We start from the raw sequence: 57,671 nt of genomic DNA on the forward strand, positions 1-57,671 counted from the left end.
ATACCCGCAGCAAGGCTCTGGTCTGGCCGCCAGTTTTATTAATCGTGATCAGCGTGGGCTGAACCTGCGATTCGCGCGCTACCCCGTCGCTGGCAGCGGTAGTCATGGCACCGCCGGGTAAAGGATTGGTAGATGCAGTAGGCAGACCCGCATAGCCGGGTACGCCGATTGTATCGGGATAACCACGTCCGCTAAGCAGGAAGTATTTATCCTTCATATCAGCGAATGGCTCAGGATTAAACGTCATACCAATAAAGTGGAAGTTAGGATCGAATCCCATCATCTGGATCGGATATTCGACGTCATAGCGGGTGGAACCATCGCCGTCGTTATACGCATATTTGGCGCCCGCGATCTGTACTACACCGCTATCCTTACCAGGAAGCGGAGTGGAACATAGAATGTCTTTCTTACAGTCTTCGGGTGGAAAAGTCGCATTCGGATAGTGCGCTGCGACGCGCTTGGAAATAGGTACGGTGGGGTAAAGATAGTCATGCAAGGCGATGTAAAGATTTTCCCCTGGTGCTAGCCGATTCTGGCGTGGGCGGACAAACAGTTGACCCACCATCCCCATCTGTAAATGCTCCGGCGGCGTAATATGGCAATGCCAGAAATAGGTGCCGGCGTCGGGCGCCGTGTAATAGTAGGTAAAACTACCCGCGATATTAATGGCGACCGATGCATCCGGCACGCCATCAAAAAAAGACGACGCGTTGGGATAACCGTGGAAGTGAACCGTGTGCTGCTCGAAAAGATCCGGCCGCATGATCATCCCGACATTCGACAGCGTCAGAAAGAATTCATCATCTTCGTCAATCGCCATCATCGGTCCGGGCGCTTGCGCCGCTAGTACACCGTTATTCATCATGAGTGCCGGTTCCGTGATGGCGGCATTGTTCGGCGCGGTACCATCCCCCGGAAACACCGGGCCGGCAAATGCACCATTAAACACCTTAGCGACTTCGGTCCCGGGCAAACCGTTATTCAAATCGGCCAACCCAGACAATGCACCGAAGCCGAACAAATAGATCTGCTGTCCATCTGCCATCGTGGCAAATCCGTCTCCACCCGAAATATGCTGGCACTTGATCTGGGGGTTGGCATTGGCGGCTGAGGGCCGGGTGGGGTCGCCGACAATCATCGAGTCGACCTTTCCGTCGAGCGATTTATGCAGCGCCGTACCATTCGGACACTGCACACGAAAGTTCTGTGCGCCGACATGGGTGCTAGCTATAACGAGCAGTAAAGCGGTCAAGCCGCTGTAACTCAACTTCGTGATAAACATCACGACCTCCTTCACTTCGTCAATAGAATGTGAACTTCATCTATACCGTTTGCTGTGAAGCATGATGGCAGAGCGGTTTGCGCAATTTTTTGCATACATTGTTCGGGGGAGATGCGTCATCAGTGACTTCACTGCACGCAGCGCCGGTTCAGCTCGGTCTTCTGGCCAAGAAACCATTCGCTTTGGTGCAGCTAAATCGCTTCTTCCGAATCAGTGCAACCTATTTTTCTTTCCATTTCCCTTGTCATAAGAATACGTTTCTTAACAGAGAAAAAATAGGAGGGTTACCACCCAAACTGATGGTAGGGTATCCATTGTATGAACCAAAACGAGTGGTTTGACGGAAGCAATAGACCTAACGTCTGTGCACTAACGGCAGTGCCAGAACAAGGTAGGAGGAATTTAATTATTCGGCAGGGGCAGGTTGCGGCGGTCATTCCAGTGGAAGAATAGCCAAAATAAAATCTGCAGACGTCACGGCACAATCCAATCTCCATCGACAATCGGGTGCATGGACCCCTGCTGTGCGAAGCGCACAATATAGCCGCCCTTAGAAGCAAATCGCTGGCCGGGTGCCAGTCCTAGTCGAGGATAATAACCATTGACCAGGCGCCTGCTTAACATCGCCTCAACTTGCTCGACTAAATAGTCGCGCACAAAGCTATCCAGCATATCTCCGAGACTTTCTGACAAAATCTGGCATGCCAGATAAGTGTCGGCCTGCACCCGTTCGCTCACGATCGGAATATTACGTATTTTGAACCATCCTAACGGAAAGTTCATCCTGACTTTCCGCACCTCCGGTAAATCGAACGGATAGGTCATCCGTGCGTTTTCACGCCATGCAGGCGGCAGTGGCGCATTTTCCAGTAGCGCCATGACGCCGGACAAAAATAATAATTGCCCCGGTTCCGCGTTGGAGGGCAACAACGCGAGATCGGGTGGACGCAACCACAACACCAACACATCGCCAGCCGCCACGCTATTGACAGCTTTGGCTAGCTCCGCCACATTACCCGAGATATGTAGGATGCGAGAGGTCGACTGCCATCCTGCACCTTTCAAGTCGTCTGCAAGTGCAGCGGCCGCTTGCGGTCCGATGTCTCCCTTCCGAAAGACCTGAACCAAGCGCCGCCGCGCCGTTGTGCCGTAGTTATTACGCAGACGATATGCCAACAATTCGGCTTCCAGCAGCACCCCTTTGGAAAAATATATCGTATAAAAATCGTTCTCGGTATTAACCGGCATGTCGACATTGGGCATCAGACAGGGAATCGCCTCGCGCTCGCAAAATCGGTGAATCGGCGCCCAGGTTGTCCCGCCCAACCCTGAGACAATTGCAAAGACCGGCTCCGCAATCATGCGTGCATGCAATTGCTGTTCCCATGTCTCCGGCGCGCCGGTGAGTTCCCATACATGTAGTTGCCATTTGCGGGAGACTCGATACATAACACCCTTGTCGCTTTTCATGCGCTGAAAGCCACCGCGAATAAATTCATTTTTATCGCGGAAAAAGCGTTCTAGCACATCCAGCATACCCTGCCGCTTTACCGGATCGGCATCGGGTGTGATGATGGTTGCAAAGTGCAGCGTATCTTCGGTGACGCCCGGCACCGCTTCGCTTGAAAGGACTTTTAAATAGTCGATCAGGGCGGCCGTAGTTACCTCGTCGAATACGAAGCGCGGCATCAGCGCATTGAGCGGCTTCCCATCGCGGCCTATGCCATTCCGGATCGCATTGGCGAGCGTCGCATCGGTGTACGGTTCACGCTTTGGAATAAAACCTGCCCCATAGCGAAAGTCGATATCCTCCGGCCGGTTACCATGTGGCCTGAACAAATAACGGCCGGCAATAGGTGGAATGACGAACTTTCCTTCCGTGGTACCAAACCCGCTGCGGCGATGGCAATTGACGCAAGCGGCTTCGGCACCCTCTACCGATCCGTTAGCGCCCCACTCCGCGTGTACCATCTGGCCTGAAGGCAGAATACCCTCGCGGTATAGCCGCAGTGCTGCATCGGTACCGGTTAAGGGCTCTGCCAAAGTATTCGATACAGCCAGCACGAACAACATTACTATCATGAGCGGAATAAATCCCGCCAGTCTTCGTCCGACCCACAATCGCTGTGCAATCGCCAGGTTGCCTGCCACAATGCGCCCCTTTACTTGACAGCGACCAGATTGCGGTAGGCGTTGAGTAGATCGGCCGCAGAAGAAAAGCCATCGATACGCAGCCAAGGTTTTCCCGGAGCACTGCGCAATAAGGTCACTGGATTATGGTTCATTTTATCGCCCCGATAGACATCAAACGCACGTTGGGTGGCGATACTGGCTTCAACGCTGCCGGTGTAGTGATTCCATTCCGAATCAGCGCCGAATTTTTGTGCATACTTTTGCAATCGCGCTGGCGTATCCTCTTCAGGATCTATCGATATAGAGACAAGATGAACCTTGTACTTATCACTGCCCAAAGCCGTTTGCAATTGTGAAAACGTTTGGCTAGTCAGAGGACAAACCGTCGTACAAGTAGTGTAAATAAAGTTCAAAATAACCGGCCGCCCGTCATTTAACTCGTCAGCCAACGGGACCGTCTTACCATCCTGCCGTACCAAATTTACCTTCGGCAAACTATAGTCGACAACTGCCTGCGACGACTCGGTCGACATAGGATGATGATGATGTGCATGCGCGTCCATATTTACGGCGAACGCACTGGTCGACACCAGTACAGTCGAAAAAAATAACGGACCACAGATTATTTTGGTAAGGCGCATGTTGATTTCTCCGAATAGACGTACAAACATAGGGTTATGCGGTGGGCTGCTCTTTCCGTCAGCCGGCGCTTCCGGGTTGGATATCAAGACCGCCATCAGGATCGCTCTCCGCGATAATATTTCAGCACCTTTGGTACATAATTGCGCGTCTCGTTATAGGGAGGTACACGATAACCGGCGCGGATCACGGCATTCTCTCCTGCGTTGTATCCTGCCAGCGCCAGTTCGATATCACCGTCGAAGAGTGTTAATAACCAACGCAGGTACTGCGCGCCCGCTTTCAGGTTTTCGCGCGGATCAAGCAGATTTTTGACACCGAAGCGAAGACCGGTGTCCGGCATCAATTGCATCAACCCGCGTGCGCCTTTGCGCGATATGGCTTGCGCGTTATAGCCGGACTCGGCTCTGATCACTGCATGCAGTAGAAGGGGGTCCAGACCGTACTCCTTTGCCGAATCTTCTACTAGCGCTTTGAGGACCAATGGAATAGAAAAAATAATGTCCCGGCGTGGATGAGATTTCTGCGACTTGGCCTCAGCCAATATTGGGCCGGGAACGACGATCGTTGGTGTATCGCCAGAGCTAAAGTTAGACAGGACTAAGGTTCCCTCGGCATTTACACCCGAATAGACTTGCGCAATCGACGGACATGAAAAAAATAACGCACCTGCGCCAAACATAAAGAGTAAAACCCGTAGGATCAAGATTGTCATTTTTTTTAGCCTCACATGTATGTATAGGCTATTGCGCTGCCAATTGATCTACCCATCATCCCTTTTTATCCATGGGTATAACTCCCCAAAATTGCTCAGTAGGGGTTTCACCAGAGCCAAAAATATTTCCGGCAACCTTCCCCCCCGGGAGGGAGGGTAAGTACTACTTTTAGTGGGTATACCCGCACTTACTCGTTGACAAAAAGATATTATAAATTACAATAAAACTTGCAATAAACACAAAACAACTTAGACCCACTCTGCTTAAGCCTGCTGTCTGTTTCCGCCCAGAAAACTTTTATATATGGACGTGATGGCTGGTCTCAATAGCGCGGGATCTTCGGTTCAGGGAGAAGGATAATGACCCGTAACGTCACCTATGGCGCGAAGTCGCTCACGCCTATACCTATCAGCCGGTACGCCGCATTTACCCTGCTTGAACTGCTGGTGGTGATCCTTATCATCGGCTTGCTGGCGGCTATTGTTACCCCCCGCTATTTTGAGCAACTCGGCAAATCGAATACCAAAATCACCCGTGTTCAAATCCATTCTCTCGGTAAAGCACTAGATCAATATCGTCTGGATGTCGGGCATTTTCCCAGCACCGAACAGGGATTAAAGTCACTGTTCACCAAGCCTAACGATGAAGAAAAATGGCAAGGTCCGTATCTGGTCAGGGCCGTTCCGCCTGATCCGTGGGGCCGCGAATTTATCTATAAATCTCCGGGTGATCATGATGGCTACGACATCAGTTCGTTAGGCGCCGACGGACAGGTAGGGGGGACTGGTGAAAACACTGACGTGGGCTCCTGGATGGCTCAATAGAGGCCCAACTTCACCAGCAGCGCAATGAGTACAAGGAGGACCTGATGGACGATGCGCGTACCCTTGAATTTGAGGTTGTGGGAGTAGCGGAAGCCGGTGCCATCCGCATCTTGCGGATTCCTGCGGCTGATGCAGATCTCGCCACGCAACTCGCCCAACGCGAGGGCTTGCGCGTGCTCTCTTGCAAGCCGCGTTCCGCTGGTTTTTTTGGGGCCGGAAAAACATCCAAACCCAATACTGTGCGTTTGGACATAGCGCTATTCGCCCACGAGCTTGGCGCCCTCCTTGACGCCGGTTTGGGTATCATCGACGGCATCGAAACCCTGGCTGAGAAGGAACGATCCTCTGAAACCAGCCGCGTACTTGCGCGCCTGGTACGCGCATTGAAAGAAGGACGAAATTTTTCCGCTGCGATGCGCGACAGGCTGGACGTTTTCCCGCAACTACTGATTGCAAGCATCGCTGCCAGCGAGCAAACCGGCGATATGGCAGCCGCATTGCGCCGCTACTCAAGTAATTTCGAAACTTTGCGGGGAATTCGCTCAAAAGCGGTAGGCGCCGCAGTGTATCCGTTGATGCTGCTCGGAGTCGGTGGAGTGGTTGTGTTATTTTTATTGGGTTTCGTCGTCCCTAAATTCTCGACATTGATTGAGAGTTCGCGGGGAGAAATTCCGTTCGCTTCAATGATGCTGATTAACGTCGGAAAAACGATTAATTTACATCCCCAAATCATGGGCGGTACTTTTATCTGCATGTTGCTGTCGCTGATATGGGCGATCCGACGTGCAGCTCGCGCCCACTGGAATCTGCCGATTTTAGAAAAACTCCCATTCATCGGCATATTGATTCGGATGTTTCGACATGCGCAGTTTTACCGTACTAGTAGCATGTTAATCGAGGGCGGTATCTCCGCTGTCAGGGCATTTGAAATGTGCAGTTCACTGCTTAGTCCCGGCGATAACAAACAACTTTTGCTTGCCGTCGTTGCGATGCGCGAGGGCTGCGCAATCGGGCCGGCACTACAACGCGTAGGGCTGGCAGACCCGGTGGCGTTACGCATGCTAACGGTAGCGCAGCGTACCGGACAGTTGGCAGAAATTTTAGCGCGGATTGCGTCCTTCAAGGAAAACACCTTGGCACGTTCGATTGAGGTTTCTACGCGCTTGTTTGAACCAGTGTTGATGCTACTTATCGGTCTTATCATCGGTGCCATAGTCGTGCTGATGTATTTACCGATTTTCGACATCGCATCAAGTTTACAGTGAACCTTATAGGATCATTTATGCAAAACGAATCCCTCTCACTCACGCGTGTCCTGGATGCAGATTTCATCAGCGATATCCAGCAACAATCGAACGCTGCGTTAAATACTATTGAGCGCATCGAAGCTACTTTCGGCACCGATTCGGACGCTTATCTGCAAGCAGCTGCGACGTACTTCCGGATGCAACCGATCACGCTCGATACCATGCGTCTGATGAAGCCGGACTTCGCGCTGATTTCCTTTGTCGAGGCCAGCAAGCGGCTATGTCTGGCATTTTCCGACGTCAATGATGAATTGATTCTGGTGATGGCCGATCCACTAGATGTACGCACCCGTGCTTGGATCTATGCGAAGCTGCGCAACCGCAGCCAGCAATCTTTGCACTGGGGTATCGCCACCATTTTAGATGTACGTTCCTATCTTATTTCAATGGAAAAATCGGTACGTGCCATGGATTCGATCGGGATATCCGACGCTACGACCACCAATGACAGTAACGCCCTCACCATCTCGATTGAAGGTATCAGTAGCACCGAAAGTCGCATCGTCCGCTTAGTCAACTCAACGATTTACGATGCGTTGCGTGCAGGTGCAAGTGATATTCATCTAGAAACCCAAGCGCATGGCATGAACATCAAATACCGTCTCGATGGCGTGCTGACCATGATCAAGCAGGTAGATGGCAGCGACACTTCAGAGCAAGTACTGTCGCGCGTAAAAGTCATTTCCGAACTAGACATTGCAGAGCGGCGGATTCCGCAGGATGGTCGTTTCAAGGTGCTGGTAGAGGGTCGGGAAATCGATCTCAGGGTCTCGATTATGCCGAATTTGTTCGGCGAGGATGCGGTATTGCGCATACTGGATAGATACCATCTAGCAGGCGAACGCAAAGCATTGAGCCTGGAAACACTTGGGTTTTCTGAACCGGCTATGGCATTTGTCAGACGACTGTCGGCTTTGCCGTATGGCCTGCTGTTGGTCACCGGTCCTACCGGCAGCGGTAAGACCACAACCGTGTATGCCGCTATCTCTGAAATCAATACCGGCCTGGACAAGATCGTTACCATTGAAGACCCGGTCGAGTACCAGTTAGCCGGCGTATTGCAAATCCCCGTCAACGAGAAAAAAGGTCTTACCTTCGCCCGCGGACTGCGCTCGATTCTGCGCCACGATCCTGACAAGATTATGGTGGGTGAGATTCGTGATCCGGAAACAGCCCAGATTGCGGTGCAGGCCGCGCTGACCGGGCACCAAGTATTTACGACCGTCCATGCCAATAATGTATTTGATGTCATTGGACGATTTGCCAATATGGGGGTTGACTCATACAGCTTCGTGTCGGCACTGAACGGTATTCTGGCCCAGCGTCTGGTGCGTATTAACTGTCCGATGTGCTCAGTCCCGGACACTCCGTCTGCAGAACTAATTGCACGCTCCGGACTGACGGACATTGCGTTCGCATCCGTTGACTTCAAGCGCGGGCTGGGATGCGGACATTGCCGTGGAACAGGCTTCAAGGGACGACGTGCCATCGCCGAAACTTTGGCGCTGGACGATATCCTGCGCGACCTGATGGGTGAACGCGCAGCGTTATCCAGAATCAAGCACGCTGCCAGGCAAGCAGGACTCAGAACGCTGCGTGAAGCTGCGGTCGATTTAGCCACCCAAGGTTTGACTACTCTCGAGGAGATCAATCGTGTTACACCTGTGGAATAAAACGGCTACGCTGGTGATCGATACCGATCAAGTTAGGGCGAAAATTGGCCCTCTTGAAAACCTCATCGTGGAAGTCGCGGGAAGCGTAACCGATATGCCCTATGGCGTGGCCCGCTCCGAGCATCTCAGCGCGGCTATAAAAGAGGCACTGGCCGATCTGACGACCAAAGTTAAACGACCATTTCACGCGGTCAACGTCGTGATCGCCGACACTCTGGTGTTTTACGATGTACTGGAGATCGATGCCCGCATCATCTCATCAGTTGAATTACAGCGGCTAGCTGGATTGAGCTTGGCCGATACCCTTGGGCTGGATGCGGCTGATCTGATGCTGCGCTGCTCGATTCAAAAAGGTGGTCTGAGCGTAGTAATGTGCGGTATTCCTATCCCGATACTTGACGCTATCAAGCATGCGATACAACAGGCCGGATATACCTTAAATCGGGTAGAACCCGCATTCGCAGAATTTTTAAATTGCCGCGCCACGCTGCTGACCCAACCGAATGCGATGGTGGCTAAACTGCGCCATCATTCATTGACACTAGGATTAATACGAGAAGGGAAATGGCAGGCCTTCGCGAACGAACGTTTGTCGCGGCCGGTGTGGACAGAGTTGCGCGATAGCTGCGATGCTTTTTGCAGTCGGGTAGGAATCCCGGATCCGCATCTGTTACCGATATTATTCGACGCCGATATCGAACAAATTCCGACTGATGCAACCGGTCGCTGGCAACCGTTACTACTCACAACGACGCTGTCGTAGGAGTCATTATTGTGTCCTCATTTTATCGTCTTCATTTGAACTTCGGGGCGCCGCAGCGAGCTACGCAACCATTCGCAATAGCCTTGTTATCCGTCGGTTTTTTAGCCAGCGGATACGGGGTACTACAGTTAAGTTCGGCCTATACGAATCGCCAAAATCAAATGATGGAAAGCGATGCATTGACGCTTCGCAAGAGCGCTTTCCAACAAAGTGACGAGACCCCCACGAAGGTTTCAGCAGTCCAACTTCAGCGCTTTCGTAATGCTGCGCTAGTGGTGAATGAATTGCGGATGCCGTGGGATGATTTACTCCAGATACTAGAGTCAGCGCCGATGGAACAGATTGCGCTACTGTCGATTGAACCGATCGCCTCGCGCCACCAGCTGCGGCTTTCTGCGGAAGCGCGCAACGTGTCGACGATGCTGGATTATTTGGTCTATCTACAGCGCCAACCCTCATTGCATCAAGTGATTCTGAGTTCGCATCAGGTCCAGCGTCAGATACCGGGATCGCCAGTGCGCTTTCAGATACAAGCCCGTTGGAGCGAGAAATGAACATCTCATCCGCTTTGGTCACCGCCAATTATGCTTTAACCCGTCGATTGGGAATGAAGGGGCTGATCGGGCTTGTCCTGATCATTTTTACTTTACTGGCAGTGCTAGTGGTTACGCCACGTTTGCAACAAACTACACGCCGTCTGCAATTGCAAACCGCAGTGCAACAGAAGGCCTTGAATCGTGACCGTCGGATCAAGAAAGTGGCGCCAAAATCAATTGATCAGCTTGCACAATTCAATGACTGGTTTCCCACTATTAATCAGAATGCTGGCGATCTACGGCGCGTTTTGGACGAAGCAAGCAAAGCAAAACTTGACATTAACAAAGGAGATTATCAAATCTCGACTGAAGCAAGTACCGAATTTATCAAGTACGAGATCGTATTTCCGGTCAAAGCCAACTACAGCACGCTGCGCAGTTTTGTCGCAGGAGTACTCAATGCGGTACCGAATGCCTCACTTGCGGAACTCCACATGGAACGCCCTGCGGCAAGTAACGACATGCTTGATGCCCGCATTCACTTCACACTTTTTTATCGAGGAGCATGATATGCGAGTCGACATTCCCCGCCCCCGGATAGTGTTGCTGCTGATTGTCGGCATGCTGACGGCATATTTGGCAAACCATTTTCGCAGTGGCCCAGGTGAGGCCACGATAGTGGAACCACTCAGTCGCACGCATGCCAAGGTCGCATCTGATCCGCATACCGGATCATCATCTTCATCGACCTCATCGCTTGTGCTGCCTAAGCGTGCCGATCTGGATCAGGTCTCAAAAAATAATTTATTCGCAGCTACCGACTGGACCCCTCCACTGCCACCGCCACCGGCACCGCCAAAGGCTGCACCAGCGCCACCACCGCAAGCGCCGCCGATGCCTTACCGTTTTGTAGGGATGTTGGAGGATCGCACCAAACCGGCCGCCTTTCTCGCCAAGGGAGAAGCGCTTCTGATCGTCTCCGCTGGCGATACCATTGATGGCAACTACCACGTTGACACAGTCAGTTCCAAGGAAATCGCACTGACGTATCTGCCGTTAAATCAGAAACAAGTCATCCGAATCCAAGGAGAACTCTAGTGATCCACCTCAAAACCAACAACATCCGTCTGCACCGCGCACTATTACCGTTGCTGATCGCAGCTGCGCTCGCAGGATGCGCGGCGCAACGGCTTAACAAGGACGGACAAAGGCAGGTGCAAGAAGGCCGATATGAACAAGGACTGGTAAGCCTGCGACAAGCGAGTCTGTTAGAACCGGATAATTTGCGTTATCGCCGTGATTATCTGGATCGCCTGGATGATGAGACCAAAAATTTGAACCAGCGTGGGGAGGCTTTGCGTTTAGCCGGTGACTTCACCGGTGCGCATTATGCTTTTCTGACGGCGCTCAATCTCGATCAATCGAATGAGCGTTCACGTCGCGGCATAGTTGATGTGGCGCGGGATGTCCGCCATAGCGATATTCTTGCAGATGCCGATAAATTGACCGCTGCCGGGAAGCTCGATGCTGCTAAGGATCGCATCCGGGTCGTTTTGCTGAGCGACCCGGCGAATAAACGCGCCAATGAGGCAATGCGCAAGATAGATGACCAACTGGATGCCCAGCACCGTGCAAAAGAGGCGGTGATCGTGAGCCAGTCAATATTAAAAAAACCGGTCACACTACAATTTCGGGATGCCAATTTGCGTATGGTGTTTGAGGCACTCTCACGTACGACAGGTCTGAATGTCATCTTCGACCGCGATGTCAGAGCTGATTTAAAAACCACTATATTTGTCCGCGACGGCTCCATCGAAGATACCGTCGATTTAATTTTGCTGCAAAACCAGCTTGAAAAAAGAATTCTTAACGCCAACACGATGTTCATTTATCCGGCGATAGCGACAAAGCAAAAAGAGTATCAAGAACTCAAAGTCCGTACCTTCCAGATTTCCAACGGTGATGCAAAATATATTCAGGGGATGCTGAAGAGCGTGCTGAAGATCAAGGAAGTACAGGTCGACGAGCATACGAACACGCTGGTACTGCGCGACACGCCAGAAGCATTGTCGGTCGCGGCGCGGGTAATTGCAGCCCATGATCTTCCCGATGCAGAGGTAATGCTTGAAGTCGAAGTACTTGAAATTTCGCGTGATCGACTTTCCAACCTTGGCATCGTATGGCCTGACAACTTCAACGTGTCGACCCCAACCGATGTAAATGGTGGCGCGTTGACATTGGGTGCATTGAAACGTCTTTCTTCCAACAGCTTGCTCACAACGCCGCTCCAAGCCGGATTGAATCTCAAACTTCAGGACACCGACGCCAATCTTCTTGCGAGTCCGCGCATTCGTGTGCGCGAGCACGAAAAAGCGAAAATACTCATCGGCGATAAAGTCCCTATCATTACCAATACGGTAACGCCGGTGTCAACCGGTACGCCAGTGATCACCGGCTCCGTTCAATACATTGATGTCGGTATAAAGCTTGAGGCTGAACCGCATGTCTACGCTGAAGGGGACGTCGGGATCAAATTAAATCTTGAAGTCAGCAATATCGTCAAAGAAATTTCGGGTCCTGGTGGCTCGTTGGCATATCAAATTGGCACACGAATGGTTTCTACCAGTCTGCGACTGCATGATGGAGAGACCCAGATATTAGGTGGGCTGATCAGCGATTCGGATCGTAATACCGCAGCCAAAGTGCCAGGAATTGGTCAGCTTCCGATACTTGGCCGCTTGTTCTCAAACAACAATGGCAACCATACCAAAACTGAAATCGTACTGTCGATCACGCCGCGTATTTTACGGGCGAAAGGGATTGCTGAAGATACCATGGCCGATGTCTGGTCTGGGACGGAAGGCACCATTCGAGAAAATCCGTTACGTCTGGACCCTATTTCAAGTGTCAGCGCAAGTCCAAATAGTCCCGCAGCGAATAGCGCTGCCCGGATCGAACCCATGCCGCTAACCTTGCCCGCCAAGCCGATTGAGACAGTCAGCAATGCTGTTCCAGCCGGGTCCGAAATAGTCGTTGCGGTACCCGTCCCACCGGCGCCAAAAGAACCAGCTATTTTGACCCCCACGATTATCCCGACATCTGCCCTTCCTCCGGAAAGTGCAATCGTCCAGCCCGCCCTGCCCGGCGGCACTGAGGTGGCGGCTAAAACCAGCATGACGAAGATCGATGGCGACAATAATCCTGACGCCGCTTCAACCAGCGTAGGCATACCAGTCAGCGTGGCCGCTATCATTCCGGCGGCAACTGGCGCTAGCCCAAAAATTATCTTGAGTTCGCCTGACAATGTCAAAGCCGGAGAACGGTTCAACGTGACCCTGAGCGGTGAAAATTTCGACAATATTCATGCCCTGCCGCTTTCCATTCAGTACGATGCGGTGGTCCTGACATTGGTCGAAGTTACGCTGGGGGAATTTAGCATTCGCTCCCATGTTGGTAACGTTGCCCCCTCCATCAATCAGCCTGCGGGCCGCGCCAGTATGCTGCTGACAGCTGATCAAGCAGCATCGTTCATGGGGTCTGGTGAATTACTCAATCTTGGATTTGTCGCGAAATTATCACGCAAGCGGACCCAGGTCTTGGTGGCAAAAGTCGATGTCAATGATGGGCATACTTTACTCACTATACCGCGCCCTCAGCCACTTACATTAGCCGTCAATCCTTAACAGCGGTTTGGGAGATAAGACTTTACCTGCGTTGACTTTATAGAAGAAGTTGACGCCTGTGAATACTGATAAGCGATGATCCTGAATATGTATCTTTAAGGTGCTATCGATGAATACTTTAAATTACCAGCAGATAAAGCGCGCTTCGGTTTGGCGGCTGAGGGCGCAGCCTTGGAGATGGTTGGCCAGCGCAATATATTCGTTATGTTCGCTATGTTCGCTATGTTCCCGATCCGCTCTAAGCTACCTTCCGCTGCCAACGAGGCAAGCAGGTGATGGAGCTCGCTCAACCATCGCAATTTGCCGAGTATCTGCGCGCGGGTTCACGCTGATTGAGTTGGTCGTCACGCTCGCGTTGGTGGGGGTAGTGGCACTGGTCGTTCTACCACTATATGAAATTTCATCCGTGCGGGTGAAGGAAACCGAATTAAAACTTGCCCTTCATCAAATTCGCGGCGCACTTGATGCCTACAAAAGAGCCTCAGATAATGGCCAGATTCCTAAAGCTACGGGTGAATCTGGCTATCCACCGACTCTGGAGTTGTTAGTAAATGGCGTGGAAAATCCTTCTGATATCAAACATGGGCGGTTAATCTTTCTGCGCAGTGTTCCGCGTGATCCATTTTTTTTAGATGCGACACTGCCAGCCGCCCAAACCTGGATGCTACGCAGTTATGGGAGTCCGCCTGAGGCGCCGCAACCGGGCGAAGATATCTTTGATGTTGCCTCTTTATCGCCTCGCAGGGGGCTTAACGGCATTTACTATAAGGATTGGTGATCATGAAACGTGTGCCTTCCATCCCTGCCTACTCCCGCAACAAGGCCTTTACCCTCATCGAGATGGTCATCGTCATGGCCCTCATCGGCCTGCTCCTTACCCTGGCCGTGCCACGATATTTCACGGCACTGGAAAACGGAAAAATCAAGGTTCAGCAGCAAAACCTAGCCTCAATACGTGATGCGATCGATAAATTTTATGGCGATCAGGGCCACTATCCTGAAACGCTTGATACGTTGGTGCAAAGCCGTTACCTGCGCAGCGTTCCGATCGATCCATTGACCGAAAAGAGCAATTGGACGATTGTGGCGCCTGTGGATACAGTATCCAGTAGGGAACCGAACCCTGCAACGGGCACAGATGCAAACGGGAATAGTGGAGGAATAAGTGGCGTTTATGACGTGCATAGCGCCGCAGAGGTAAGTGATGCAAAATAAATATCTAACCACCCGACCCAGTCGCGGTATTGTATTACTTGCGTTGCTATTAACGCTGGCACTAATGGGGATTGCTCTGATGGGGGCCGTTAGCTGGTGGTCTCTGGAACGCCAGCGTGAAAACGAAGAAGACCTGCTTTTTATCGGTAATCAATATAGGCTAGCGATTGAACGGTATTACTATGCAACCCCTGGCAATGCCAAGGCGTTGCCGATGCGTTTGGATGAGCTGATTGAAGACCAGAGATTTCCCATACCTGTGCGGCATTTACGCCGCCTCTACCTCGACCCGATGACGGGCGAGCCGTTTGAATTAATCCATATCGGGGAACAGATTCATGGTGTGGCGAGCACATCGCAGAAAAAAGCCATTAAACGAAGCGGTTTTTTTCCACCTTACACAGCGTTCGAAGTCATAGAAACATACGATCAGTGGAAGTTTTTATTCACCCCGCCGCGAGGCAGAAAAGCAATATCTGTCACACCGAAAGTAGCAGCAAAACAAGAAAAAAATCAGGGAGTAAAACCATGAGCCATCGCGTCTTAATCGTTGAAAATCATAATTTATTACGAGAAGGCCTCCGATCCATGATCATGCGACTGCCCAACTATGAAGTTGTTGGTACAGCGCGGGACGGCAAGGAGGCAATACAGAATGCTGTTCTTTTGCAACCCGATCTGATTTTAATGGATCTGTCCATGCCTGGCATCAATGGGATTGAAGCTACTGCACAAATAAAACGACGCCTGCCTAACATCCGTATCCTTGCGCTAACAGGATATAAAACCGACGAATACGTACGCGAGGCGTTTCGGGCCGGGGCGGATGGCTATGCACTCAAAGATTCTTCGTATGAAGAATTTATTGGTGCGATGCATACCGTCGTTACGGGGAAAAAATTCATCTGTCCAGACTTGTCTGTGCACCTGATCGATATTATTTTACGCGGCGACGCAGAGCCGGCAACCGTTGCCCGGTGGAGTACACTGACCTCCCGTGAACGCAGCATCATTAAGCTAATCGCGGAAGGTCGTACGAATCGCTTGGCTGCTGAGTTTCTTAACATCAGCTCTAAGACAGTCGAAAAGCATCGGGCCAATTTGATGCACAAACTTGGGCTTAAGAATGCAACAGAACTTGTGCTATTTGCGTTGAATATGGGATTAATTGAAAACAAAAACGAACCCAAGACTGTAGTAATCTCGGATTAGCTAATCGCACAACCACTCGAGTATAGGCAGACTCCCTATCCACTGCCGCGAATAGCTTCCATTGATCACTAAATGGATAAGATGTTCCCGCGCCAGTCCGCTTTACTTTATAAACTAAGGATGTATTACTAATCTCTTCATAATTAACGCCAATATACAGTGGCCCTTTTTCGTATTCGGCCGCCAAATGCATATTGTTATTGCCACTAACCTCCGGCAACGGTGTGCCGCCGCCAACAGCTACTCTCGCAAACGCCCCCTGGATTTTGAACCCGCTCATATCTGGCGAAAAAATGCCAATCGCATTGTCCACTCGGGGACTGCACCGAACATATCTTTTGGCGTGCGGTTCATTTACTGTAGACACCATCATCCACTCCGCCACGCGCACAATAGACGCCGCTCACGGACCGCTTACGATGAATGGATACATGCTTCCCAGCACTAAGCCATTGATAATTTGTTAGATAAAGGTATCCGTGATTTCCTTGTTATGTAACGATTTTTATGTTGGATTTTGGTAAATCCCCGACAAAGTCGAGGATTACCTTATGGATGGCTACAAGCGTTGAGGTTATTGATAAATGCGGCAGTTCCCCACAGTGAAGCTATCCATCGAACTTGTACTGTTCAAATTAAAACTTGTGCCGCAGACCGATACCTACACCGTTGCGCGTTGAGGCGGCATTGGCGCTGCCGGCTCCGAGGCTGGCGCCGGCAAACGGCATGACCCCGTTGACATCCTGGATTTCACCGCCGGACAGGGACGTGCGGTCGATTTCAACGTAGATATCTGTGCGCTTGGAGAAATTGTAATCAGCAACCGCATAGAGGGTCGAGACCCTGCCGCTGTCGCCTGCGGACGAAACGTTTTTAATCGAATCACTCATGTAGCCGAGGATAAAGCTAGTAACCGCTGTAGCCTGATACAAGATGCCCGCAGTCCACACGCTATCGGTACGCTTGAGCGTATTGCCTGCGTTGGAAAGCAAGGTGGTATTGGCAAGCGCCCCACCACTATTGGACGCCGCCTTGGCGAAACCAGGATCACGCTTGGCGTTGAAGTATTGCACGTACAGGGTCGCTGGACCAGCAACATACGATCCGCCCAAGCCGGCGACCTTGAGCAACGCAGAGTTGGCATCCTTCGATTGCTGATAAACGCCGCCGATGCTCAACGGGCCTTGCGTATAACTCAGTGCGGCACCGCTTGTTGCGCCAATGCTGGTTTGCCCTGCCCTCTCTCCGACCGAGTATTGAAGTTCAGCCGTGACCGGGCCAAAGCTCTTGGTGTACTTCAACGTGTTGTCAAAGCGGGTGCCATAGTAGAAGGAGGCCCATTCGTTTTCGTTGAAGTTACCAATCCCCAAAGGATCGTAGTTGCTCAGTAGGTCATTGGCAATACCATATTGGCGCCCAAGGTCGAGCTCACCCCAACTCTTGTCCTTTAGACCGACAAATGCCTGACGGCCGAAGATCTGCCCTTGCTGGTCAATCGCGCCATTGTTGCTCTGGAAACCGTTTTCAAGTTTAAACACGGCGGAGGTCCCTCCACCCAGGTCTTCCTCTCCCTTAAATCCAACACGCGAACCCTGAAAAGCCCCTTCGGTCATCGCCGTCTGGCTGCCTAATTTACCGTTTGATGTCACCTGATTATTTGTGTAACGGATGGCAGTATCGATCACGCCATACATCGTGACGTTCGTTTGCGCAAATGCCGTAGAGGATAATGTGCCCATTACGGACAGTGTTAATATTGTTTTTTTCATTGAATAACCCTGGATATAAGTTATAAAAAATTTTTCAGAAGCGAGACACAATGCGCACTAATGCGCACTTCTTCCACGCTTTAATTCCCCACACCTTTGCATGAGCGTTTCAAACGCTCTCTACCAGAATGACGTCAAATTATCTTCATAAATATCCTCGTGAAAATTCTAAAAATAAGAAACTAAGGCAATTGGAACGACTTGAATTTGATGTATTTTTTGATCAATATCAGACTGAATTTTCAGAGAAGATATGAAAGCAGCCCTTCTATGTCAATGCCGGAGTAAAGATGTACCAAATGGCGCGTTAAAAGTGTACCAATCCGGGTTAATAAATAGAGCCGTTGAGGGCCTGAATTATTCTCTTTTCAATGCACATTTCTATACTCTGCAGAGTTGGGGTGGCGGGCGCAGCGCAGCGTAGCCCGTTCCCTCAAGACGTTGCTTTTACGGGTTGGCCCCTCCTTTTTCAGCAGTGCTGTTTGGTTTGACATTGCGCTGTTGCCGTTTCTTGCTGGTGGCCAATCGATACGATTCGCCGTTCATTTCCAGGATGTGGACGTGATGGGTAAGCCGGTCAAGCAAGGCGCCAGTCAGCCGCTCCGAACCGAGGACGCTGGTCCACTCGTCAAACGGTAAATTCGAGGTCACCAGCGTGGCACCGTGCTCATAGCGTCGGCTAAAGACCTCAAACAACAATTCCGCACCGACCGCTGTGAACGGCACATAGCCCAGTTCATCGATAATCAGTAACTTCACGTTAGTCAGTTGCTTTTGCAAGGCACGCAGTCGTTTCTCGTCACGCGCTTCCATCAGTTCATGGACCAGGGCGGCGGCCGTCGTAAAGGCAACGCTGTGTCCTTTCTGACAGGCAGCTAATCCTAGTGCCAGCGCAGTATGCGTCTTGCCAACACCCGAAGGTCCTAACGCGATGACGTTCTCGCGCTTATCAATCCACTCACAGCGTGTCAGTTCGAGCACCAGGGATTTGTTTAAGGTTGGCATCGCCATGAAGTCGAAGGTATCCAGACTCTTGGTCACCGGAAACCTGGCCAGACGGATGCGCCGCTCCATCGTGCGGCGTTCACGGTCGATACGTTCGAGTTCGCACAACCGTAATAAATAGCGTGGGTAATCTACGCCTTCACGCGCGCAGTCGGCGCCGACCTTCTCATACTCCCGGGCAAAGGTCGGCAGCTTCAGGGCTTTGAAGTGGTTGACCAACAGTACCTGCGGTGCCACCGTGGTGGTCTCGGACAGCGCCGCGCTGTTGGCGTTCATGCGAGGTCTCCGGTAACAGGTTGCGTCAGTAGCGCATTCCCGCTGAGCAAGCTGAGGTAGCTGCCGGCATCGGTCGTGCCGACCGTGGCGTTCGGCAAATACGGATACAGGGTTAAATCCAGCTTGGGTGGTCGTCGTTCGATGGCGCACAATACTAGGTGTTTGATGGCATCAAAGCTGAGCACGCCCAGATGATGGGCCTGGCCAATGGCACGCTCGACTTGCCCGATGCTGAAGGTTTCCAGCAACCGCAGGACCTGGATATATTCCTTGCGCCCACGCTTGTCCATGCGCGCTTCCAGCAGGCGTCGCAATCGCTCGAAGGCCGCTGGTAATGCCCACTCTTGCAGCGGTGCAGCCTGGTCAAGCGCACGCGGCTTCCTCTCCAGCAACGCCAGATAGTGCAGCGGGTTCACCACGAAGTCCGCTTTGGCATAACTGCGACGATGGTGCGCAATGCACTCCGGATTGCCAACCAGATAGATGTCGACCCAGTCGACGGTGCCTTTGACCAGCACCGCCTGATGACCGTATTGCGTCGGTACCGAATAGTCGTTGGTGCGGTAACGGACCAACGATTGCGATGATACCCGGCTGGTTTGCTTGTGACTGGCGTCATAGAGCGTTACCGGCAACGGCATCAATGCCGCCCGGTCATGGATGAGGCGCTGGCCGATGGTGTCAGATTGACCACGCAGCACGGCACGCTGACGTTTCAGGCAGCCGTCCAGCAATTGGCTATTCAATGCAGCGAAGTCATCTGCCACCGGCAATGGCACCATGAAGTGGCGTCGGCTGTAGCCGACCAGTCCTTCCACTTTACCCTTGTCGTTACCTTTGGCGGGACGTCCGAATTTATCATCAAACAAGTAATAACTCTGCAATTCGGCAAAGGCATGGGTCCGTCGGCGCTGGCCATCGCCTAATATCTTGGCCACTGCAATCCTGGTGTTGTCGTACAGAATTGATTGCGGCACGCCACCGAGAAACGCGAAGGCAGCAAGATGACCGTCCAGAAAGGCTTCCGTGTCTTCGGTCGGATACGCCTTGACGAAACACGCATCCGAATGCGGCATGTCCAGGCAGAAATAGTGGAAGCGGACCTTCTTGCCGCCGATGTACCCGTCGGCTTCGCCGAAATCGACCTGGGCATGGCCGGGGCGATGCGCCAGTGGCATGAACACTTCCTTCTGCCGGCTGGCCACACCGTTGACGTACTCGCGCACCAGGGTGTAGCTACCGTCGTAACCATGCTCGTCACGTAATCGTTCGCGGATACGTACCGCCGTATGGCGCTGTTTCACATGGACTTGCTTATCGGCCTCGAGAATGGCGTCGATGATGGCTGCGAACGGTGCCAGCGTCGGAGAGACCGGGGCCGGCGCTCGCCGATATCCCGGCGGTGCCGCGAACTGGCACATCTTCCTGACGGTATTGCGATGGATACCGAAGTAGCGCGCAACCGCACGCTCACTCTTGTTCTCGACCATCACGGCGCGACGTACTTTGACGTATATGTCCACGGGAAACATCCTTTCCGCCTTTCTTATGCACCATCAAGGGCATAAGACTACAGGCTGGGATTGGTACACTTTTAACGCGCCATTCACGGCCGTTTCAAGTGCGCTATCCGGTACATTATTCACGCGGCATTTATACTTCTATGAACTACACCAGAATCAAGCAGCCACTGATGTAACGTCAGACGGACTGATGGCGCATGCACCCTCCCTTGGGCGAAAGTTGAAATACTGTTTGATCATCTCATCGGTGATATGCGGATCGCAGTTACGCCCGCCTGTAAGCGACGTGCCCCACTTCGTTCAGTCGACAATTACTTTCGCAATGGCCTCAGCGACGTACTCGACGTTTCGGCTATTAATGCCGGCGACGCAAATACGACCGGAGCGAACCAGATAGATACCAAATTCATCCCGCAAACGGTCGACCTGATCTGCAGAAAGTCCTGTGTAGCTAAACATGCCTCGCTGCTTCAGGAGGTACTGCAGATCCCAACCCGCAAGCCTGCTTGATAATGCATAGAAAAGCTTCTGACGCATCGTCTTGATCCGAACCCGCATGGCGGTAACCTCAGCCTCCCATTCTTCGCGTAGCAAAGGATCCAGAAGCACGCGAGCGACAATCTGCCCCCCGTGGTTTGGTGGGCTCGAATAATTCGTTCCTACCGTGCACTTCAACTGTCCGAGAACGCGCGCGGCTTCCGATTTGTCTGCGCAGACTACCGACAGGCTGCCGCATCGTTCACTATAGAAGGAAAGATTTTTGGAAAAAGAATTGCTAACGAGGAATCGCGCACCAGTTTGCGCCATCGCACGGATTACAAACGCATCTTCGTCAAGGCCGTCGCCAAAGCCCTGGTACGCCATATCAAGGAATGAAATCAGTTTACGATCGAGCACGACTGAGAGAATTTCTTCCCATTGATTATTAGAAAGGTCCGCGCCCGTCGGATTATGACAACAGGGCTGAAGGAGAATCACGGTTTGTTCAGGCATGCTCTTGAGCGCCGCAAGCATGTCGTCGAAACGAACACTGGCTGTAACCGGATCGTAATAGGGGTACGTCCTGACCTTAAATCCTGCACCCTCAAATATCGCATGATGGCTGCCCCAGGTTGGATCGGATAGCCATACCTCACTGTCGGGGAAGTAGCGTTTTAGAAAATCGGCGCCGACCTTTAGCGCACCAGAGCCTCCAACCGTTTGAATGGTGGCAATGCGACCGGAGGTTACCGCCTCATGCGACGCGCCGAACACCATGTCTTGAACGGCCTCTCGATACGCAGCAATTCCCTCCATCGGAAGATACGGCCGAGCATGGACCTCCAAAGCCAGCGCCGCTTCCGCCTTTGCAACTACCGGCAACAAGGGAATGCGCCCATCCTCATCATGGTAAAGACCAATCCCTAGGTTGATTTTGTGGGAGCGGGGGTCTTTCTGCAATGCATCAGTTAGGCCAAAGACGGGATCTCCAGCATAGGAAGCTATGTGGTCAAACATACTGTTTCTTTCCTTGAATTTATTCAGACCTGAGTAGCCTGAAATGATAAAACGATGAACGCAACCCAAGCATCAGTTGCTCCTGAGACAAGCCCAGATTACGATTGGAACCCATGCAAAGAAACCGGCGAAAGAGAGGCGTTCCGTTCCTGTGCACGCGTCTTCCACTTCGTAAGCTTCACCATCCTGAGAACGGGCTCCGCGAGGGCCATCCGCCATCAATTGCTAGGGATGCATGCGGGCACCGTCGGTGATCTTGTCAACCCGCTTCTTGCTGTCTCGCAAGGCGACGCCGACGATGCGAGCGTCTTCCTTCCCAAACTTGGCGAACACCGCTCGGTTTGCCCCATCGTGTCCCGTCGTAAACATCTCTTCGGTATAGGCGGATGTAGTTACCCCTTTTTCGATCGCTCGCCGGTGGATCGTGCGCAGCGTGTCGGCATTGGCCGCCATGCAAATGATCGGCTGGCGGCACAACCGGTTGTAGACCTGACCGTCGGCATCTACGTAGGGCTCGCCCATGATGTCCGGGTGCTGCGCGGCAATGCCACTGACCAGAAATGCCGTGACGTTTAGCTTCTGCCAGACAGGCAGATCCTCTAGCACGACAACGGCAATCTTCGTGTCGAATCGGACGACTTCAGTGGCTTCAGTGGCTTCGGATGGGAGGTTGGTTTTCATTGTTGACATAAAAAGTGATGTGGAAGATTAAAGGGACTCGCGGTCGCCGCCGAACGACTTCTTCAATACGACGGCTTGGTGACGCGCGGGCGAAACTGCTCGTCAAACGCCTCCAGCGATGGCATCGGAAGAGTGGGCCTCCGGTCGACTACGCGCATCTCGCGATCGAGCTGGTCCAGCATAGCGCCACGCGCCTGGTCATCGACATAGGGTACGTGGTGGGCATAGAACGGTTCGCACACGTCGAACCCCACGTATCCGAGGGTTCCCTGCAGCAGATGTCTCAGCATGCCGTTGAGTTCGCCATGGATAGCTTCTGGCCCGAACATGTGGCTTTGGCCTCCGAGCGAAGTGACCACCATCGCGCGCTTGCCTACCATACCGCCCTGGTCGTAGATACGGCGGCCGCCGAAGAAGGTACCCGAGAGGAAGACCCGGTCGACCCAGCCTTTGAGTTGCGCGGGCATCGAATACCAGAACAACGGGAAGACCAGCACCAGGAGTTCTGCATCGACGATCTTCTCAACCTCCGCGGCGATGTCCTTCGCGATGGTTTTGTGTTGCCAGCCATGCCGCTGCTCAAGGCTGTACACGAGATGGTCGGAGCGTTCGCGCTGGCCGAAGTCTGCGGCGGAAGCCACAGGGTTGAACTGGCTCGCGTGAAGGTCGCTTAGAGTGACCTGCCAGCCCGATTCACTCAGGGCGTGACATACTGTGTCGCGCATCGACCCGACGAACGACTTCGGCTCCGGATGGCAGTACACTACATGCACTTTTTTCATACTTCGGCCTCGTTATCAGTTGGGTTGACCGCTGCTGCGGCGCAACACTGTCTCGTTGATGGCAGCGATTTCCGCGTCGATCTGCGCCGTGTAGCCACCAGCGGGATGCAGCCAGCTTTTGATTTGACGCAAGGCATGAGCATCTTTGGCGGCGAGCATCCGTGCGCGCTGCCAAGCTGTCACCCGAACTTGGTCAGCTTCGGCAAGCTCGGTGACCAGGCCCCACTCATGCGCTTGCTTCCCTGTGAACGGCTCGCCGCCCATCAGTAGGCACCGTGCACGCTGGAGCCCGATGGCGCGCGCAAGCAGTATGCTGCTCGCGGCCTCGGGCGCGATGGCGAGGTCGACAAAGGGCAATCGCAGCGCAGCATCGGGGCTGCAAATCACCCAATCGGCATGAAGCATCCAAGTCACCCCGATACCTGCGGCGCTGCCATGCACCGCGAGCACTAGCGGCTTGCGTAGTTCGGCGATGGCATGCAGGAAACGCGGCACCGGGTCGCCGCGACCCTGCGGCCACTCGGCAAAAGCTTGAAGATCGTGGCCTGCGCAGAAGGCCTGACCGGTACCCGTCACGAGGACGGCCTTGACATCTTCCCGGGACTCGGCAAGCGCCAGGGATTCGGCAAGTGCTACGAACATGGGCATCGTGAGCGCATTGCGCTTGTCGGGACGATTGATCTCGATGTGGCAGATGCCGCCTTCGAAAGCGCATGCGATCTCCTGTGCCGACGTGGCCGTCACAACTTCTACCGAACTCATGAGGGATCCCCTTCGGGGTTAGTGTCGCTTGCCTCAAGCGCCAGCACCGCCGCCTTGACGTCGGTTTGAAAGCGCTGAAGCGCCTCCAACGGGTAGGGCCGCGAACCGAAGCCGGCCACGAACACGTCGGTCAACTGCTGGGTCGTCTCCTCGAGCGAGGGCTTGCGACCCGATGCGACATAGCCCCACAGCACGTGCTCCATGGCGCCATACACCATGTCTCGCATCAGACGGACGGGAATGTCGCCGCGCAACTCGCCGGTCGCCTGAGCTTCATGCAAGGCGCGCACGAGGGGCGCCGTGTACCGCCGCTTGAATTCCAGGATGACAGCGGAGAACGCCTCGTCGACCGTACGCCCCTCGCCCAACACCAGAGCGCAAAGTCCGGTGCCTTCCCCCATCAGATGCGTAAGGTGCCTGCGAATGACGAACTGCAGGCGCGCACGCATGCCGGGAAGCGCGGGCACGTCACGCTCCAGTTCTGCGCTGATCTCGTCGTACCAGCGGCGAAGCACCTCGATGCACAGTTGCCGCTTGCTGCCGAAGTAGGCAAAGACATTAGCCTCCGAGACACCGGCCTTTTGAGCGATCTCAGCGGTCGTTGCTCGCTCATAGCCTGACGCGACAAACACGGCTTGCGCGGCGACCATCAGGGCTTCGACTGTGCGCTCGGATTTCTGTCCTTTAGCCTTCCGTGTACCAGTCGTAAGAGTAGAAGATGGCATGATACCTCGATCGTTTGTAAGTGACACTCACAATATATATCAAAAGAAGATAAAAGGAAAAATCCTTATAAAAAGCAAGAAAATACTTGCATAAAGCAAATGTCGAATCAAAATAAATGAGTGTAAATCACATTTGGTGATGCCTTGGTTTTGACGACAATCGATGGACGCCAGATGTGCGGCCCGGGCGCACCCCGTCAGGCCCGTAATCGTGGTCAAGCTGCGCAGTCAAGGTCCGCAGGATTTCCTTGAGGTAACCTGAAAAAAACGGACACACGCGTTTGATAAACTGAATTCAAAGGAGTGCAGATGAAAAACGCAAAATAAACAATCTGAACTCGGTTCACGTTCTGGCGTCGAAGTAAATATAGACAACTATTCTGGAGGCATTATGAAACGTCTCTCTATTTTGCTGATGCTAGCCACACTATTGGGCGGGTGCGTCGCAGAACCATGGGGTCCCGGTGGTGGAGACTATTATCACGGCGCTGGCGGCGACCGCGGCCATGATCGAGACCGAGACAGGGATAGAGGTGGAGACGATTATCATCGGCCAGGAGATGGTTACGGCCGCGGTGATAGCTATCATTAGGACGTTTTTTTTGCGTTGCCGCCCTTCACAAAAGTTATATTATGTTGGGCGGCAATGTTGATGGAAACCCTAAAATCGCCACTTTCTACCCAGTTCTTCCAGCCCAGCTTTCTTCAAGTCTTCTGGCGACATGACTATTTCTAACTCCACATTGGCGTTAAAAGTCAGAAAGAATGGTTCAGCAATCATAGGAATTTTTGAAGAGTCGTCGACATCGACGATTAACAGGGCAGATCGTTGCCCATGTTGCTCGGTGAAATAAACTGCTTCCGGTTTTAACTCTTCTAGAATCTGGCCTATTTTCTGACCAGCAGATCCATCCCTGACAGAGTTACTAAATTCAGCATTAGGAAATTTGACATTCAGTAGCATTCGCATCATTACCTCCTGGATTGGTGTGTTTGTGCGGTCACTGGCTTTAATGCGTTTCTGTGAAGCGTATTTCCATTCTAGGATTTCTTGATTATTTCGCTAGTTGGCAATTCACTTATTTTCACAACTTCTGAGAGTTGACCAGCTTGCCCAGAATGCTGCAATGCATTGACATTGTTAAGTGAAAAATGATTTCCATCTTCCCACCCGTCATCCGATTGCCATACGTGAAAAAGCCCGCTAGATACTGCGGGCTTCTGAATTGGTGCTGGTATGTTTCCCGACCGCCAGCCCCGGTAGTGCGAATAAAACGCAGGCAAGGCTGCATAATAATTAGAAAGAATTACAGCGCCATGACATGAAGCAACGATTAGATGATTTTTATCCAAGTATTCTGCGAAAAAAATCCCCGCTTCAGACTACCGTGTAGCCGATTAAGGCGCTACTTGCTAGCCATTTGATTCTTGCATTAGCGGTTTTTATTGCCTAAAATTTATTTCTTTAAAGCATTACCAGGCTGCAAAAGCCTTCATCCGCATCGCCTACAGAAAATTCATTGAAACCGCTTACCGCTTAGCTTGTCCAAACATTTAACGACAACATCTATTGGAGGTGAATACTATGCATCAACATGTTGATTGGAAGGAAGCACCGAAAAGTGCGCGTTGGTGGGCAATTGATGCCAATGGGTATGCTCACTGGTTCCTTGCTCCGCATGTGGCTAGCTTTACTGATTTTTGGTTTGCGGAGGAAATACCGGCACCGACGTTCGGTTATCGGGATATTTGGCAAAAGAGTCTGACGGAGAGACCTCCGGAATAGGGATTTGCAACCTGCGAGATATTTGCTGAGATAGCATTGAGCGCTAAAAAGCCCGCTGTAAAGCGGGCTTGGTAAGTTTTTTATTATCCTATACCACTATACAACCGCGTACATCAACAAAACGCAAACGCCAACATAGCTGCATCCTCATCCAAAAATAGAAGGGCCGTAACTGACCAGAGCAACGCGTAAGCGGGCGCGCATCTGGCCATGAAGATTAGTCGCTTATTGAAGGACATTCTTTCTCACAATACATCACATTATTTTACTAATACACACATTAAGTCCCTACCTTTGGCTTCTTGCTATCGCTGTCGTCAAGTCGATCAATCCGCCTCTCGGCAACGTCCGCCAGCATGTGCGATGACGTTAAGGCGAGGCGCAGCAAGCGTTCCGTGTCAAGAATTGTCAACGTTGGCGCATCAGATGTGCCTTTATCCGAGTTGCTCATATGGGCCAGATCAATGCATGTCTGCACCCCACGGCAGACATCTACTGTGAGCGCATAAAATTGCGCCACCGGGTTATTTTTATGATGAGAAGGCAGCCATGTGAACGATTGATGAAATGCTTTGGACGGGTCGCTCATGATTGTGTCATCCTAACGTCACGGGCGAAATTATCCAAATTTGCGGGTGAAAATCCAGCAACGGCATTAACAGAATGACCTGAATTTTTCGGCGTCTCGACTGTACTGCTAAAAATAGCAACTGCATCACTTTCGCAGTTTCGTAGGTCGGATGCGATAGGTTTAACGATATTAAGCAATGTCTTTCCTTTGTGTGTATTTTTCATCCGCTTCCCGTTATCAAGCGGGTGGGCGGCAAAATGGCAGGGTTGATAAACTGGCACACAAAAGAAAACCAGCAAGTCCGCGGACTTCCCCGTCACCGCCGCCCATTGAGGCGAACGAAGACGACCGCACGAAAAAAAACGGCATTGCGCCGTTTGTGCGCTTTTGTGTATTCAGGTTATCAAGCCTGTTCCCTTTTTTATTCGGGGACGAAAAGAGTATAGAGCATTGCAACGCGATTTGTAAAATCGAGCACCACATTTTTCTAAAGATCGTCGGCTGTGGACGCGTCAGGCAAGGACAGGAAATACCACAGCATGAATGTAAAGTCCGGCTGAATTTTTATGAAGGGTATCGACCAATACCGTCAACACCCTTCTTGCATCTCTTACACTATGCTGTATCTTGACCGCACACCTGCATCAGGGAACGTCGAACATATTTCCTGCCGCGCTATGCGGACTCAACGATTGAGATGGGTACGAAGGTGTGCCATCGGACGGCACCTTCCGCCCGAGAAACGCGATGACTTCCGTACCGAAAACGTCGTTGCGATCACCAGCCACCATATGCCCTGCCGAGGTCACGTTCACATATTCACTATGCGGACAAAGCCGTAGAAAATCCTGCGCGCCCTCTTCGGTCAACACGTCCGACAAGCCGCCGCGCACCAGCAATGTCGGCAACCGAAGCCGACGTGCGCACTCTGTCAGCCGAATTTCGCGGGCGACAAAATCGTGCCGTTGCGGCCGAAACCGCGGGTCCCAATGCCAGCGATATTTGCTATCGCTGCCGAGTCGTACATTTTTGGCCAATCCATCGAGATTTTTTGGGGCCTCACGATGCGGCTGATAACTCGCAATCGCGTCGGCGACTTCTTGCAGGGAGTCGAATCCATCCGGCTTTAGGCTCATGAACGCCTGAATTTTGTCGATACCTTCGGTCTCGACACGCGGCGCGATATCCACCAATACCAGGGCCGTGGCATTGACATGTTCTTCACCAATCGCCACCAGGCTGGTTCCACCGCCCATTGATGCACCGACCAATACCGGCCGCCCTTTGCCCAGCGCGGCGATGACACACTTCAGATCCTCGACCATGACATCCTGACCGTATAATCCGTCCGGTGCCCACTCCGAATCACCGTGACCACGTGCATCAAAAGCCACCGCGTGATAACCCGCCGCGCCCAGTAGGCGACCAGTGCGCTTCCATGCGTGACGGGTCTGTCCGCCGCCATGTTGCAAGATCACCAAATGACCGCTGGGATCGCCCCATGAATCGCCTGCAATCTTCACGCCGCCAGCACCCTCCCACACATGCATAGGATCAATGGTTCCTGCTAGTCTTTTACCTGCGCTCATTAGATGATTCCTTTTGTTTAGTCGTATTTCTATTATTTGTAATGCGTGCAGAGCTTACGAATATGTGGTTAGCGCGATACCACGCTAATGCAACCGATGTCAGCGACGAAGATCATTCGGCAAGCCTCATCATGTCGGAAAATATGGGTGTTGATGGTTCAAACCTTATTATAAGGCCGCATCAGATTCGAGGGGTTCGCCCAGTCTGTCGATGACAATCACGTCGTTAAGCGAATTATTGACAAGCAAGAATGATGTCGTCTAGAGTAAGGAAAAAATTTATAACCTCCATGCGATCCAAACACCCTCTTCAAGCCTTTGGGCCAAATATGCAGTTGCGTCGTCTTCACCACATCTGACCTACACATCTGACCTACACATATGAAACGCCATATTGACGCTTATAGTCTTCAACTGCTGGTAACTGCCGCTCAGGAAGGATCGATCACGCGTGCTGCAGCCAAGGAGCATATCGCGCCCTCCGCACTGAGTCGACGCATAGCTGATCTTGAAGAGGCAATTGGTGCGCCGCTGCTGGTGCGCTCGCCACGCGGCATAACCTTGACCGAGGCGGGACACCTGACAACCGCGCTGGCGACCAGAATTGAGGGTGATCTGGAAGCATTGGTGCGTCAAATACAGGCACTAAGCGGCGAGATCGCCGGCACTGTCAGATTGTTTGCCAATCCGTCGTCGGTAGTGGGCTTTTTGCCCGAACGACTCAAGCGTTTTGCTGCGCAATATCCGCATGTGGACGTGGCATTAAGTGAGGGCAGCAGTATGGAAATCGTGCGCGCCTGCCTGGACGACCGCGCTGATCTGGGGATCGGCGTCAATATTCAGATACCGGCAGGCATCGAGTCGTGGCACTTTGCGGACGATCCGCTGCTGGTGGTATTACCTGCCGGTCACGTACTGGCAAAGAAGAAGAGCCTGCGTTTCGCCGAAGTATTGGCGTATCCGTTAATTTCGATCCATATCGGTGGCACGCTGGATTTATTATTGCATGAGCGCGCCGCGGCTGCATCGAGAACGCCAAAATTTGCGGTGTCTGTCAGCAGTTTTGATGCTGCTTGCCGGATGGTCGAGGCTGGGCTTGGCATTACCGTGCTACCCGAAAGTGCGGCATCTGCATACGCGGGTGCGAATCGCTTCGTGCGCCGTTTACTGGACGAGCCTTGGGCTGGGCGCGAATTACGACTCTTCGCCTTGCGTAAAACACCACGTCCGCGCGTGGTCGATGCTTTGATCGACGTGTTGCAGGGCTAGGCCAAGGTTGTAAGAGTGAGAGAAAATCGAACCTGGAATGGTCGCCTCCCGGGGGCATCGTCGCCCGCGATGCCCCCCTTGCTGACAAAGCACTTCCTCTAAAAGTGTTTGTAACCGTAAATTGCGTCTCAGGAGACTGACATGACACAACTTACGCTCACAGGGCGAATCCTTTTTCTTAGCACTGACCCGACTATTATTACAGCGCAACTTGCTGGGAGCGACCTGGTGTTGTCGCAAGCAGGAAAGCTACGCGATGATATTTCTACCGATGAAATCACGCCGATGCCAGTGCTGGTGCATTACGACGAGAAGCTCGCCGCCTATCCTTATGTGGGCCTGAAAGTCGGCGATAGTTTGCCGATTGGCCGCAACGCGGTGCGCTCAGCGGACTTCAGCGTGACCGTTGCGGGCAAAAACTATGGCAAGGGCTCATCCCGCGAGCACAGCCCGGTGGCGGAGCGCGCTGCGGGAATTCAACTGGTGATCGCCGAAAGTTTTGCGCGTATTTATCGTCAGAATGCGGACAACGTCGGTTTATTCACATCCACCGATTTTTCTCTGATTGAACGCATTCAGCGCGGCGAATCGATTGACATCGCAGAAATTGTCGGCTCGCGGGATACGCTGGCGGCGGCGATCCTGCGTTGCGGCGGCTTATTGCGCTATGGGCAACAGCGCATGCGGTCGGTATCGGCCCTCGCACCGTCACTCGACAGTCACCAGCCCAAAACGCTTTTTGAAAAAATTTTGGCACGTCATGCGATCAAGACCGATGACGTGGATGGCGCATTGCAGCACGGCAGCGGCGCATTCGTACGGGCCGACTGGCGCTTCATCGTCGATTATTACACCGGTATGTGTGCGCACATGCTGCATTCAAGCTTTGGCACGCCGCTAGTCTTGCATCAGCCTGAGGCCATCGTCACCTTCGAAGATCATCTGTCCTACGCCGAGCGCAGCCCGATGCATGCAACCAACGGTTTGTTACCGGATTTGCGTGGTCTGTCGATTGCTCACCGCACTTTTGTAAAAGATTACGGCTTGCGCTCGCATGGTCATTTGCGAGATGACTGGGCGCATGGCGCTGAGGGTATCTCGCATCCGATCATGACAGAGACTTACGCGCTGCCGGGCCAAGTGCTGGTCGGCACCGATTCTCATACGCCGCATAGTGGGTCACTCGGCTGTGTGGCTTTTGGCGTCGGCACCACCGATATGGCTAACGCATTTGTGACCGGCGCCGTGCGCATCACGGTTCCGCAGGTGATGCGCGTTGAATTGACCGGCCCCATCCCGGCCGGTGTGACGGCAAAAGATATCGTGCTGTATCTGCTTGCGCATCAGGACATCAAGGCCGGTGTTGGCGCTGGACGGGTATTTGAATTTGGTGGATCGGCAGTCACGCTGATGAGTACGGACGAACGCGCAACCCTGACCAATATGACCGCCGAGTTAGGGGGATTTACAGGAATCGTCGCACCCGACGCCGAAACGGTGCGCTTTTTGCGAGAGCGACGAGACGTAGAATTTATCATCGAACCGTGGATGTGCAGCGATCCTGGCGCTAACTATGCTCACGTGATCACAGTTAACTGCGCCAAACTCACGCCAATGGTCGCGCTTCCCGGTGACCCGGGAAACGGCATTCCTTTGCACCAGTTATCGGATCGGGTGGAGGTCGATATCGCCTACGGCGGCTCCTGTACGGCAGGCAAACGCGAGGACTTTGATCATTATCATGCCGTATTGTCGTGGGCTGCAAAACATGATCTGCGTGTGGCTGACGGCGTCAAACTCTATCTGCAGTTCGGCACAATTGCAGTGCGCGACTACTGCATGGCGCAAGGTTATATGGCGGCCTTTGAAGCGGTCGGTGCGGAGATTCTGCAACCGTCATGCGGTTCCTGTGCGAATTGTGGGCCGGGCGCATCAACGGCATCCGATCAAATTACGGTGAGTGCGATCAATCGCAATTTTCCCGGACGATCAGGTCCCGGACAGGTGTGGCTGGCCAGTCCGCCCACTGTGGTTGCCAGCGCTATCGCCGGTGAACTGATCTCGTTCGAAGAACTTTGTCAGCGTTACACACATCAGACAGCGTCAGCATGACATGATGAAAATTGCACTTTTTCTGGGCGATGGAATCGGCCCCGAGAGGGGGGAGGCAATCGCGCAAGCGGTTCATGACACCCAACCTTAGCTATTGAATATTGACTGTAGACGTTAGCTGTATCGACAGGATTTAAGCGCAAAAGTTTGCCGTGTTGCTGCGGTAGTGTTGTGTAAATCCTGATCAAATTAAAAATAGATGGAGACAAGACATGGCCTATTCACCCCCTTTTTCTTCCGCGTCGCTAGCGACTGTAGAGGTTGCACACTTAACCGCGCCAACGGTGCCACTCGACAGCGGCAGTATTTCCGCCAGACTTGATCGTCTCCCCGCTTCGCGAACAGTATGGAAACTCATCGTGCTGTTGAGCCTTGGCTTCTTTTTTGAAATTTACGATTTGTTGTTTACCGGATATATTGCACCAGGTCTGGTCAAAAGTGGGATTCTCACGGCTACCACGGCCGGGTTGTTCGGTACTTCCGGTGTCGCCAGTTTTATTGCTTCGCTATTTTCCGGACTATTTGTCGGCACGATAGCTTGCGGCTTTCTGGCAGATCGTTTTGGACGTAGAGCCATTTTTACCTACGCCTTGCTGTGGTACGCAATCGCCAATACAATCATGGTGTTCCAAACGACGGCATTAGGCCTCAACAGCTGGCGCTTTGTATCAGGCCTTGGGATCGGCGTCGAACTGATCACCATCGGTACCTATTTATCTGAACTGGCCCCAAAACACTTGCGCGGACGAGCCTTCGCGGTATGTCAGGCAACCGGCTTCGCAGCGGTTCCCGTAGTGGCTTTCTTATCGTATCTGCTCGTACCAAACGCGCCTTTCGGCGTGGCTGGCTGGCGCTGGGTCGTGTTACTGGGCGGTTTTGGCGCAGTGTTGGTGTGGTGGATCCGTCGCAACGTGCCAGAAAGTCCACGCTGGTTGGCAAGCAAAGGTCGCCTGAAAGAAGCAGACGAGATCCTGCGTGCGCTAGAACTCAAAGTACAAACAGAAACTGGCAAACCGTTGCCTGCGCCCGGCCCGTCGGAACCAATCGCCGTTGTGGGCCGCTTTGTTGACATGTGGAAACCGCCTTACCGCAAGCGTTCCATTATGCTGATTATTTTTCACATCTTCCAGACCATCGGTTTTTTTGGCTTTGCCAACTGGGTACCAACCTTGCTGGTCAAACAGGGTATCACCGTCACCTCCAGTCTTCTTTACACAACGCTGATCGGTTTGGCAGCACCTATCGGTCCGTTAATTGGCTATTGGATTGCCGATCGTTTCGAACGTAAACATGTGATCGTCGTGATGGCGGGTGTCAATGTCGTGTGCGGACTGATTTTTAGCCAAGTCAGCGCACCGGCGATGATCGTGGCACTGGGCATCTCTCTCACGCTGGCGGGCAATATTATTTCTTTCACTTATCACACCTATCAGCAGGAACTCTATCCAACCGGCATCAGAGCGCGCGCGGTTGGTTTCGTCTATTCATGGAGCAGACTGTCGGCCGTGTTGAGTTCTTTTGTCATTGCCCATATTCTTGGGCGATTCGGGGTCGAGGGCGTATTCATCTTCATCGCCGGTGCGATGCTGATCGTGATGATCACCATCGGTGTGATGGGACCGCGCACCCGGGGCAAATCGCTCGAAAGCATTTCGCATTGAAAATGATAGACTCCATCGCAAAGCCCGATATCAGCGGCTACAACTTTGGAGCAATGAATCGTGATTACTTTGTATCACTGCATGAGCGCACGCTCGTTCCGACCACTTTGGATGTTGGAGGAACTGGGTATTCCCTATGAATTAAAGATGCTGCCGTTCCCGCCCCGCGTGCTCGCACGGCCTTTTCTTGCCATCAATCCTTTAGGCACGGTTCCGGCCTTCTCCGACGACGCCACGCAGATGACCGAATCGACCGCCATTTGTCAGTATCTGGCGGCCCGATTTTCACCAAAATCCTTAAACGTGGAGATTGATGAACCGGACTTCGGGGCGTATCTGAATTATCTGCATTTTGGTGAAGCAACGCTGACTTTTCCGCAAACGTTAGTGTTGCGCTATGGGCGGTTCGAATCACCGGATCGACTGTTACCGCAGGCGGTAGAGGACTATACAAAATGGTTTCTGGCGCGCCTGAGAACGCTCGAAACCCTATTGGCGCAACAGAAATTTTTATGCGCGGGACGCTTTACTGCCGCCGACGTCTCGGTTGGCTATGCGTTGTTACTGGCGGAACATCTGGATTTGAGCCAGCGCTTTACGCCCTCAGTTTTGGCCTATTGGGAGCGCCTGCGAAGTCGGATAGGATTTCAGCGCGCCATACAAGCGCAAGAGCGGGCAGCCATCGATCAGGACGTTTCGTTGATACCTGCGCCAGATGTGTTGCCGCCCTGAATATGTTAAGAAAATATTCTGCGGAAAGATGCGAAGCGAAACAAGCGTGCTCTGAATTGAAGATCGCTGAACGTCCCTCCACATCAAACTGCGCCAAGCGCTGATACCCTGTTTGGGTCTATGCGGCGTCCTTGCCACCCGTGTCACCACGAGTGGTATCCCGCGTATCAATAAGTCGATCAATACGCTCCGCAGCAATCTCGGCCAGCATCTGAGATGACGTTAAAGCGAGACGCAGCAAGCGTTCCGTATCAAGAATAGTCAACGTCGGTGCATCACATGTATCTCGATCCGAATTACTAGAATGGACCAGATCGATGCATGTTTGTATGCCTCGGCAGACATCTACTGTCAGCGCATAAAATTGCGCAGCGGGATCATGTTTATGTTGGGATGGCAACCATGTGAACGATTGATGAAATGCTTTTGATTCCGGTGTCTCTCTAGAACGGTCGCTCATGATTGTGCCGCCTTACCGGTTTGGCTAATAAGGTGTTTGATAGTTTCGAAACGGTTGCGAATAGGCGAGATATTGCTAAGCATGTTGTGACTTCCGTAGGTAGCAGTTAAACCGCATCCCGCGATCAAACGGGGTGGGCGGCAAATAACGAGGTTGATCGACCGATACCTACAGCAACCGGCAACCCGAAGGTTCCCCATTATTGCCGCCCAAAGAAGGCGCAACAACGCTACGCACAAAAAACGGCATTGCGCCGTATGTACGCTGTAGGTATGGCAGGCGATCAAACCCGATCCCTGTTTTTTTCAGGGACCAGAAGAGTATAGAGCATCGCTGGGCATTTTGCGAAGTCTTGATTACCTAATGATTCCGCACATGAGCTGTTTCGCACCTCCCCAAGATAGCGAATCAAAAAAACGTTGCCGCCAAAATTTAAAAGGCTTAGAAAAGACCCGCATCCAGCTTCACCAAGTCAGTAGTCTATGCAAGAAATCAAAGCAGTAGAGCGCCCGAACAGCGCGAATTTGAATTTGATAAGCTGCCCATCGCGGGGACCACCGTGGGCCAACATGAAGTTATAGTTCAACTATTTTTGGCAAATAGGAGAACAGTCGAGAAAATAAAAAATAAACCAACATTACTTACTTAATATTATTTAAAAGGTAATTGCGCTATAACATTCAAATCAAATCTACTAGCTTCTAAAATGGAAAAGTACATTCTTGCTGCAACTGTTTTTATCTCATTATTCGGCTGCGCGGACTTTAGCGGCCATATGCGCGAAATGGTGCAAGGAATGCACGAAGACAAGATGCTACGAGACTCGCTGAGCACTAAGCCTGGCGCAACTATTGGTATGACAACCGATCAGGTTTTATATGAAACGAGTTGAGGAAAGGCAGACAAAATCAATTGGACAACCACTGCCGAGGGCGTTACTGAGCAGTGGGTTTATGCAGGACGTCATAGCATGTACCTATATTTCACCAACGATCATTTAAGCGCCATCCAAAATTAAAAGATGCGCACTGATTAGTTATAATTCCTTGGTGAAACGTATCAAAACAACAGTCTAGTTTTCTTCTTTATTTTGACTGATCCGATTCATCATTTTCACCGAGAATAGTGCCAAAGGTGTTACTAGATTTCCTTACTATGATGTACATCATAAGCGCGCCTACACAGCCTTTAGATTTTTTTGTACAGGTGCGTAGTAAACTCTCCCAAGCTCCCACTCTTGATCGTTCATTGGCTTTTTGCAGTCGACATGCCCAACGCCTAACTAGCTGCTTACACCCGCAGTCGCGGGGAACACACAATTTCCCTAAGTCATGCATGGACAACATAAAAGCCGACCACGACAAAAATACCTGCTCCGAGCACTTCAGCAAATCGTAGTAAGATTTTAGTAAAGGAGAAGATCGTTTTAAATAGGCAGCTCCAACCGCAGCCACATCCAAGCAATGAAATGGTAATAAGTGAAATGACGCTAGCCCATCGGAAGGCTGAGCTTTTCCCCAATAACGATAATACGATTCGTGTTCGCTCAATCATACCTCCGACAATATTTCGGCTATATTTGTTTATTTATCTTTGATATGAATGAAAACTTTGGGCGCAACATTAAATACAATAAACTTAATTAATTCAAAAAATACCATTAAAAAAGATACATGTTTTAATTATAAAAATGCAAAAAAGTTTCTAAATATTAATCACACCAAAAATCCTTTTAACAATTAGCGATGCGCTGTCGCGCGATTAAAATAATCGCATTGACACATCGAAATACAAATCTAATCTGTTTGCCCTCGAAACAAGCGGGGCTAATAATTTTCATCAAAACATAATCACTTCAGGTGAAATGTGGCATGTGATCCCGTCACCAATATCTCTGACTGAGCCGCCATTTCGCAGGCCATCCTTTTTTTTCCGCACCAAGATGAACCACACTTCTGCGCATATTTGATGCAGACATCTATGCTAAATTTCTCACATGAAATCTCACGACGACCGCACCTGTTCTAACTAACTGATTTTAATGAAGATGCCTATTTTTCTCAGTGTTGGCACGCAGATTGCTTAGACTATTGCGGAGTAGAAGCTGGCAATTGTGAGGTCTTCCTGGATCGCATAACGGGTCATTGCTCTGGTAACGGTCGGTTTGATGACCGTTGCGCGTCCGCCATATGGACGCTTGTGTTCGTTACGGAGCGCAACGGGGACCCAACGATTGCTTTGGCATTTTTGCGATTTTACGCCTGTCGCTTGGTCGCCCTCTTGTGTTCCGGTTCATCGCATGGCTTTGCTGTGCGCAACCTCTCAACGGAGAACCGAAATGCTGCTCGCCCTTGCCCGTCATTTGTCCCCTTCTCGTCCCTCCACGCGTTACGGTGTGCTGCTGCGTCGTGTTGCGACTGCGATGGCACTCGTCACCACCACGCTGATTGCACCGCTGGCCCATGCTGAGGATAAAGTTATTTTCCTTACGTCGTGGTACGCACAAGCGGAGCATGGCGGTTTTTATCAAGCTGTGGCAAAAGGTATTTACAAAAAATATGGCCTCGACGTCACCGTCAAGATGGGTGGTCCGCAGATCAATGGTATGCAGCTGCTGGCTGCGGGTCAGGCCGACTTCATCATGGGCTACGATCTGCAGGTGTTGAGCGCGGTTGAAAAAGGGATGCCGGTCACCACCGTCGCCACCTCGTTTCAGAAAGATTTGCAGGGCATGATGACGCACGAGAATGTCAAAAGTCTGGCCGATATGAAGGGCAAAACTATTTTGGCAGGCAGCACGGCGCACGCAACCTGGTTGCCTTGGCTTGAGGCTAAATACGGCTATACCGATGCTCAGGTGCGGGCGTATACATTTAATCTGCAACCGTTCTTCGCCGATCCAAACGTGGCGCAGCAAGCCTATCCTTCTTCCGAGCCATTTCAGGCGATGAAGGGCAACGTCAAAACCAATTTCTTCCTGTTTGCAGATGATGGCTATCCACCCTACGGCAGCACGATTGTGACGATGCAGAAGACGATCATGGACAAACCAGACATGGTGGTGCGCTTTGTGAAAGCATCGATTGAAGGCTGGAAAAGTTACCTCGCCGACCCAACCGCTGGTAATGAACTGATCAAAAAAGAAAATCCTAAAATGGATGACGAGCAGATCGCCTATGGCGTCAAACGGATGAAAGAACTAAAGGTTTTTGACGGCGGCGACGCAGCCAAACTAGGCGCAGGCGTGATGACCGACGCACGCTGGGAACAGACCTACAAATTCATGGTATCGGCCGGATTATTGAAATCCGACACCGACTGGAAAAAGGCCTACACGACACGGTTTGTTAAAGACCTGAAAATCATGCCTTGATTTTTACGGAGATGAGGATGGTTTAAACGAACTTACGTTGAAACACTTTGCTCATTTTCGATCGAATAAAAATAATCAATAATTAAATAATTAAATAATTAAATTTAGAACTCAGGAAAAACCGTCCCAGCAATGCGTGCCGACGAAGTCAGTACGCGAGTACGGCTAGGAGAGCACAACGCCGCTGGGGCGATTTTGCGAAAGTCCTAAACAGTAAGGAGTACCGCCATGTTAGTTACAAAACAGCCTGTCCTGCGTCGCTTCTGGTATGCATTAATGCCAATGAGCAGTCTTGAAGATGGTCCGAAGCCTTTTACGCTTCTTGGTGAAAATATCGTTTTATGGAAAAAAGAGGATGGGACGCCAGCTGCATTGCGCGACCGTTGCTGCCATCGCACAGCCAAGCTTTCCAAGGGTTTTGTTGAGGGCGATAACATCGTCTGCGGGTATCACGGTTGGACGTATGACTGTTCTGGCGCCTGTGTAAAAATTCCGCAAAATCCAGGCAATGCCATCCCCGCCGGGGCCAAAGTACCATCGTTTCATTGCCAGGAAAAATACGGTTATGTCTGGGTGGCACTGGAAGATCCATTACGTCCGATTCCGGATTTTCCTGAAGACGGTGCGCCAGGCTATCGACGTATATTTCAGTTCTATGAGGAATGGAAAACCAGTCCGGTACGGATGATGGAAAACTCGTTCGACAATGCGCATTTTTCTTTTGTTCATAAAGCTAATTTTGGTATTCTGGATCAACCCACGCCAGCCCCTTATACATTCACCGATACCGACTATGGTTTCGAAGCCGAAACGATGGTGCCGATCCGCAATCCGCAAGCTGGTCACCAGATCACGGGCACCAGTGATGCGATCACCAATCGGCACCTGATCAATCGCTACTATCTGCCTTTTTGCCGCCGCTTCGGCTGCATGTACCCAACTAGCGGTATCGATCATATTATCTATAACTGTGCCACGCCAATTGATGATGATCACATAATTTTGGTGCAATGGCTGTATCGCAATGACAGCGAAGAGGCTGTTAGCACGCAGACGCTGATCGATTGGGATGCAGCCATTACGGCCGAGGACCGCGGCATTTTGGAAGCGACTGATCCAGACGCCTGTATCGATACCCGACGCCGCATAGAGTTTCACATGCCGTCGGATAAACCCGGATTGATGATCCGCAAGCAGCTTTTGGATTTGCTCACCGCACATGGTGAAGTCGAAGTTTTTCGTACCTGAACCGGACCGCCAAGGAGAACGCTATGCTGATGAAATATAATCCGATTACTTCTGCGGAACGTGCGATCAACCCTGATGCTGACAGCGTTTTGTTCGCTAACAAGGTAGAAAAAATCTACCCCAACGGAACGCATGCGCTTAACGACGTGCGCCTCAATGTGAAGCGCCGCGAGTTTGTCTCTTTACTTGGTCCATCCGGCTGTGGAAAGAGTACGCTGCTGCGGATGTTTGCAGGTCTGGATCAACCGAGCGCTGGACATGTGCGCTGGTGGAATGAGGGTGCCATTCCATTGCGCCAGCCTGGTCGCGGTATGTCGATGGTGTTTCAGGAAGCGACATTAATGCCATGGGCAAGTGTGGCCGCTAACACCCGCCTGCCGCTGAATCTTGCGGGAATACCAAAATTGGAAAGCGATGCCCGTGTAGCACGTGCGCTGGATTTGGTGGGTCTGTCAAAATTTCATCATGCGTGGCCGCGCGAGCTTTCTGGTGGCATGCAGATGCGCGCGTCGATCGCACGGGCACTGGCGACCGAACCCAACTTGTTGTTGATGGACGAGCCGTTTGGTGCGCTGGATGAATTCACCCGCAACAAGTTGGACGCCGATCTGCGCGATCTCTGGAGTAAGCAGGATCTGACCGTTGTTTTTGTCACGCATAGTATTTATGAGGCGGTATTTTTGTCGACGAAGGTGGTGGTGATGGGCGCGCGACCCGGCCACGTGATTGCCGAGGTTGAGATTGACGGACCAGCGCATCGCGACGAGGCGTTTCGCGTCTCGCCTGAATTTGTGCAGCACTGCCAAACTCTTTCCGAACTGCTGATCCGTGCCAACGCGCTTGACGCGTAAAAGGAGACTACTATGAAATTGCCACTCATTCATAACCCGCGTGCGCTGCGTTTCTTTGCGCCGCTGCTGGTAGGGTTTTTATTGCTAGGCACGTGGCAGACGTTGTGCGTTATCTGGAAAGTACCCACTTATCTGATACCAACGCCACTGGAAATTATGTATGCGCTATTTGCTAACTGGAGCGCGCTGTTTGGCGCATTGCTAGTCACGCTGAAGGTGACTGCGCTGGCGTTTTTAAGTGCAACAATTCTAGGCGTCGTCGTCGCGTTCCTTTTGGTGCAGAGTCGCCTGATCGAAATCAGTCTTTTTCCTTATGCCGTTCTGTTGCAGGTGACGCCCATCGTTGCGATTGCGCCGCTGATCATTATATGGGTCAAGCAGCCGACAGCGGCATTGGTGATCTGCTCTGCCATGGTCGCGCTATTTCCTATTATTTCCAATACCTTATTAGGCTTGCGGAGTGTCAATCCTGGCTTGCTGAACCTGTTTAAACTGAACCGTGCGACGCCATCGCAGATATTGCTGCGGCTGCGCATTCCAAGTGCTTTGCCATATTTTTTTGGCGGCTTGCGGATCTCCAGCGGATTAGCGTTAATCGGTGCGGTCGTCGCTGAATTCGTCGCTGGCACGGGTGGCAACGGTGCGGGTCTGGCTTATCAGATATTGCAGGCAGGCTTTCAATTAAACATTCCGGTAATGTTTGCAGCGTTGTTGCTGATCGCGGTCACTGGCGTGCTACTCTTTCTTAGCATGGCCGCGATCTCCCGCTTGTGCCTGCGCCACTGGCATGAAAGCGAGTTATCGTGAACAACTTATTGATCCGTAATGCCAATAGCATCCTCACTGGTTTAAGCGGCGATGCGGCCCGCCATATCGGACCTGATATCCGTGTAACGGATGGGCGTATTGCCGCAATCGGCAGCCTGACGCCACTTTCCGGCGAACGAACACTGGACGCCACCGATTGTGTGATTTATCCGGCTTGGGTGAATACCCATCATCATCTGTTTCAGGCGGTGCTCAAAGGCGATCCGCTTGGTATCAATGCGACGCTGACGCCTTGGCTGGCGGCGACGCCGTACCGCTTCCGTGCTGCGTTTGACGCGAAGCTGTTTCGACTGGCGGCGCGTATCGGATTGATTGAATTAGTTTTATCAGGCTGCGCGACGGTTGCAGATCACAACTATCTTTATTATCCGGGACAAGATTTCGATTCTTCGGCGATTTTGTTCGAGGAGGCAGAGAAACTCGGTCTACGCTTTGTACTGTGCCGCGGCGGTGCCACACTCACACGCCAGCTTGAATCGACATTACCGCAAGCGATGCGGGCCGAGACCTTTGATGGCTATCTGGCCGATATCGAACGTCTGGCAGCGCGCTATCACGATCCCGCACCCGACGCGATGCGCCGCATTGTGGTTGCCCCGACCACGCCACCATATTCGATGCGACCGCACGAATTGCGTGAGTGTGCTGCGGTTGCGCGTCGGCTGGGCTTGCGCCTGCATTCGCACCTTTCGGAAACGGTGGGCTATCAAGATAGCGTGCAAAGTATGCACAATATGAGTCCGGTGCGCTTTTGTGAGAGTGTTGACTGGGTTGGTGAGGATGTATGGTTCGCGCACATGGTCAAACTTGATGCGGATGAGATCGCGTTGCTGGGTCAGACCCGCACCGGCATTGCGCATTGCCCGCAAAGCAATGGTCGACTCGGCAGTGGCATTGCACCCATCCGCGCATTGGAAGACGCTGGCGTGCCTATCTCTCTCGGGGTGGACGGCGCGGCCTCAAATGAAGCCGCCGATATGATTTCGGAAGTGCACGCAGCGTGGCTGATGCAACGTGCCAAGGGTGGCGAAGCGGCGCGGCCCTTCTATCAAAATGGCAAAGGCGAAGCTGGCGCTGATGCAGCAACCGTCGAGGATGTGGTGCGCTGGGGTACTGCAGGCGGCGCGGCCGTGTTGGGTTTATCTGCTGTCGGCACATTGGTGCCCGGGCAAGCGGCTGATATCGCGATCTACGACCTTAGCCGCAACCCGCGTTATTTTGGCCTGCACGATCCCGCCATCGGTCCGGTTGCCAGTGGTGGTGCGGCGCATTTGCGCGCGCTGCTGATCGGCGGGCGCGAAGTTGTGCGCGATGGCGCTGTGCCGGGTCTGGACATGCAGGCACTCGCAGCCGAGGCGCGCGACGCTGTGTGCACAATGCTTGCACGTGCGGAGAATATTTGATGAGATAAATTCGCTTGAAATCGACTGTTCTGTGATTCAGTCTGTGTGGCTCTGTCAATCAGGTTAAAAATAAGGTTAATAAGGTGGTGATATTCAAGAAACATATAGTAGAGATGGGTATTCGAAATTGGCATTCGAACGGCTTCTTTTTTATACTTGTGGCTATCGATTTAACCCTTATTTCTTGGAGCCACAACATGAGCACACTTCAATATTTTCCAGTCGTTTTAGCAGTCGTCGCCTTTGCTCTACGCTTTTATGTTTCATCAAAATCAGTATCGCAGCAAGATAACAAATCGATCTAATATGGCGACGTTGCAGTGTTGCAGCGTGGTTTTAAAAACATACTTAGAAAACATACTAAGATTCAGCAACGCTTAGCTTAGTGTCTGAATATTAGTATTTTCTTGCAGGAACAAATGCACCTACCTGGTGCGTAGATTGCGATAGTCGTTATATTCGCAGCACAGTGCCCGATACAATACGTTCGATGTGTATTGTCATCAAAATCCTCCCCTCAGTCTGAATAGTATTTTCCATAAACCAGTCTGTACGGCGTCACCATACCTCAATCCACTATCGCAACATTCCAGACCTTGTGTCAGACGACCTCATATTTGGGCTTGTACTGCGCTTTAATGTGTCGACAAAGTCACCGATTGTGTGAGTATGTTATGCGCCGGAAACACTGGTTGCATGTTTACCGCCCTTAACCCGTTGTATTACGGAGAATCACGGCGTGCAAGCTTGATAACGGTTTAAGATGTCGCAAAATCAGCATTTACCTCTCATCACGATCTCCCATCCTTGCCTGTAGTACGCCATTGGCATCGATCGCAACCTTTCCCTTTGTCATTCGCAGAATAGGAAAACTACCATGCAACAACTTTCTCCAAACGGTCGTCTGGCAATCGAAGAAATCGCAAGACGTCACGGCTTCAGCTTTGATGCGGTGTTAAGCATGCTTGAGTCGGTCATCAATGGAAATGGCGGGATGGCACAGTTTAATCACCCTGAATTCAGCGGCTCGGGCCAATGGATGCAAGGCGGGATGACGATGGTGTCTGACATGTTTAATAATTACCTTAAAAACCGTGTTGATAGCCTATGCTCAGAGCTTGCGCGCCTGGTCGCGAATCAGCCTGACTTGCTGAGAACGGGAAGCTTTCAGTCGCAAAGCCAAGGCGGTTCGCGTCAGGGCGGCCAACAGCAAAACAATTATGCAAATACGCAATATCAGGACGCAAGTTTTACGCAAATGGATCATTCGGCGAGCCTGTTCGTGCCGCCAGCGCCAGGTAAATCTGCTGATTGGTGGCCCGCCGATTTGCGCTGGCCGAATAGCACCGGCGCGCAAAACGACGTGCGCTACGCTTACTTCGCCCAAGCGCGTCGGCTGGTGATTGAGCTGAACGGAAGAGTTACCGTTTATGACACGCTAGACCATCAAATCGGCGGCTTCTCGCAGCAACAATCGTACGGTGGTTCGATCTGTTTTAACAGCCAGTACGGACTGATTGATGTAGCCCGCTTACCGATTATCTCAATCGATGGCATCCCGCAAGCAAGTCAAGCCAACAATAACATCAACCAGTCTACAAACACGCCAATACCAGTGCCAGTGCAAGATAATAATGTGCAACCGGTGGCAGCAACGCAGCAACAACAGCAGCCGTCACAGCCACAACCGAAATCTGGCAACACTGCCGACGCCGATATATTTGTCATGATTGAGAAATTGGCCGACTTGCGCAGCAGAGATCTCCTCAGCGAAGCAGAATTCGTCACCAAAAAAACGGAATTACTTGCGCGACTGTAAGCTGCTTTTTTTTCAACTAGCAATATAAAAAAGCTCTCAATCTTGAGAGCTTTTTTATTTCCGCGTTTGAGCTAACGACGGTTTAACGAGGCCTGCAATCTTAATAGCCGACTATCAATTTCTTTGCCACCAAAAATATTGATAACCCTGATCGCCTGCGTCGTTGATTTTTTTCAACATTATTTAATTAACCCGACTTTTTTGTCGACCCGGCAATTCAAAAACCCCGCTACATTTATTTTCAAAAGAAACGCTTACTTTAAGAATGTTCTTACATCTTTTTTAACGTAAGACGTTTATTATTTAGGCAGAGTTTTTCACCTCCACGATTACAGTCAATCGTCCTCACGTTCGTTGCGGAAGGTCTTCCCCCATGTCCAGCAGTCGCACTTTCAGCGCATTTAGCAGCGCTATTCCAACACGCCTGAACCAACCTGCATCGGCACCGATCAACCCCCGAGAACGACAGAGCGATAAGCACAAGTCCATTAAAAAAAGGGGAGATGTGCCATGAGTGCAGAAATCGAACTGACCGTATTCGAGGTCGCCGATGATATCTGGGAGCGCGCGCATCGGGTAGGCAATCAGGCCGTGAACCAGATCGGCAACGGTGCACAGTGGATCGGCGGGGCATTAAAAGGAGAGTTTAAACCAAGCCAACGGTGGGCCAAATTGTCGTCGACGCAGTGGTCAGCATGTTTCCTGTAGCGGGCGAAATCACGGCTGCCCGCGATGCCATTGCGATTAGCTTGCGCATGGCCGATAGCGATAAAGAGGCGAAAGACATCTGGAACTGGGTCGCATTGGTATTGTGTTTAATGGCCGTGGTACCAGTGTTCGGCGGGATCGTGAAAGGTGTCGGCAGATTGCTATTACAGGCGGCATATGACTCCGCCAAACTATCACACATAGGCGAACAGATATTGGCCTTCCTGCGCAAAATGGGCTACGGAAATACACGCGTTTTTTTTAACACGCTGGACTTTACAGCGTATCAGGCAACCGTCACGTCAGCTTATTATGTATTGATGCGCCGTCTACGCGACACGAGTATTTTTACGGCCCGTGAGTTGGGCGCGGTATTGCCCGCCCCGGTCAAAAGCTGGTTGCAAGCGCTGCCGCCAAAGCTCGACAAATTACAGCTTCTGGCCGACAAAATGATTCCACAAGCTTTTAAAGAACTGAACGCTTTACTCAATAAAGTGCGCAGCAATTTAATTGAGGGTAATGTTTTTCCCATCACAGTCGGTGCGGGTCCAATCAAAATTCGCACCACCGAGGCGCGCATTGGCGAGGTGTCACCTATTCATATTGCGAGTAAGGGACATACATCGGCGACGCGAGCGCATTATAAGCATAAGGAGGGATGGCCTCGATTGGATGGACGTAAGGAAAAAATTGGGGACCTTACTATTTACCCAAACTTATATGCCTTCAGTAGTAAAGCATCAATAGAACCGGTATTGCTCCCCGCAGGAAAGAAGGTCTATCTGCCAAGAATAGTTGAAACAGAAGAGCCCAGAAAAATCGGAGGTTTTTGGGCAGATAAAATGCCGGTAAATGGCAAAGCATGGCGGTTGGATTACGCAGTCAAGCAAGGCTGGAGTAAAAACGGCGCTTATCTGGTGCTGGAACACGTACCATCCGCAGACGACATGCGCAAACTGGGTATTCATGTTGACGACAGCTGGGAGGGTATTCGTGCATGGCGCGGCAAAGTGGCCGAGCAAATTGATTCGCAGGGGGCGAAAGCCACCGGTATCTTGTTGCCGGGTGGCGAGATTCAGCTGTATATCGACTTTCATGACGCCTATCACAAGCCGCTGCGTGAATACGTTGAAAAACATGTACCGGTAAAGCCGACCAACTGGACGGACGCAAACATTCCACATCATGTGCGGCCAACCGCCGTCTTTTTGGCCCCTAACGAACGCTCCGCCAAGATCGTCCAGGAAGGTTATCTATTACGCGGTGCGGCCACGGCGGGTAGGCAAACAAATAACTAACAGATAGGGAAATAATATGCAAAACCGACAATCGATGACACCAGAGCAGGAACAGCAAGCACGGAATCAGGCGTTTTACTTACTTAAAAAATATACCAGTTTTACTTTTCTGGATCAGGTCAGATTGCGGTATCAAGGTTTTTTGGATGTGTTTGTTAAGCAACTTAAGAATCCGCCGCTTACGGTACAAAACTATCGCTATGCCGCCCATACTCAGATCCGGCACGAATATGAATATAAAGAATTCCTGCGCCAGATGATACCAATGGAGCAAGGGCTGGCGCTGCTCCGTTCCTCGCCTCATAAGCAAGAGGCGTATAAAACGATGTCTCACGCAGGTTTTATGGGGCTATTATTTGGTCGCTACGCTGATGAACATGGATTGGAAGATGACCCTTTTTATATTGCTTTAGGCATGGTCTGTGAACATCCGGGAAATAGCATTCATCCGAGCAATCATACCGCCTTCATCAAGGACGTCATGATCGCGTCGGAAATGCAATCTGCTCGGGGAATCACAATGAGTGAGTTTAAAGATTACGACCCTTTTCGTTTAGTGGATGAGGATAGCCTACGTCAGTCCCAAAAATGGACCTATGAAACCCTCTTCTTCGAACCCGAATGGCCGATCCCTCGTATCTTCCCGGATTACCTTCCATCATGCCCGCCTTATAACCATAACCATCAGGATCAAATCTTCAGCGGCGGGACCATTCCCACTGACGGTATCTGGGAACCGTGGTTTATCATGCCGATCTTCACCAATACCGATCCGGCAAAAATGGCCGCAAAAGTCGGTTGCCCTAATTATTTTTTAGCGGGTGCGGTCGCCACCGAATATCAATTGGAAGGCACGGATAAGTGGGAGGAAGTCTGGTGGCGTTTGCTGTGGGAAGACAAGCGCTATCTGGATGGCACGATTCCCGCTGAAGAAGCGGACTATGTAAAAACCCGGCCACCGGTCGCACCGCCAATATTCGCCGATCAAAAAGCTTATCCGGGCGATGTGTGTCCAATAACCGGCAACTGGCATGCACCGCATATGCAAGGCAAAACGGTGCGATTGGAGGCCGGGAATGTCATACCCGGATCAAAAATTAACGCCGCGGGAAATGCTGTGACCTGGTATCTCAAAGTGTAAAGTCTTCAGACTATTTTATAGTTGCTTTTAGCGGCTATTTTTTCTCGCAGATAATGGTCAATTAAGTTTGTTCACATACCCGCTTTTGGGAACCGCGAGAGACTCCCCCAAAAAGCGGGCACTCTACTTCGCCAAAATGTTATCTGATTAGTTGTTGCTAAGCAGTCGTGAGGACGCCGGATGGCAAGTAGGGAAGTAGGGATATCCCGTCGGAAAGGCTTAACTTGCGGCCGTAACTTGCACGCATTGTGAGCACTTGGCTCTATCTGTTGCTAAATGTCTTTAAATAACGTTGACCGGTTCGTTAACACCGCATACAAAAGGGCTTTAGCCGATAAACTACTATTTCGGAATGCTATAATCCCGCCCGAGTACCGATTCCCGAAACACTGTCTCTGTAAATGGTGAGCTTAATTGCAGCTATTTATGCTGAAGTTGCCGAATAGACTGAACCAACGAGCGGCATAGGTTCTTGGCGCATGATCTCACTATGCTGCATTAGCTGTATTTTGCCGGTCGATCATCGGGATAAATGCGAGAAGCACAGAATTGCGCTTCTAAATATTTATGCAACACGCAATCTGGCTCGATACTGACAAAATTAAACACACAACTCAATGGAGTTCATCTATGCAGACAACGATGTGGTTAAAACGCTGGTTGATTGCAGTATCAATGGCAACATTGGCCCTTCCCGCAGTCGCTTTTGACCGCACGTTTCCGCAGACCACCTTGCGTGGCAAAATGACGATTACCGCCTATCCTGCGATCGTCATTGACAAGGCCAATTTGCAGCTTTCCCCCGGTTCACGGATTTGGGGTCAAAATCATCTGACGCAAATTCCCGTATCTCTGGGGGCTAGTACTTATTTAGTAAATTACACACAAAATATCCAGGGTGACGTAGATCGCGTCTGGATACTGACCACCGACGAAGCGAGTCAGTCAGTCGAGAGTCAACGCAGCAATTTGAAATGGTAGTCATGGAAAACACGATACAAAAGAAAGTCTACATAAAAACGTTCGGCTGTCAGATGAACGAATACGACTCGGATAAAATGGCCGATGTCCTTAACGCGTCCCATGGCTTGGTTAAAACTGATCGCCCGGAAGATGCCGACGTTATTTTATTGAACACTTGTTCGGTCCGCGAAAAAGCGCAAGAGAAGGTATTTTCCGATCTTGGCCGTTTGCGTGAACTTAAATTCAAAAATCCTGATCTGTTAATCGGCGTCGGCGGTTGTGTTGCCTCACAGGAAGGCGCGGCAATCGTTAAACGTGCGCCGTATGTTGACATCGTATTTGGCCCGCAAACTCTGCATCGTTTGCCAGAAATGATCAAGCAACGCCGCATGACCGGCAATTCTCAGGTTGATATCAGCTTTCCTGAAATCGAAAAGTTTGATCACATGCCACCGGCCAAGGTGGATGGCGCGACCGCGTTCGTCTCCATCATGGAAGGTTGTAGCAAATATTGCAGTTATTGCGTGGTGCCCTACACGCGCGGTGAAGAAGTCTCGCGCCGCTTTGAGGATGTATTGACTGAAGTCGCTGGTCTGGCCGAGCAAGGTGTCAAAGAAATTACGTTACTGGGTCAAAACGTGAATGCATTCCGCGGCGAAATGGCCGATGGAGAAATCGCTGACTTTGCGCTGCTGATCGAATTTATTGCCGAGATACCGGGTATCGAACGTATCCGCTTTGTGACCAGCCACCCGAAAGAATTCACGCAACGGTTGATTGATACCTACGCCAAAGTGCCTAAGTTGGTCGATCATTTATATTTGCCGGCGCAGCATGGTTCAGACCGCATTTTAGCGGCGATGAAACGTGGATATACCGTCCTTGAATACAAATCAGTGATCCGACGTTTGCGTAAGGTGCGCCCTAACATTTGTATTTCCAGTGATTTTATCGTTGGTTTTCCGGGTGAAACGGATGAAGATTTTGATGCATTGATGAAACTGATCCACGAGACCGGTTACGACAATAGCTTCAGCTTTATTTTTAGTCCGCGCCCTGGTACGCCTGCCGCTAATCTGGTCGACGACACGCCGCATGAGGTCAAGTTGAAGCGTTTGCAACATTTGCAAGCGGCAATTCAGGCCAATACAATCCGCATCAGCGAAGAGATGATTGGGACCGTGCAACGTATATTGGTTGAAGGCCCATCTAAAAAGGACGCTGAGGAATTGCAAGGACGCTCTGAAAACAATCGTGTGGTGAACTTTGATGGCGGCCCAAACGGCGCACGACTGATCGGACAACTGATCGACGTCACCATCACAGAGAGTTATAAATACACCTTGCGTGGCGAATTGTTGATGACCGCAGATGTCAATGCAGCTTAACGTGTTGCTGAATGTCGTTGCTGTCGCTGGTTGCTGACTATTACCGAGGTTCAGGCCATACAGATCGCATAGATCGTGTAATCTGGCCCTTGTATTTGCACGATTGACGCCGCCATAGCAAAAAGTATAACGCTTTTTTCTCTCATTTTGATGCAATCACTTAAGAGCAGACATTCGCTTGAAAACCAAAACTAAAACCCCATCGCAGCCGTTCTACTTCACTCCCGAACCGCTGGATAATACCCGGCTGGCGCATTTATGCGGGCCACTGGATGAGAACTTGCGTCAAATTTCTGCTGCTCTGGACGTGACACTTTTTCGTCGCGGTGAGAAATTTATTGCCTCTGGCGCTAACGCCGAACGCGCAGTTTCCATGCTGGAACAGTTTTATGCACTGGCACACCGCGTCATTTCAGTGGATGAAATTCAGTTGGCGCTGGTCGAACAACGGGCTAATCAGGCGCATAAGCGGAGTAATGGCGTAAATGGTGGCGAGGACGGCGATGAGGATGTTGATGACATCATTAGCGACCCTTACATTACAACGCCGATACCACCATCGCAAATAGAGAGCCCTGTACTAAAGACGCGTCGGGCTGATCTACGTGGTCGCACACCGCATCAAATAGCTTATATTCGCGCGATTTTGGAGCACGATGTGACGTTGGGCATCGGGCCTGCCGGTACTGGCAAAACGTATCTGGCGGTGGCATGCGCGGTTGATGCACTCGAACGCGACGCAGTAAAACGTATCGTCCTGACGAGACCGGCGGTTGAGGCTGGCGAGCGACTAGGATTTTTGCCGGGTGATCTTGCACAAAAAGTCGACCCTTATCTGCGCCCCTTGTATGACGCATTGTATGACTTACTTGGTTTTGATCGCACCCAAAAAATGTTTGAAAAGCAGGCAATTGAAATTGCCCCGCTCGCTTATATGCGCGGCCGTACGTTAAACCACGCCTTCATTATTCTGGACGAAGCACAAAATACGACGCCGGAACAAATGAAAATGTTTTTGACACGCATCGGTTTTGGCAGCAAGGCCGTCGTCACTGGCGATGTCACCCAAATCGACTTGCAGCGCGGCCAGAAGAGTGGTTTGATTGATGCGATGAACATCATGAAAGACGTGCGCGGTATCGCTTTCACCCGTTTTAATAGTACCGACGTAGTGCGTCATCCACTGGTAGCAAGAATCGTGGATGCCTATGAAGCTGCGTCATTAGCAACGCCGGTGGCATCAACCCATGGCGTGCTTGATCCAGTGTCGCCGCCGATCAAGGCAATCAAACTTCCTAAACCGATTGAAACAGGTATCACCAAACGTGCTCGCAGCCGCAATGTCGCAAAAAAATAAACCTCCAGCTAACAAATTGTCGTTATCGGTGCAATATCCCGATCCCCGTTTAAAAGAAATCATTTTGCGTCCGCAAGTACGGCGGTGGGTGAAGGCGGCGCTGCTGGCGCCAGCCGAATTGACTATTCGTTTTGTTGATGTAGAGGAAGGCAGAACCCTTAACCGCGATTATCGCGGCAAGGATTACGCCACCAATGTGCTGACCTTCGCTTACACCGAAGATGAAGACGCAGAAACGACCGAGGCAGATATTGTTCTCTGCACCGACGTTCTGCAACGTGAAGCCGCTGAACAAAACAAATCGGTCGAAGAACACACCGCCCATCTGGTCGTGCATGGCGTTTTGCATGCACAGGGCTACGACCATGAAAATGATGAAGAAGCGACCGAGATGGAGAACCTGGAAATTGAGATTTTGACCGCTTTAGGATGGCCTAATCCCTACGCCGATGAAGATACCGGTATTGCTTTGCTTTAATCGAACCTACGCAAAGTGACCTCGGAGATATCAGTGCATAACTATCGTCCATGCCAGCCGATGCCTTAACACCGGTAAATCAACATAGCGTCGCGCCTTTTTTTAGAAAAAAGGCGTAAACGTTCCGACCATCTTCAGCAAACCTTCATAGCCGACGAGCTGCAAACGCGGTCCGTATAAGCGCATTGACTCATCCGGCCTTTAATCGTCCCTTACAGACGATAGCCACATCAAGTCAACAACTCCCCATAATTTAGCCAGTACCAATATTCAATTTCAGAAACCAACATTTTTTTTTGGAAATATATCCTATTCTTTTTTTATAAAAAAGTACTAGCATAAACGTATCGGATCGTCAAAAAAAATCCCTGCAACGAGTTTGACGAGCATGCCCGCGAAAAGATTATAGCCACAGCATGAAAAGGAAAGCACGACGCTGCTGGCGAGATTTTGCGAAAATTCTAAAATAATGTGTAAGGAATCGTTTCTACTGCCGACTATGTTTCATTCAAGCATTTCGGGTGCATCGCATGCAAACCTTTGGAAAAAATTACATTCCGCTTCTTGACCTCACCTTCTTTCATGTTGGGAGACAAAAATGAATACATTAGCGACCGACGCGTCAAGCCACGCTATCATCCATCCGGTCTGGTTACGTATCACCCACTGGCTCAATGCCGTTGCAGTGATCTTGATGATCTTAAGCGGATGGCGTATCTATGACGCGTCACCGATATTCGCCTTTCGTATTCCAGCCAACCTGACATTAGGAGGTTGGCTTGGAGGTGCATTGCAATGGCATTTTGCTGCGATGTGGCTCTTATTTTTTAACGGACTGATTTACCTGCTGTTCAATGGGGCAACAGGACGTCTTTGGAGGAAGTTTTTTCCGCTAACACCGGGCGCTGTATTGCGAGACGTTAAGAAAGCACTGACGGGCAAGCTACAACACGATGCCCTCGACAAATATAACGCGGTACAAAAACTGGCCTACGTTTCAGTCATTCTCGACCTGATACTTTTAGTTATCTCCGGACTCGCCATTTGGAAATCGGTGCAATTTCCGCTTCTGCGCGATCTCATGGGTGGCTATGACAATGCACGCATCGTGCACTTCTTTGCAATGAGTTTTTTGGTTCTATTTATCGTGGTCCACATCGTCATGGTGGCCTTGGTCCCACGCACCTTGCTGGCCATGCTGCGCGGACGGTGAGCTTGATCCGAATCCGATAAACATGCAGATAAATGCTCAGACACTCAGATAGTGATACAAGGAGATCCCGATCATGATCAAGAAATCGCGATTAATCATCGCAGCATCCCAACTCGATACCGAGTCGATTTTAAAAGATGCGCGGCATGAACTATCAATGCCATCGCGGCGCCTATTTGGTAAGCGGGCGCTGACTCTGGGTGGTCTGTCATTGCTGACAGGGTGCAATATCAGCGACGATTTGTCCGTCAATCGGATGCTGGAACGTGTTTCACGCATGAATGATGGCGTGCAAGCATGGCTGTTTGATCCCAACAAATTGGCACCGACATATCCAGCGTCGATGATCACGAGACCGTTTCCATTCAATGCCTACTACGGTGAAGAAGATGTTCCGGAAATTCCGGCAGAAGACTACTTGCTGAAAGTGGGTGGGCTGGTGAGCAATAAGCGTCCATGGACACTCGATGCTTTGCATCAGTTGCCGCAAAATGAGCAAATTACGCGACATATCTGCGTGGAGGGATGGAGTGCAATCGGGCGCTGGGGCGGCGTGCCATTTTCTCTTTTTTTGAAGCAGATTGGTGCCGATCTGAGTGCCAAATATGTCGAGTTTAAATGTGGTGACGATTATCACACCAGCATCGATATGCCGACTGCACTACATCCACAAACCCAATTGACATTAACCTACGATGGCCAAATCTTGCCACCAAAGTACGGCTTTCCGATGAAGCTGCGGATGCCGACCAAACTCGGATACAAAAACCCCAAACATATTATGTCGCTTGAAGTAACAAACACGTACCCCGGTGGTTATTGGGAAGACCAAGGGTACAACTGGTTCGGTGGGGCCTAAGAATCTGTTCAATATCTCGCTAAAACCAGATCTTGAAGGTTCTGAAACAACTCTCCAAATCGCGAGAGATGCTTTATGAGCCGGTGCAGACTCTCTCGCAGAGTCAAGATAGTCTGCACCCACTCACTAGATAACCACTGATTGATAGGGCACTTTTGCCGCATTTATTTATATGGAGATTTACATGAAAAAGCAATTATCGGCCGTCTTGATGGGCTGTCTGTTATTGGCCGCTACAAGCGTCTATGCGCAGGATGCAATGAAACCGGATGCGATGGGAAAAGACAGTATGGCCAAGGATAGTATGTCAAAGGATCAAATGTCCAACGACAAAATAACCAAAAAAGCCCATACCATGAAGAAAAAATCGAGCATGGACAAAGATGCGATGGGTAAAGACGCCATGAGCAAGGATGGCATGGCAAAAGATGAAATGAAGAAATAATTGCGTTGTAAATAGCACTTTTGGCAATGCAATCAATGCATTGCCTTTTTTTTATTTGTGGTTAAATTATCGAGAATTAACCTTATATATTGATGCAAACGGGCACGTTTCTTCGTCCTGTCACATATTTGTTGTATCCTATCGCATTCGAAATAACGTAAATCCAAGGCTAACGCCATATGCCCGAGCACTCTAGTAGCGTCAAATCCTTTGACGCTAAACCCCATAGGTCTTTGTTTGAACGCCTGACCGCCCTCATTTCTCCCGAGCCTGAAAACCGCGCCGAACTTCTTGATGTATTGCAAGATGCGCACGAGCGCAACCTGATTGACGCCGACGCTTTGTCGATGATCGAAGGTGTATTTCAGGTATCCGATCTTTCCGCGCGCGACATCATGGTGCCGCGTTCGCAAATGGATATGATCGATATCACCAAACCCATCGAAGAATGGATGCCGGAAGTGTTATCTACCGCGCACTCACGCTTTCCCGCGGTCGACGGTGATCGTGACAAAGTCATCGGTGTCCTATTGGCGAAAGATCTGCTTCGCTATTACGCAGAAGAATCGTTCGACGTACGTGACATGTTGCGCCCTGCCATCTTTATTCCTGAATCCAAACGTCTCAATGTATTGCTGCGCGACTTTCGCGCCAACCGCAATCACATGGCCATCGTTGTCGATGAATATGGTGGCGTCGCTGGCCTCATCACCATCGAAGACGTGCTGGAACAGATTGTGGGCGATATCGAAGACGAATACGACTTCGATGAAGAAGAAGATAACATTCTGGTCATCCGCGACGGCGATCATGGCGCACGCTGGCGCGTCAAAGCATTAACAGAAATTGCGCAATTTAACGAAGCACTGGATACCCATTTTTCTGACGAAGATGTTGATACGATTGGCGGCCTGATTGCGAATCATTTGGGCCGGGTACCGCGTAAAGGAGACCAATTCGTCTTCGATCACGTGCGCTTTGAAGTCTTGCGCGCCGACCCTCGTCAGGTCCATGTATTGCTGGTCGAAAAAATACAGGGCGTGCTTCCAGAAGATGACGCGTAAGTTGGTGGGTTTGGCGAGTTCGGTATCCTGAATGCATGTGCTGGCCTGGCCGAACTAACTAAATAACTGGCACCCGAGACCAGTCAACGTGTTACCTGTAGATGCACAACTGAACCGAGAGTCCCTCCTCACACCATGGCTCTCGTTTTGCCCCATTCAAGCGACGCGAATCAGTCCTGGCAAATCGTCATTAAGACGACTCCAACAGGACGATTCAACTGATACGCTTAAATCGATATGATTTAAGCGTATTGATCGCATAACTTCTCACCAGTCTAACGCCAACCGATGACCTTGCGCTTCACCTCGAGACAACTCCCGCTAGCCACTCTGCTCGGCGCACTCAATGTACTGGCCTTTGCGCCTTTTGGCGCGTGGCCGATCCAATTGCTGACGCTGGCGCTTTTGATATGGCGGTTGCTAAAAATCGACTCAGTTAAACAAGGTATGTTACTGGGCTGGGCATTTGGCTTTGGTTGGAGTGTTTGCGGCGTGTACTGGCTGTATATCAGCATGCACGTCTATGGCGGAATGCCAGCATGGATTACAGCGTTAGCAGTGGGATTGCTGGCGCTATTCGTAGGTCTGCACGCGGCCACGGCGGCTGGCTTAACAATCTGGTTGCGCCGTCGCTGGTCAGCCTCGCCAGCGATGACTGCGCTGGCGATTTTTCCGTCGCTATGGGCTTTGAGCGAATGGGTTCGTGGGTGGATTTTTACCGGCTTTCCCTGGCTGGTATCCGGCTATGCCCACACCGCCAGCCCACTCGCCGGTTACGCCCCGATAATTGGTGTCTACGGCCTTGGCATGATCGCGGCGTTGATCGGCGGCTGTCTGGCCTTGCTGCTCAACAAAAATGAGCAGGGAAAACTGGCAGGAATAGCAGCCATTGTGATTCTGTTGATCGGCGTGGGTCTACACAAGATCGATTGGACCAAACCCACGGGGCAACCGATATCGGTACGATTACTACAAGGCAACATTGCTCAGGAGATGAAGTTTGATCCGGCAAAAATCGATCAGACACTCGGTCTTTACAAGGATTTGATCAGCGCCGCGCCAGCTGACCTGATCGCCACCCCAGAAACAGCGATACCGCTATTGCAGACGCAGCTACCGCCAGAATATCTTCCTGCAATCGCACAGTTTGCACGGCAATCCGGCAGTTATATTGCGGTGGGCATCCCCATCACGGATGGTCCCAATTTGTATGCAAACAGCGTCCTTGGATTTTCGCCGAACACTGCCGAAAATTCAGACGCTAGCGCCGATAGACCGCACATTTATCGCTATGACAAACACCATTTGGTCCCATTCGGCGAGTTTATTCCTTATGGCTTCCACTGGTTTGTCGATTTGATGAATATCCCGTTGGGCGACTTTACCCGTGGCGCGCCGGTGCAACCGCCGTTCGCGGTAAAGGATCAATGGGTGTTGCCTAACATTTGCTATGAAGATTTATTTGGAGAAGAAATCGCGGCACAACTGGCGGCATCCGCGTCTGCCGGTCATCCTGCTGCGACGATATTGCTCAATATGTCGAACATCGCGTGGTTCGGCGATTCGATTGCTTTACCACAACATTTGCAGATTTCACAAATGCGCAGTATCGAAACCGGCCGCCCAATGTTGCGGGCAACCAATACCGGCACAACCGCCGTCATTGATCCGCACGGCAATGTGACCGCCCACTTAGCGCCGCTCAGTCGCGGTGCACTTGCGGCCTCGATACAAGGTTTTACGGGTAATACACCTTATATACTGCTTGGCAACCGCTTACTGTTAATGTTAGCCACGGTATTGTTGGCTATCACGAGACTGTCTGGACGCCAGCGTAAGACCAAAAAAGAGTGAATCAAATACGTTTGCACCGGTCGATTGCTGAGCAATGATTCGTGCGCTCTAAAAAGTCATTCGATGGTCAGTTACTAATGTCTTAACTATAACGTAACTACAACATTATGCAGCCGTAACAGAAGTCGTAACCCAAGCCAGTCACATAAGGCTGCCAAAACCCGCTAAAATCGCTCCTTTAGCGAAACTCACTTT

General features: G+C 51.2%; 55 protein-coding genes (1 of these 55 only partly in view). 37 read left to right on the top strand and 18 right to left on the bottom strand.

All coding sequences use genetic code 11. The features are described 5' to 3' along the window. The 4 genes from RGU75_RS02410 to RGU75_RS02425 form a co-directional block, all read right to left on the bottom strand. Positions 1-1,285, bottom strand: partial view of a multicopper oxidase domain-containing protein gene (locus RGU75_RS02410; protein WP_322232652.1) — the 5' portion only. Its footprint begins 278 nt before the window's first position; the window shows 1,285 of its 1,563 coding nt (coding positions 1-1,285); it begins with the start codon at positions 1,283-1,285; its stop codon lies off the left edge, out of view. Between the two features lie 474 nt (positions 1,286-1,759). Beyond that, the gene (locus RGU75_RS02415) at positions 1,760-3,436 is read right to left on the bottom strand and encodes a cytochrome C (protein WP_322232654.1); all 1,677 of its coding nucleotides are present in this window, start codon (positions 3,434-3,436) and stop codon (positions 1,760-1,762) included. An 11-nt stretch (positions 3,437-3,447) separates the two neighbouring features. Next, entirely contained in the window at positions 3,448-4,059 is a 612-nt protein-coding gene (locus RGU75_RS02420) for an SCO family protein (protein ID WP_416186846.1), read from the bottom strand. Positions 4,060-4,154: 95 nt separating this feature from the next. Then, positions 4,155-4,772 (bottom strand): lytic transglycosylase domain-containing protein, encoded by a 618-nt coding sequence (locus RGU75_RS02425; RefSeq protein ID WP_322232657.1) that lies wholly within the window; start codon positions 4,770-4,772, stop codon positions 4,155-4,157. 360 nt (positions 4,773-5,132) lie between these two features. On the opposite strand from RGU75_RS02425, the gene gspG reads away from it, so the two are divergent. The 12 genes from gspG to RGU75_RS02485 all read left to right on the top strand — a co-directional run bounded on the left by gspG (position 5,133) and on the right by RGU75_RS02485 (position 15,986). Further along, positions 5,133-5,597, top strand: coding sequence for a type II secretion system major pseudopilin GspG (gspG, locus tag RGU75_RS02430; RefSeq protein ID WP_322232659.1), 465 nt, complete (start codon positions 5,133-5,135; stop codon positions 5,595-5,597). A gap of 44 nt (positions 5,598-5,641) precedes the next feature. Further along, positions 5,642-6,862 carry a type II secretion system F family protein gene (locus RGU75_RS02435; protein WP_322232661.1) on the top strand — a complete coding sequence of 407 codons (1,221 nt, stop codon included), beginning with the start codon at positions 5,642-5,644 and terminating at the stop codon, positions 6,860-6,862. Between the two features lie 17 nt (positions 6,863-6,879). Continuing rightward, complete coding sequence (locus tag RGU75_RS02440; RefSeq protein WP_322232663.1) at positions 6,880-8,577, top strand: GspE/PulE family protein; 1,698 nt, start codon at positions 6,880-6,882, stop codon at positions 8,575-8,577. After that, entirely contained in the window at positions 8,558-9,340 is a 783-nt protein-coding gene (locus RGU75_RS02445; protein WP_322232664.1) for a hypothetical protein, read from the top strand. The genes RGU75_RS02440 and RGU75_RS02445 overlap by 20 nt, the downstream gene beginning before the upstream one ends. Before the next feature lie 11 nt (positions 9,341-9,351). Continuing rightward, positions 9,352-9,894: a hypothetical protein gene (locus RGU75_RS02450; protein WP_322232666.1), complete on the top strand. Its 543-nt coding sequence runs from the start codon at positions 9,352-9,354 to the stop codon at positions 9,892-9,894. Further along, positions 9,891-10,445: a hypothetical protein gene (locus RGU75_RS02455; RefSeq protein WP_322232668.1), complete on the top strand. Its 555-nt coding sequence runs from the start codon at positions 9,891-9,893 to the stop codon at positions 10,443-10,445. The genes RGU75_RS02450 and RGU75_RS02455 overlap by 4 nt, the downstream gene beginning before the upstream one ends. 1 nt (position 10,446) lies before the next feature. After that, a complete protein-coding gene (locus RGU75_RS02460) occupies positions 10,447-10,974 on the top strand; it encodes a secretion system X translation initiation factor (protein WP_322232670.1) in 528 nt (175 codons plus the stop codon). Next, entirely contained in the window at positions 10,974-13,559 is a 2,586-nt protein-coding gene (locus RGU75_RS02465; protein ID WP_322232672.1) for a secretin N-terminal domain-containing protein, read from the top strand. The genes RGU75_RS02460 and RGU75_RS02465 overlap by 1 nt, the downstream gene beginning before the upstream one ends. A gap of 109 nt (positions 13,560-13,668) precedes the next feature. Then, positions 13,669-14,337: a type II secretion system protein gene (locus RGU75_RS02470; RefSeq protein ID WP_322232674.1), complete on the top strand. Its 669-nt coding sequence runs from the start codon at positions 13,669-13,671 to the stop codon at positions 14,335-14,337. Positions 14,338-14,339: 2 nt separating this feature from the next. Further along, positions 14,340-14,774, top strand: coding sequence for a type II secretion system protein (locus RGU75_RS02475; protein WP_322232676.1), 435 nt, complete (start codon positions 14,340-14,342; stop codon positions 14,772-14,774). Then, positions 14,764-15,306 (top strand): type II secretion system protein, encoded by a 543-nt coding sequence (locus RGU75_RS02480; RefSeq protein WP_322232678.1) that lies wholly within the window; start codon positions 14,764-14,766, stop codon positions 15,304-15,306. Before RGU75_RS02475 ends, RGU75_RS02480 begins: the two co-directional genes overlap by 11 nt. A 56-nt stretch (positions 15,307-15,362) precedes the next feature. After that, entirely contained in the window at positions 15,363-15,986 is a 624-nt protein-coding gene (locus RGU75_RS02485; protein WP_416186777.1) for a response regulator, read from the top strand. Here the strand turns inward: RGU75_RS02485 and RGU75_RS23930 are convergent. The 9 genes from RGU75_RS23930 to RGU75_RS02525 all read right to left on the bottom strand — a co-directional run bounded on the left by RGU75_RS23930 (position 15,895) and on the right by RGU75_RS02525 (position 25,006). After that, a complete protein-coding gene (locus tag RGU75_RS23930) occupies positions 15,895-16,359 on the bottom strand; it encodes a porin (protein ID WP_416186778.1) in 465 nt (154 codons plus the stop codon). The two genes, RGU75_RS02485 and RGU75_RS23930, sit on opposite strands and share 92 nt — an antisense overlap. A 262-nt stretch (positions 16,360-16,621) precedes the next feature. After that, a complete protein-coding gene (locus RGU75_RS02490; RefSeq protein ID WP_322232682.1) occupies positions 16,622-17,725 on the bottom strand; it encodes a porin in 1,104 nt (367 codons plus the stop codon). Positions 17,726-18,202: 477 nt separating this feature from the next. Then, the gene (gene istB, locus RGU75_RS02495) at positions 18,203-19,036 is read right to left on the bottom strand and encodes an IS21-like element helper ATPase IstB (RefSeq protein ID WP_322232684.1); all 834 of its coding nucleotides are present in this window, start codon (positions 19,034-19,036) and stop codon (positions 18,203-18,205) included. Beyond that, entirely contained in the window at positions 19,033-20,568 is a 1,536-nt protein-coding gene (gene istA / locus RGU75_RS02500; RefSeq protein WP_322232686.1) for an IS21 family transposase, read from the bottom strand. The genes istB and istA overlap by 4 nt, the downstream gene beginning before the upstream one ends. Positions 20,569-20,859: 291 nt before the next feature. Further along, a complete protein-coding gene (locus tag RGU75_RS02505) occupies positions 20,860-22,056 on the bottom strand; it encodes an amino acid aminotransferase (RefSeq protein ID WP_322232688.1) in 1,197 nt (398 codons plus the stop codon). A gap of 225 nt (positions 22,057-22,281) precedes the next feature. Next, positions 22,282-22,737, bottom strand: coding sequence for a DUF2000 family protein (locus RGU75_RS02510; protein ID WP_322232690.1), 456 nt, complete (start codon positions 22,735-22,737; stop codon positions 22,282-22,284). A gap of 62 nt (positions 22,738-22,799) precedes the next feature. Then, positions 22,800-23,519 (bottom strand): NAD(P)H-dependent oxidoreductase, encoded by a 720-nt coding sequence (locus RGU75_RS02515; protein ID WP_322232692.1) that lies wholly within the window; start codon positions 23,517-23,519, stop codon positions 22,800-22,802. Between the two features lie 15 nt (positions 23,520-23,534). Beyond that, positions 23,535-24,281: an enoyl-CoA hydratase-related protein gene (locus tag RGU75_RS02520; RefSeq protein WP_322232694.1), complete on the bottom strand. Its 747-nt coding sequence runs from the start codon at positions 24,279-24,281 to the stop codon at positions 23,535-23,537. Beyond that, positions 24,278-25,006 carry a TetR/AcrR family transcriptional regulator gene (locus RGU75_RS02525; RefSeq protein ID WP_322232696.1) on the bottom strand — a complete coding sequence of 243 codons (729 nt, stop codon included), beginning with the start codon at positions 25,004-25,006 and terminating at the stop codon, positions 24,278-24,280. The genes RGU75_RS02520 and RGU75_RS02525 overlap by 4 nt, the downstream gene beginning before the upstream one ends. A gap of 391 nt (positions 25,007-25,397) precedes the next feature. Here RGU75_RS02525 and RGU75_RS02530 point away from each other — a divergent pair, with 391 nt between their 5' ends. Continuing rightward, entirely contained in the window at positions 25,398-25,598 is a 201-nt protein-coding gene (locus RGU75_RS02530; RefSeq protein ID WP_322232698.1) for a hypothetical protein, read from the top strand. Between the two features lie 69 nt (positions 25,599-25,667). On the opposite strand, the gene RGU75_RS02535 is transcribed toward RGU75_RS02530, so the two are convergent. After that, on the bottom strand, positions 25,668-25,976 hold the full coding sequence (locus RGU75_RS02535) for a panthothenate synthetase (RefSeq protein WP_322240177.1): 309 nt from the start codon (positions 25,974-25,976) through the stop codon (positions 25,668-25,670). Positions 25,977-26,591: 615 nt separating this feature from the next. On the opposite strand from RGU75_RS02535, the gene RGU75_RS02540 reads away from it, so the two are divergent. Continuing rightward, complete coding sequence (locus tag RGU75_RS02540; protein ID WP_322232700.1) at positions 26,592-26,792, top strand: hypothetical protein; 201 nt, start codon at positions 26,592-26,594, stop codon at positions 26,790-26,792. 280 nt (positions 26,793-27,072) lie between these two features. Here RGU75_RS02540 and RGU75_RS02545 read toward each other — a convergent pair whose 3' ends face one another. Then, complete coding sequence (locus RGU75_RS02545) at positions 27,073-27,381, bottom strand: hypothetical protein (protein WP_322232703.1); 309 nt, start codon at positions 27,379-27,381, stop codon at positions 27,073-27,075. 626 nt (positions 27,382-28,007) lie between these two features. After that, positions 28,008-28,952 carry an alpha/beta hydrolase gene (locus RGU75_RS02550; RefSeq protein WP_322232705.1) on the bottom strand — a complete coding sequence of 315 codons (945 nt, stop codon included), beginning with the start codon at positions 28,950-28,952 and terminating at the stop codon, positions 28,008-28,010. Between the two features lie 381 nt (positions 28,953-29,333). On the opposite strand from RGU75_RS02550, the gene RGU75_RS02555 reads away from it, so the two are divergent. The 4 genes from RGU75_RS02555 (at position 29,334) to RGU75_RS02570 (ending at position 34,726) form a co-directional block, all read left to right on the top strand. Beyond that, on the top strand, positions 29,334-30,221 hold the full coding sequence (locus RGU75_RS02555; RefSeq protein ID WP_322232707.1) for a LysR family transcriptional regulator: 888 nt from the start codon (positions 29,334-29,336) through the stop codon (positions 30,219-30,221). Between the two features lie 141 nt (positions 30,222-30,362). After that, positions 30,363-32,333: an aconitase family protein gene (locus RGU75_RS02560; RefSeq protein WP_322232709.1), complete on the top strand. Its 1,971-nt coding sequence runs from the start codon at positions 30,363-30,365 to the stop codon at positions 32,331-32,333. A 212-nt stretch (positions 32,334-32,545) separates the two neighbouring features. Beyond that, complete coding sequence (locus tag RGU75_RS02565) at positions 32,546-33,994, top strand: MFS transporter (RefSeq protein WP_322232711.1); 1,449 nt, start codon at positions 32,546-32,548, stop codon at positions 33,992-33,994. Between the two features lie 60 nt (positions 33,995-34,054). Continuing rightward, positions 34,055-34,726 (top strand): glutathione S-transferase family protein, encoded by a 672-nt coding sequence (locus RGU75_RS02570; RefSeq protein WP_322232713.1) that lies wholly within the window; start codon positions 34,055-34,057, stop codon positions 34,724-34,726. A gap of 118 nt (positions 34,727-34,844) precedes the next feature. Here RGU75_RS02570 and RGU75_RS02575 read toward each other — a convergent pair whose 3' ends face one another. Then, on the bottom strand, positions 34,845-35,186 hold the full coding sequence (locus RGU75_RS02575) for a hypothetical protein (RefSeq protein WP_322232714.1): 342 nt from the start codon (positions 35,184-35,186) through the stop codon (positions 34,845-34,847). Between the two features lie 706 nt (positions 35,187-35,892). Between RGU75_RS02575 and RGU75_RS02580 the strand changes: the two genes are divergently transcribed. Beyond that, positions 35,893-36,078 (top strand): hypothetical protein, encoded by a 186-nt coding sequence (locus tag RGU75_RS02580; protein WP_322232716.1) that lies wholly within the window; start codon positions 35,893-35,895, stop codon positions 36,076-36,078. A 193-nt stretch (positions 36,079-36,271) separates the two neighbouring features. On the opposite strand, the gene RGU75_RS02585 is transcribed toward RGU75_RS02580, so the two are convergent. After that, positions 36,272-36,736 carry an HD domain-containing protein gene (locus tag RGU75_RS02585; protein ID WP_322232717.1) on the bottom strand — a complete coding sequence of 155 codons (465 nt, stop codon included), beginning with the start codon at positions 36,734-36,736 and terminating at the stop codon, positions 36,272-36,274. 872 nt (positions 36,737-37,608) lie between these two features. Between RGU75_RS02585 and RGU75_RS02590 the strand changes: the two genes are divergently transcribed. The 18 genes from RGU75_RS02590 to lnt all read left to right on the top strand — a co-directional run bounded on the left by RGU75_RS02590 (position 37,609) and on the right by lnt (position 57,476). Further along, positions 37,609-38,559, top strand: a complete 951-nt coding sequence (locus RGU75_RS02590; RefSeq protein ID WP_322240179.1) for an ABC transporter substrate-binding protein — start codon at positions 37,609-37,611, stop codon at positions 38,557-38,559. A gap of 228 nt (positions 38,560-38,787) precedes the next feature. After that, positions 38,788-39,807 (top strand): aromatic ring-hydroxylating dioxygenase subunit alpha, encoded by a 1,020-nt coding sequence (locus tag RGU75_RS02595; RefSeq protein ID WP_322232719.1) that lies wholly within the window; start codon positions 38,788-38,790, stop codon positions 39,805-39,807. Positions 39,808-39,836: 29 nt separating this feature from the next. Next, complete coding sequence (locus tag RGU75_RS02600) at positions 39,837-40,658, top strand: ABC transporter ATP-binding protein (protein WP_322240181.1); 822 nt, start codon at positions 39,837-39,839, stop codon at positions 40,656-40,658. A gap of 12 nt (positions 40,659-40,670) precedes the next feature. Beyond that, positions 40,671-41,465 carry an ABC transporter permease gene (locus RGU75_RS02605; protein ID WP_322232721.1) on the top strand — a complete coding sequence of 265 codons (795 nt, stop codon included), beginning with the start codon at positions 40,671-40,673 and terminating at the stop codon, positions 41,463-41,465. Then, entirely contained in the window at positions 41,462-42,889 is a 1,428-nt protein-coding gene (locus RGU75_RS02610) for an amidohydrolase family protein (RefSeq protein ID WP_322232723.1), read from the top strand. The genes RGU75_RS02605 and RGU75_RS02610 overlap by 4 nt, the downstream gene beginning before the upstream one ends. 877 nt (positions 42,890-43,766) lie before the next feature. Next, positions 43,767-44,708: an SHOCT domain-containing protein gene (locus tag RGU75_RS02615; RefSeq protein ID WP_322232725.1), complete on the top strand. Its 942-nt coding sequence runs from the start codon at positions 43,767-43,769 to the stop codon at positions 44,706-44,708. Positions 44,709-45,218: 510 nt separating this feature from the next. After that, positions 45,219-45,416 carry a hypothetical protein gene (locus tag RGU75_RS02620; protein ID WP_322232727.1) on the top strand — a complete coding sequence of 66 codons (198 nt, stop codon included), beginning with the start codon at positions 45,219-45,221 and terminating at the stop codon, positions 45,414-45,416. After that, a complete protein-coding gene (locus RGU75_RS02625) occupies positions 45,404-46,714 on the top strand; it encodes a hypothetical protein (protein WP_322232729.1) in 1,311 nt (436 codons plus the stop codon). The genes RGU75_RS02620 and RGU75_RS02625 overlap by 13 nt, the downstream gene beginning before the upstream one ends. A 16-nt stretch (positions 46,715-46,730) precedes the next feature. Next, on the top strand, positions 46,731-47,855 hold the full coding sequence (locus RGU75_RS02630) for an Imm72 family immunity protein (protein WP_322232731.1): 1,125 nt from the start codon (positions 46,731-46,733) through the stop codon (positions 47,853-47,855). Positions 47,856-48,485: 630 nt separating this feature from the next. Then, positions 48,486-48,836 (top strand): hypothetical protein, encoded by a 351-nt coding sequence (locus tag RGU75_RS02635; protein ID WP_322232732.1) that lies wholly within the window; start codon positions 48,486-48,488, stop codon positions 48,834-48,836. Positions 48,837-48,850: 14 nt separating this feature from the next. Beyond that, positions 48,851-50,206, top strand: a complete 1,356-nt coding sequence (miaB, locus tag RGU75_RS02640) for a tRNA (N6-isopentenyl adenosine(37)-C2)-methylthiotransferase MiaB (RefSeq protein ID WP_322240183.1) — start codon at positions 48,851-48,853, stop codon at positions 50,204-50,206. 178 nt (positions 50,207-50,384) lie between these two features. After that, entirely contained in the window at positions 50,385-51,563 is a 1,179-nt protein-coding gene (locus tag RGU75_RS02645) for a PhoH family protein (protein WP_322232734.1), read from the top strand. Continuing rightward, positions 51,547-52,041 carry an rRNA maturation RNase YbeY gene (gene ybeY / locus RGU75_RS02650; protein ID WP_322232737.1) on the top strand — a complete coding sequence of 165 codons (495 nt, stop codon included), beginning with the start codon at positions 51,547-51,549 and terminating at the stop codon, positions 52,039-52,041. Before RGU75_RS02645 ends, ybeY begins: the two co-directional genes overlap by 17 nt. A 598-nt stretch (positions 52,042-52,639) precedes the next feature. Further along, complete coding sequence (locus tag RGU75_RS02655) at positions 52,640-53,254, top strand: cytochrome b/b6 domain-containing protein (protein WP_322232739.1); 615 nt, start codon at positions 52,640-52,642, stop codon at positions 53,252-53,254. Positions 53,255-53,327: 73 nt separating this feature from the next. Then, a complete protein-coding gene (locus RGU75_RS02660; RefSeq protein ID WP_322232741.1) occupies positions 53,328-54,113 on the top strand; it encodes a molybdopterin-dependent oxidoreductase in 786 nt (261 codons plus the stop codon). A gap of 184 nt (positions 54,114-54,297) precedes the next feature. Further along, complete coding sequence (locus RGU75_RS02665) at positions 54,298-54,558, top strand: pentapeptide MXKDX repeat protein (RefSeq protein WP_322232743.1); 261 nt, start codon at positions 54,298-54,300, stop codon at positions 54,556-54,558. A gap of 179 nt (positions 54,559-54,737) precedes the next feature. Next, positions 54,738-55,622 carry an HlyC/CorC family transporter gene (locus RGU75_RS02670; protein WP_322232745.1) on the top strand — a complete coding sequence of 295 codons (885 nt, stop codon included), beginning with the start codon at positions 54,738-54,740 and terminating at the stop codon, positions 55,620-55,622. A 288-nt stretch (positions 55,623-55,910) separates the two neighbouring features. Next, positions 55,911-57,476: an apolipoprotein N-acyltransferase gene (lnt, locus tag RGU75_RS02675; RefSeq protein WP_322232747.1), complete on the top strand. Its 1,566-nt coding sequence runs from the start codon at positions 55,911-55,913 to the stop codon at positions 57,474-57,476. The last annotated feature ends 195 nt before the right edge of the window (positions 57,477-57,671 follow it).

The sequence above is a fragment of the Glaciimonas sp. CA11.2 genome (assembly GCF_034314045.1).
In the GTDB taxonomy this organism is placed as follows: Bacteria; Pseudomonadota; Gammaproteobacteria; order Burkholderiales; family Burkholderiaceae_D; genus Glaciimonas.

Excerpts from the sequence above, each read along its gene's own strand:
- RGU75_RS02420 (WP_416186846.1), bottom strand. The coding sequence starts at position 4,059 with ATGCGCCTTACCAAAATAATCTGTGGTCCGTTATTTTTTTCGACTGTA.
- RGU75_RS02425 (WP_322232657.1), bottom strand. The coding sequence starts at position 4,772 with ATGACAATCTTGATCCTACGGGTTTTACTCTTTATGTTTGGCGCAGGT.
- gspG (WP_322232659.1), top strand. The coding sequence starts at position 5,133 with ATGACCCGTAACGTCACCTATGGCGCGAAGTCGCTCACGCCTATACCT.
- RGU75_RS02435 (WP_322232661.1), top strand. The coding sequence starts at position 5,642 with ATGGACGATGCGCGTACCCTTGAATTTGAGGTTGTGGGAGTAGCGGAA.
- RGU75_RS02440 (WP_322232663.1), top strand. The coding sequence starts at position 6,880 with ATGCAAAACGAATCCCTCTCACTCACGCGTGTCCTGGATGCAGATTTC.
- RGU75_RS02455 (WP_322232668.1), top strand. The coding sequence starts at position 9,891 with ATGAACATCTCATCCGCTTTGGTCACCGCCAATTATGCTTTAACCCGT.
- RGU75_RS02460 (WP_322232670.1), top strand. The coding sequence starts at position 10,447 with ATGCGAGTCGACATTCCCCGCCCCCGGATAGTGTTGCTGCTGATTGTC.
- RGU75_RS02470 (WP_322232674.1), top strand. The coding sequence starts at position 13,669 with ATGAATACTTTAAATTACCAGCAGATAAAGCGCGCTTCGGTTTGGCGG.
- RGU75_RS02475 (WP_322232676.1), top strand. The coding sequence starts at position 14,340 with ATGAAACGTGTGCCTTCCATCCCTGCCTACTCCCGCAACAAGGCCTTT.
- RGU75_RS02480 (WP_322232678.1), top strand. The coding sequence starts at position 14,764 with ATGCAAAATAAATATCTAACCACCCGACCCAGTCGCGGTATTGTATTA.
- RGU75_RS02485 (WP_416186777.1), top strand. The coding sequence starts at position 15,363 with ATGATCATGCGACTGCCCAACTATGAAGTTGTTGGTACAGCGCGGGAC.
- RGU75_RS23930 (WP_416186778.1), bottom strand. The coding sequence starts at position 16,359 with ATGATGGTGTCTACAGTAAATGAACCGCACGCCAAAAGATATGTTCGG.
- RGU75_RS02490 (WP_322232682.1), bottom strand. The coding sequence starts at position 17,725 with ATGGGCACATTATCCTCTACGGCATTTGCGCAAACGAACGTCACGATG.
- istB (WP_322232684.1), bottom strand. The coding sequence starts at position 19,036 with ATGAACGCCAACAGCGCGGCGCTGTCCGAGACCACCACGGTGGCACCG.
- istA (WP_322232686.1), bottom strand. The coding sequence starts at position 20,568 with ATGTTTCCCGTGGACATATACGTCAAAGTACGTCGCGCCGTGATGGTC.
- RGU75_RS02505 (WP_322232688.1), bottom strand. The coding sequence starts at position 22,056 with ATGTTTGACCACATAGCTTCCTATGCTGGAGATCCCGTCTTTGGCCTA.
- RGU75_RS02510 (WP_322232690.1), bottom strand. The coding sequence starts at position 22,737 with ATGAAAACCAACCTCCCATCCGAAGCCACTGAAGCCACTGAAGTCGTC.
- RGU75_RS02515 (WP_322232692.1), bottom strand. The coding sequence starts at position 23,519 with ATGAAAAAAGTGCATGTAGTGTACTGCCATCCGGAGCCGAAGTCGTTC.
- RGU75_RS02520 (WP_322232694.1), bottom strand. The coding sequence starts at position 24,281 with ATGAGTTCGGTAGAAGTTGTGACGGCCACGTCGGCACAGGAGATCGCA.
- RGU75_RS02525 (WP_322232696.1), bottom strand. The coding sequence starts at position 25,006 with ATGCCATCTTCTACTCTTACGACTGGTACACGGAAGGCTAAAGGACAG.
- RGU75_RS02530 (WP_322232698.1), top strand. The coding sequence starts at position 25,398 with ATGAAACGTCTCTCTATTTTGCTGATGCTAGCCACACTATTGGGCGGG.
- RGU75_RS02535 (WP_322240177.1), bottom strand. The coding sequence starts at position 25,976 with ATGCGAATGCTACTGAATGTCAAATTTCCTAATGCTGAATTTAGTAAC.
- RGU75_RS02540 (WP_322232700.1), top strand. The coding sequence starts at position 26,592 with ATGCATCAACATGTTGATTGGAAGGAAGCACCGAAAAGTGCGCGTTGG.
- RGU75_RS02545 (WP_322232703.1), bottom strand. The coding sequence starts at position 27,381 with ATGAGCGACCCGTCCAAAGCATTTCATCAATCGTTCACATGGCTGCCT.
- RGU75_RS02550 (WP_322232705.1), bottom strand. The coding sequence starts at position 28,952 with ATGAGCGCAGGTAAAAGACTAGCAGGAACCATTGATCCTATGCATGTG.
- RGU75_RS02555 (WP_322232707.1), top strand. The coding sequence starts at position 29,334 with ATGAAACGCCATATTGACGCTTATAGTCTTCAACTGCTGGTAACTGCC.
- RGU75_RS02560 (WP_322232709.1), top strand. The coding sequence starts at position 30,363 with ATGACACAACTTACGCTCACAGGGCGAATCCTTTTTCTTAGCACTGAC.
- RGU75_RS02565 (WP_322232711.1), top strand. The coding sequence starts at position 32,546 with ATGGCCTATTCACCCCCTTTTTCTTCCGCGTCGCTAGCGACTGTAGAG.
- RGU75_RS02575 (WP_322232714.1), bottom strand. The coding sequence starts at position 35,186 with ATGAGCGACCGTTCTAGAGAGACACCGGAATCAAAAGCATTTCATCAA.
- RGU75_RS02580 (WP_322232716.1), top strand. The coding sequence starts at position 35,893 with ATGGAAAAGTACATTCTTGCTGCAACTGTTTTTATCTCATTATTCGGC.
- RGU75_RS02590 (WP_322240179.1), top strand. The coding sequence starts at position 37,609 with ATGGCACTCGTCACCACCACGCTGATTGCACCGCTGGCCCATGCTGAG.
- RGU75_RS02595 (WP_322232719.1), top strand. The coding sequence starts at position 38,788 with ATGTTAGTTACAAAACAGCCTGTCCTGCGTCGCTTCTGGTATGCATTA.
- RGU75_RS02600 (WP_322240181.1), top strand. The coding sequence starts at position 39,837 with ATGAAATATAATCCGATTACTTCTGCGGAACGTGCGATCAACCCTGAT.
- RGU75_RS02605 (WP_322232721.1), top strand. The coding sequence starts at position 40,671 with ATGAAATTGCCACTCATTCATAACCCGCGTGCGCTGCGTTTCTTTGCG.
- RGU75_RS02615 (WP_322232725.1), top strand. The coding sequence starts at position 43,767 with ATGCAACAACTTTCTCCAAACGGTCGTCTGGCAATCGAAGAAATCGCA.
- RGU75_RS02620 (WP_322232727.1), top strand. The coding sequence starts at position 45,219 with ATGAGTGCAGAAATCGAACTGACCGTATTCGAGGTCGCCGATGATATC.
- RGU75_RS02625 (WP_322232729.1), top strand. The coding sequence starts at position 45,404 with ATGTTTCCTGTAGCGGGCGAAATCACGGCTGCCCGCGATGCCATTGCG.
- RGU75_RS02630 (WP_322232731.1), top strand. The coding sequence starts at position 46,731 with ATGCAAAACCGACAATCGATGACACCAGAGCAGGAACAGCAAGCACGG.
- RGU75_RS02635 (WP_322232732.1), top strand. The coding sequence starts at position 48,486 with ATGCAGACAACGATGTGGTTAAAACGCTGGTTGATTGCAGTATCAATG.
- ybeY (WP_322232737.1), top strand. The coding sequence starts at position 51,547 with ATGTCGCAAAAAAATAAACCTCCAGCTAACAAATTGTCGTTATCGGTG.
- RGU75_RS02655 (WP_322232739.1), top strand. The coding sequence starts at position 52,640 with ATGAATACATTAGCGACCGACGCGTCAAGCCACGCTATCATCCATCCG.
- RGU75_RS02660 (WP_322232741.1), top strand. The coding sequence starts at position 53,328 with ATGATCAAGAAATCGCGATTAATCATCGCAGCATCCCAACTCGATACC.
- RGU75_RS02665 (WP_322232743.1), top strand. The coding sequence starts at position 54,298 with ATGAAAAAGCAATTATCGGCCGTCTTGATGGGCTGTCTGTTATTGGCC.
- RGU75_RS02670 (WP_322232745.1), top strand. The coding sequence starts at position 54,738 with ATGCCCGAGCACTCTAGTAGCGTCAAATCCTTTGACGCTAAACCCCAT.
- lnt (WP_322232747.1), top strand. The coding sequence starts at position 55,911 with ATGACCTTGCGCTTCACCTCGAGACAACTCCCGCTAGCCACTCTGCTC.